Source organism: Armatimonadota bacterium, from assembly GCA_017303935.1.
GTDB lineage: Bacteria > Armatimonadota > Fimbriimonadia > Fimbriimonadales > Fimbriimonadaceae > JAFLBD01.
The window spans coordinates 573,458-619,691 of record JAFLBD010000003.1 but is presented as its reverse complement, the minus strand read 5'-3'; the positions used below and the strand labels follow the sequence as shown (position 1 = coordinate 619,691).

Here is a 46,234-nt window from a genome sequence, read left to right as displayed (position 1 = left end):
CCGATTCGGTGATGACATGGGCTGCGCCTGACGTATCGCCCACCGGCAAAGGTAGTGCTGTGTAATTGCCAGCCAGGTCCCAAGTCCCTGGGCGGTATTCGTTCATCCCGACGATGGTGCCATCGTTCGAAATATCTTTGGCAAAACTGGCACCCATCGGAGTCAGCAGTAAACTTGAGTTTGGGGAATAAGAACCACAAGCTCCGAAAAAAGTTGGACTATCTCGAACATAGGTGCCAACGGTTTGTCGGCTCTCGTTCATCCCCCACATCAGTAAACTGCCATAATTGCCACCTAATTGTGGGTCTTGCCAAGTTTGCACGGTTCCATTTGCGTTCCAGATGCGAATAGCAGTTACACCAGGGTTGACTGTCTGGTCTACCCCTGCAATCGCAAAATCGCCGTTTTCATTCATTGCGTCCGCACCAGCAAATCTAATTGGATCAATGAACTGTGTGACTTGGCCGTTGCTAAGACGCCGATAAATGTTGCCGTTGTTGCTGTCCCTAATAGCCATTGTTCCTTGACTATTGAACGCGGAAATCTTGAGATTATTTGACGCACCAGGAACCGTAATGGACTGCATCGTCCAGGAAATGGCTTGGCCACTGGCCAGAAGGCCAGTGGTCATTGCGCAAGCAAGAATCAATTTTGTATTCATTTCACTCATCCGGGTTCGGTTCTGATGGCCGATTGTCACCAAACAGTGCCTCAACCATTTTGTAATCAAGTTCACCTCCAGGGTTCCGAGCTCCGCGCACAAAGAGGTCGGGGATATCGTCATAGGGAGGGTGGGCTGTTGAATCGGCTTTGAACCAATCTAAATAACGGTTGGTCATTGCGCCCCATTTGCCAATATAGTCAAACATTGTCCAACCGGAATTGTCTTTAGCCAATTGTGTTCGCATATCGTGATGGTAAAAATCGCGCTGGGTCCAGAATCCCGCTCTCGGGCCATAACCGATTGGTTCAGCCCCGTTTGAATCGACTCCAAAGTCGTTCCCGGCTGTGCCGTCAGTTCGGGCGCCTAACTCGGTAGCAATCATAGGTGCATCATAATTCTTTCGCCAATTGTTGACAACGACATATGTTTGCGGAGGGTCCTCTCCAGGAGTGGGATCATCCTTAAGCACATTATCCTTGTACCTGGGCGCAATAGCGTTATCGAAGCTGTTTTCGAAATCTCTAGGTTTGTAATAGTATCGATTTTCTATGTAGTAGGACGAAGCGACGTGTGGGTGGGTGAAATAAAACGGTAAGTACGGATGATAAGCATAGACGACTCTCCTAGCATAATCCATGCCACCTGGGAAATCATCACCTTTAAATGGTTCGAATTGGTAAGTATCGGTACTTCCAGGTGTGGGATCCTTTACTACATCGTAACTATCGAAGAGTGAATTGTACGTTGTCGCAATGACCCGGCAATAATTCGGGTCCGCTTCGCTGTAAATTGCACTTATGGCGGACTTCTGAAGCTCTTTCCAGATCGGCAACATATTGTATCTCCAGAGTTTATAGTCGCTAAACTGATGGTTACCGCTAATTCCGACCGTATACCTTGGGCCGCCGCCCGCGAAGAAGTTCACAAACGGCTCAATGAGGATCTCAAAATGCACTCCTTTCAAAGGATAATATGGGTCCTCCTCCGTGCTTACACAGAGGTTTGGGAAGAAGTTCTGATACATGTAGTCGAGCTTAGTTCGAAGGTTGTAAACAAAGCTCTTCCAAAAACGTGGGAGTGGGTGAACGGATTCACCAGTGTGAATAGGCAGGATGGACTGCGCAGTGCACAAATCTTCGACATACAACCCACCCCTTGGCCAACTAGTCGCGGACTGGTTGTACCACTGCTTGTGGAAGTCGTACTCTGAAACGTAGATTGGGTGTAAGTCGATGATGACATCCAATCCGCGAGCTTTAGCTTCAATGATGTCTCGGGCGAGCTCCTTGAAATTTTCTGATGGCTTGACGGTCTGCCATCCGTTATTGTTCGTATTACACCAGCCCGTCCAGCTCCAATCCGACAAGTTGCATTCTGGACTGCCATGATCGGCTCCGAAAGCCACCGGATCGATTGCAATCCTAATATGTCCAAACCGTAGTCCATTGGTACCGCTAGCAATGCGGTCGAAATCGTGCCAAGTATGACCAGGATCGCCATAATCGAGCATCACCTTTGCGCGTTTGATGTTGTAAGTGGGCTGTCCTAAGCTGTATCGGTAGTTGCACGCCCACACATTCGAGATATTCACACCTCCTCGTTGAAGATTTCCAGGAAGCGGATCGTGCTCGTCGGAGTTCGCCTGACCGAACGCCGCTGCAGTCAGGAATACGGAGACTGCGCTGATGAGTGATGTTCTAAGTAAATTTGACATTGTCTTTACTCCTGTCCGGATTATAAGACGGTTTCCTGTCATTTGAAATACTTTTTTGAATTTTTCTCAAAATGTCCGCTACGACTTCCAAGTGAGGTCTTTGCCCTCATACTCGGGATAGTCGATGGTTGCGTACAGCTCCGCGCGGGTGCGCATTTTGTCCATGTATCCCGCCTGAGTTCCAGTTGCAAGGAGGTCGGCATAGAACTCCTCGATCGCCTTCAACATCACGCGCAAAGCGGTCACTGGGAAGATCACCATCTGATAGCCGAGATTTTCAAACGCGTTGGCGGTGATCAGTGGAGTCTTGCCGAATTCGGTCATGTTCGCCAGCATCGGAACTCCGGGCAGTGCCTCGCGGAATTGAGCGAACTCGGACTCGCTGACCAGACCTTCGGGAAAGATGCCGTCTGCCCCAGCCTGCACATATGCCTTCGCCCGGTCAATCGCCGATTCGATCCATTCGACACCGCGCGCGTCGGTGCGCGCCAAAACCATAAAGCTCGGATCAGATTTAGCCTCCACGGCAGCCCGAATCTTGGATTCCATTTGGGCGCAAGAGATGAGGTCCTTGCCGTCCAGGTGCCCACACCTCTTCGGGCTCACTTGGTCTTCAAGGTGAATCCCTGCCAGCCCGGCGCGCTCCATCTCGATGACGGTGCGAGTGGTGTTCCAAACTTCGCCAAACCCGGTATCCGCATCGCAAATGATCGGCACTGGCGCGACTTGGCACGCTTGCGCCGCCACCGTGCTCATTTCGTTGAGGGTGGTGAGAGCGATATCGGGCATCCCGAGCAGATTGTTGGTGATTGCGCCGCCGCTGAGATAGACCGCCTTCGCGCCTTGCTTGGTCGCGGCGAGGGCGGAGAGCGCCGAAAACGCTCCGGGCATCACCACGATGCCAGACTCAAACTGTTGACGAAGCAGCGCCCCAGGGGACTTTAGCGGTGGTCGAATCACGCATTCAGCGTACCCGAGGGATTATTCGCTGACGACTTTGACGCTAACCACGGTGTCTCCGGGCTTGATGCCGTCGACGACGTTCATCCCGCTGGATACGTTGCCGAAAACGGTGTATTGACCGTCGAGGAACGGCGCCGAATCCAACATGATGTAGAACTGGGTGTCGCCGGAATTCTTGTTTTCGCCGAGCCGAGCGAGCCCTACCGCGCCCCGGACGTGCTTCAATCCGCTGTCTTCAAACGGGACCTGTACGCCGGTTTTGTACTTACCGAGGTCTGGGTCGTCCATCGACTTGTTGCGGCTGTTGGGGTCGCCAAATTGAACTAGAAATGGCTTCGGCGATTTGACGACTTTGAAGAACTTTTGGCCGTCGTAGAACCCGGATTTGGCCAGGCTGGTGATTCTCTCGACTGCCTTGGGGGCTCCTGTGGAATTCAGTTTGATCGCAATCGTGCCACCGCTCTCCATTTTGATTTGCAGAGTCAGTGACTCGGCGCGTGGCATCAACGCACTATTTGCGCTAGTTACCAAGATCACCGATGAGAGCAAGAGCAGATTTCGCATGAATTTCCCCTAATCACAAGGTTAGACGAACGGGATGCAATTTTGCATTGGCGATTAGTCCTTTAGTACTCGCCCACGCACGTCGGTGTTGTTTTGGCGAGTTAAGAACAGAATGCCGTCGATGATGGACCAAAGGGCTCCGATTCCAAAGCAGAACGAAGTCAAGAACTGAATGATCCCCACCGTGACAAACCCGAGGTACATCCTCCCGACACCGGGCAGAAATAGGTTCAAAACTCCTGCAGCGATCCGGGATTTGTCGCTGTACGGCACCAGCGCGTGGGGCACGTGGTGCATCATTGGCTGCGGTGGTTGAGGAGTTTGTGTCCAGCTTGGAATGGTCGGCGAGGGCGCTGGCGTTGGCTGCTGGATCAAGGGCTGTGGCGGCGGCACATGACCAGAACCGGAAGGGAAGGTGCCCACAAATTGCGGAATGGATTGCGCCCGAACCCAATCTGCCATGCCAGCCTTCCAGACGTAAGTCTCCGGCTTCACGACCTCGTCCCGGATCAGCTCGATCATCTGCTCCTCTGACAACGGACCAAGTTGGCCAAATTGTCCAATGTAAAACCAGTCAAAGTTGCTGTTGCCTGTACTCATCCCGTGGGTCCGATCAGATAATACGCGAGTTAGCCTGTTTGGGGTTCACGCAGGTACATTATGAAGGTAAAAAATATGTCTGTACGCGTTCGCTATGCCCCTAGTCCAACCGGAAGTCCCCACGTTGGCAATATTCGAGATGCACTCTTCAAGCATTTGCTGGCAAAGCACTTTGGCGGGGTTCACATTCTGCGAATCGAAGATACCGATCGTGCGAGATTGGTGCCGGGCTGTGAAGATGAAATCGTCGAGAGCCTTCGCTGGTTGAACATCGAGTGGCAAGAGGGGTTTGGCGTCGGTGGCCCTCACGAACCGTATCGCCAAAGCGAGCGCAAAGAGCTGGGCATTTATCAGGAATTGATCGATCAACTTCTTGCCAAGGGGATGGCGTATTACGCCTTCGATACTCCCGAGGAGCTGACCGAAATGCGGGAGTATCAACAGATCAACAAGCTCCCGATCGGCTATTACGGCGGAAAGTGGCGGGATGCAGAACCGTCGGCAGTTGAAGCCGCTCTCGCCGAGGGCAGACCTTACGTTATCCGGCAGAAAGTGCCAAAGGATTCAACCATCGTGATCGAGGATTACATCCGTGGCCGGATCGAATGGGATAGCAACACGGTTGACGATCCAGTGTTGATCAAGGGAGATGGCATGCCAACTTATCACTTCGCGGCGATGGTTGACGACCATTTGATGGGCATCACCCACATCATGCGTGGCGAAGAATGGATCAGTTCCGCGCCAAAGCATGCTGCTTTGTTCGACGCATTTGGTTGGGATCGCCCGGTGTTTTGCCACTGCCCGGTGATCAAGGGCAAGGATGGCTCGAAGCTGAGCAAGCGACATGGTGACACTCGCGTTCTAGATTTTCGAAGCGCAGGGTTTTTGCCGCAGGCACTTTGCAATTTTGTAGTACTGATCGGCTGGGCGCCAGGCGGTGACCGTGAATTGATGTCCGGCAAAGAGTTGGAAGAAGCTTTCACCCTGGATGGGTTGCAGCCTTCGCCGGGCGTGTTTGACATGGACAAGCTCACTTGGATGAATGGTCATTACATTCGCGCGCTTGGCGTCGAAGAACTGCTCGCGGAGATCGAATCATTCCTGTCGAATCCAGAAACCAAGGAGTACTGGTCGCGCGAAGCAAACGTCGAATCAGGCACTTGGCAAAAGCTGGAACTGTTGAAGAGCGCGATCTCAGAGAACAGGGCTTATGTCGAGAAGGTGCTTCCACTCGAACAAGAGCGCGTTCAAACCCTCGCTCAGTTCGGTGAGGCTTGCCAGTTCTTCTTTGTCGATGAAGTCGAATTCGATCCGAAAGCGACAGAAAAATGGTTCATCGGCCAGGAGCATGTCGGGCCGATGTTCGATGCCTTCATTGAATCACTGACTGGCATGGACTCGATTTCGCACGATGATTGCGAAAAGTTGGTCAAAGACTATGCCGCAAAGATTGGGCTCGAAAAGATTGGTCCGGTGGTCCATCCAACCCGAGTTGCTCTCACCGGCAAGACGGCTGGACCAGGACTGTTTGACTTGATGAGCGTGCTCGGGCCGGAGCGGATGGTCGCGCGGTTCAAGCGCGCCAAGTCGATGCTTCGCTAAGGTAGAAATAACGGGCATAATCCGGCAAGGCACTATGAAGATTGGATTCATCGGACTGGGCACGATGGGGGCGCCAATGGCCAAGCATCTGCGAGCGGCGGGGCATGACCTCGTGGTTTGGAATCGCACCAAGGCGAAGACGGCGCCGCTGGTCGCGGAGGGCGCAGAGGCGGTTGAGACTCCTTTGGCGCTCGCACAGATTTGCGACGTGATCATCCTGTGCGTGAATCGAAGCGAAGACGTCCAGGATTTGGTTGCGAAGATGATGCCTGTCGCCAAACCGGGTGCGCTGTTCATCGACCATTCGACAATTCATCCGAGAGTCGCCACGGAGATTCACGATGAGCTCGCCAAGGCTGGATTTGGGTTCGTCGATGCACCAATCACGGGCGGTTCGATGGGGGCGAACAATGGAACGCTCACCATCTTTTGTGGCGGCAATGAGGCCGAAGTCGCCCGCGCAAAGCCAATATTGGACGCATATGCCAAACGAGTGGAGCGGGTCGGCGGCCCTGGCATGGGGCAGATGATGAAGATGGCGAATCAGATCGCGGTCGGTGGTGCGCTCGTGGCACTTTGCGAGAGCTTAGCGTTCGCTCAAAAAGCGGGTCTGGACCTCGAGCAAGCACACGAACTTTTGAAAGGTGGCGCGGCTGGGAGCTGGGCATTCGATAATTACGGGCCGAAGATTTTGCAACAGGACTGGACCCCCGGCTTCAGCATCAAAAATCAGCGCAAGGACTTCGGCTATTGCAAAGAGGCCGCTGAGGATATCGGCATGGATGTGCCGGCTACAAACCTGGTAGATCAGCTGCTTGAGCGGCTCGATAATCTGGGGCGCGGAGAGCAGACCACGGCCGCACTCTTTGATGCCTATATCAGCGGGGAGGAGCTCAACTGAATCCGATCGTCCGGCTTGAGAATATCGGTCATCGGTTCGGGGATTTTGCTGCGCTCAGCGGGATTCAATTCGATGTAGAACCTGGGCAAATCCACGCTATCGTGGGCGAGAATGGCGCAGGGAAGACCACCCTAATGCGCATTCTATATGGCGCGATTTCTCCGTCTGAAGGATCGTTCTCTGTCGAAGGCACGGTTCGAAATTTCAAGTCAAGTAAGGAGGCGATTGCTGCCGGGATCGGCATGGTCAGTCAGCACTACGCCGTGATTCCGGAATTGACGTGCCTCCAGAATTTGATGCTGGGAGCAGAGCCGGGCGCGTTTCTCAACGGGGCGACAGCCGCGGCCCGGGCGCAGGAGCTTGCGGACCAAATGGGTTTCCAATTCGACTGGCACAAAGAAGCCTCAACCCTTGGACCTGCCGGTGCCCAGAAGCTCGAGATTCTAAAGTTGCTCTGGCGAAACGCGAGGATCATGATCCTTGACGAACCTACGGCGATGCTCAGTCCCGCCGATGGAGAGGCGTTGTTTGAGTCATTACAAAAACTGACGGCAAACGGTGCCACTGTCCTGCTCGTCACTCACCGACTCCTAGAAGTCTTCGATTTTAGTAAGAATGTGACCGTCCTGCGTGGCGGGAAGCAGGTCGCCAATCGACCTGTGAGCGGCTTGGACGCCAAAGAACTTTCCGAACTGATCGTCGGGCACTCATTGGCCACGTTCGAACAGCGCGAAGTCACTCGAACGACCAAGACCCTGGAAGTATCGAACCTCACAGTGAAAGGTGATCGCGGGGATGACGCAGTCAAATCGGTCTCTTTCGACGTGTATGACGGTGAACTAGTTGGCATCGCCGGTGTCGATGGTAACGGCCAAAAAGAACTATTGCAAAACCTCTTTGGAGTGCGGCCGAGCTCGACCGGTGCAAGTAAACTGTATGGCGATCCAATCGACTCAAAAGCGACTGCCGAGCGGGTGGAACTTGGTGTGCGACTCATCGCCGAAGATCGGCACTCGGAGGCCGTGGTCGAACGTTGGCCCCTTAGCGAAAACGCCTTGATGGGTTTCCAGCGGATGCCCCAATTTCAGGTGAAAGGGCAGATCATGCGGCAGGAACTATTGAGCAAGACCGAGGGAATGATCGCCCGATTCAACACGAAGTGCAGTGGGCCATCCCAGCCGATGGGAGCGCTTAGCGGAGGCAACCAACAGCGATTTGTAGTCGCTCGCGCCCTCGCCGAAGATCCAAAGTTGATCCTTGCGTTTCAACCTACTCGTGGACTGGATATTGATGCGACACGTGCCGTCTATGAAGGCATCCGCCAACAGTGTTCGGCGGGCGCCGGTGCGCTGGTCGTCAGCTTTGATCTGGACGAACTTCTCGAATTCTGCGACCGAATCTTGGTGATGAATGGCGGAGAAATGAAGGAGGCGAAGGTGAAAGACCGCGCCACCGTGGGCCAATTGATGGTGGGGGCAGAATGAACCTGAGCCTGAAAACTCGTATGGCGATCCTGATCACCATTGTGGTGGTGATGCTCGGGTTTGCGGTTTCGTCGGGCAATGCTCCAGCCGGCGAGGTTCTCCTCAAGCTGCTCACCAGCAGCTTTACGAATCCGGTGCTCGCCACAGACACACTGAAGAGATTCACTCCTCTCGCCATCGCCGGAGTCGCCGTCTTTTGGGCGCTTCGGGCAGGGCTTTTCAATATTGGTGTCGAGGGTCAGCTCAGCATAGGCGCGCTGGCGGCAGTAGCGGTCGGTTCGAAAGTGCCTGGCCCAGTCGGAGTTGTCTTGGCGATTGCCAGCGGCACGATCGCTGGAGCGCTTTGGGCTCTCCCAGCGGGCTGGGTGAAAGCCTACCGAGGGGGGCATGAAGTCATCAGCACGATCATGCTCAACCAGATTGCGCTGCTCCTCGTTTCATTTTTGGTGAGCGGTCCGCTCAAGGATCCGAACGCGGGCTACCCCACCAGTTCGACCCTCGCCGAATCAAGCCGGGTTCCAAACACCGGTACGATGATGCCCGTGACGGTCAGCCTCAGTGTAATCATTGCCCTCGTTTTGGTCGTTCTTTTTTCGCGATGGCTTAGCCGAACGGTCGGTGGATACGAACTCAGTTTGGTAGGTGAAAATCCGACCGCAGGGAAGTTTGCCGGAATCGATTCACGCAAAGTGATTCTGAAGGCCATGATCAGTAGCGGAGCGCTTGCTGGTCTTGCGGGTGCGCTCCAGCTGCTGAGCTACGAATTCCGGATGTACGAACAGTTTAGTAGTGGATATGGTTTCGATGCCCTCGGCGTCGCTATTCTGGCGGGCGCGAATCCACTCATGATTTTGGGAAGCGCAGCGGCGTTTGCGATCCTCGGGCAAGGCGCGAGTATGGTGCAGATTCTCGGAATTCCGAGTGGAATCAGCAATGTCCTGTTCGCCCTTCTTATCGTAATCGTTGCTGCGCTCCGAGCGCGAAATTCGAGGTCTGCCGATGCTTGATCAATCCTTCTTCACCAATCTGGCTGTCATGGCTTCGATCTTGATGCTCGCGGCATTGGGCGGATTGTTCAGCGAGCGCTCCGGCGTGATCAACATTGCGCTAGAGGGCAAAATGCTCGCGGGAGCTTGTTTCTCTGCGCTGGTTTCTGCGAATTCAGGCAATCCGTTACTCGGGATTCTGGCGGGTGTGATTGCCGCGATTGTGCTCAGCTTAATGCACTATGCGCTCACCCAGCTCTATGACCTTGAGCACATCCTGGCGGGTATGGCGATCAACCTATTGGCGTTCGGGGTCACAAATTTCGTGGCTAAGAAGTTCATGGAAACTGGTCCACGCGCCACGTTTTATCCAGTGATGATCTTCGCCGGGCTCGCGATGGTCGCGACAGCCATCAGTTGGTTCGCGCTGTACCGCACTCGCGCTGGATTACGCATTTTGGCGGTCGGGAATCATCCCGGCAAATCCAGACAAAGTGGCATCAATCCGCTGGACGTGCGTTTCCGGGCGCTGATTGTGACCGGAGTTTTGTCCGGCTTGTCGGGTTGCCTCATTGTCAGCAATAGCGGCAACTTCACCGACATGATGACTGCCGGTAGAGGGTTCATCGCTTTGGCCGCGCTAATTCTCGGAGGTTGGCGGCCCGTTCAAACGGCGATCGCCTGCATCGGCTTTGCCGCATTTGAAGCGGTTCAAATCCAGTTACAAGGTCGTCCGGTGATGGGCGTTGAATTGCCCGCAGCGATTTGGAGCATGATGCCGTATTTGATCACGCTCATCACGCTGATGGGATTCGTTGGAAAGACAAAAGCCCCGACCGGGCTCGGCCAGCCTTAAGACTTTGCCGAGCCTAGCCACTTGACGGCGGCATCCAAAGCAGGATCCTTGACGCCATCTGGTTCGGTTTTGATTTCAGTATCCGGAATCACTCCGCGGCCTTCTAGTCGCACACCCTTGCTAGTGATGAAATCCTGAATTGGGATCATCATCTGCCAGCCTTCTTTTAGCGGAGTGATCACTGCGGCCAGCACCATCCCGATCGATTTCGTCCCAAAGACCTTGGCGCCCGCTTGCTCTTGTAGTGAGGCGGAGATCATTTCAGCCGCGCTACCCGTGCCACCGTTTACGAGAACGGCCAACTTGCCGGTGAACACGACGTCCTTCTTGGCGGGGAACATCTTTGCTGGAGACCACTCGCTCAATGCAGCAAAATCGTTGGCTGATTTACCGGTTTCTTTTACGAACCGGTTGACGATACTTCGGGTCAACCAGGTGCCGAGCGGCTTGTCTTTGGGGATAAAGAATCCGGCGCAGTCTTGCATGCTCATCACAAATCCACCAGGGTTGTTGCGGACGTCCAGGACCATGAACTTGGCTTTGGCGTTAACCTCTTGCATGAGCGTAGCCATTCGCGAGCCATTGTATCCGGCCTCTTTATTCGTTGTGGTTGCACCTTCGAACGATGAAATTTTGATATATGCCGTGTCCGGTTTGATCCATCGGAGCTCGATTGGCGGACGGGTCGAGAACGCCGCTCGGGTCACCTTCGTCATCCGGGTCTTTCCGTTGAGAGCCTTGATCTTCATGTCGAACACGGTGCCAGGAGCACCTTCCAGCACAGAGCGACTGGTCGGCTTGACCCCGTTCACTTCGACAATTGTTTCGCCCGGCTTAAGTCCAGCCTTATCAGCAGGCGAGTCTGGGAGAACAGACTTGATCTTGATCCCTTCTGGGGTGATTTCTAAGTAGATTCCGATGCCAACTTGCTGCCCGGTGGACCTCGCCTCGGCACTCGCTGGAGTGAGCACGCTGATATGGCTGAATCCAAATTCACCGAGAGCTTCGTTGACGGCGACGGCGAAGGTGGCGTTATCTTGCGCGCTATCAATCGAAGCCTTGTGCTTTGCTAGGTGATCGGGCCATTTGCTAAAGTCTGCCCCAGGGACGAATGCCATCCGAGTGACTCGCTGACTAATGATTTCAAGGAGCGAACTCTTCTGATCAGCAGAGATTTCAGGAGCGGCGGCTTGCGCACTCGCCACGACGACGAGGGAGAGCAGGGTTGATCGGACAGCTAAATTCATTTGTGTTGATAAGTATATGAAAAAAACTCGGTTTGAGTTCCAATTGAGAGGGTTTGGACACCAAAATGGACCGCAAAAGCGGTCCATTTTGGTGACACTTGCTAATCCGAGTGGATTACTTCTTGTTTCTTCTGCGAGCTGCGATGGCGCTGAGGCCAGCAACGAGAGCAAACATGGTGCCTGGTTCAGGAGCTGTTTGGACACTGTACTTCATCGATCCAAATCTAGAATGGGTGTAGCCTGACGAACCGTTTTGTGGAGCCAAAGTTGAGTTTCCACCTTGATCGGCAGCAAATAGAGCTCCGATAGCGGTGTCGCCACCAGCAGCGAGGGAGTGATTGAACGTATAGGAAGCGATCTTATACGAGCCATTGGCGATGTTTTGTTGGGTTCTCGCGCCGCGTTGTAAATTCACAATAATCGGATAAGGATTTGATCCGTAGTTGGAATTTGCTCCCACGATACTTGCTGCAGCTCTGACTTCAAATGCGGTTCCCAATTGCGTATCAAACGCATCCAATCCAACGCCATGGTAAGTCGCGTTTTGAAATTGAAGCTTGTTGAATGGATCTGGGGTGCCTGTAGCACCCGAACCAACCGCCTTGCCAAAGGCGAGAGCGACATTAAAGGAGGAAATATCAGTAGCAGCTGCGCCAGTGTTCATCCACACCTCGATCGTGAATGACCCTGTATCAGCAACTCTGAACATATTTCCGTTGAGAGTGGCACCAGCACCTGCTTTAAGCTGATAGGATTGGGCATTGGCCACGCCAATCAACAGAATCCCAGACACGAGCAAAAGATTGCGAAACTGATTCATTAAGTTCTCCTACATTAGCTTTAGATCGTTTTGGCGACAATTTCGCCCTCTCCAAGATCTACTGCTAACATCATCATATCAGAAAACAATCATTCTGGCAAATTTTCTAGCTAGCTTTTTGAAAATCTGCACAAAAAAATTGGACCGCCGAGGCGGTCCAATTTTCAACTTTCCAAGATGTAAAAGAAAGGACTTACTTCTTGTTGCGTCGGCGAGCAGCGATTGCGCTGAGGCCTGCAGCGAGAGCAAGCATAGTGCCTGGTTCTGGTACTGCTTGAACGCTGTACTTAACCGAACCGAATCGCGAACCGGTGATACCCGAAGCACCGTTCTGTGCAGAACCTGTGCCACCTTGGTTTGCAGCGAACAGAACGTCAACTGCGCTGGTGTTAGCAGCCAAGGAGTGGTTAAAGGTGTACGAAGCAAGCTTGAACGAACCGCCAGCAATGTTTTGTGCCGAAGCTGCGCCTCGAGCGTTATTGACAACGATTGGATAAGGATTGTTCGTGTAGTTAGCACCCGATGCAATGGTAGCAGCAGCGCCTCGGACTTGGAATGCGGTACCCAATTGAGTGCCGAATGCAGCAAGGCCGTCACCTGCGTAAGCAGCGCTAACGAATTGGAGCTTGTTTGTAGCAGCTGGGGTTGCGGAAGTACCGGAACCAACAGCGTTTCCAAAAGCGAGAGCGAAGTTAATCGAAGTGATTGACGTTGCAGCTGAACCAGTGTTCAACCACAGTTCAACTGTGAAAGGACCGGTTGCGCCGACTGTGAAAGTTGTGCCAGAGAGCGTCGCGCCTGCACCGGCTTTCAGCTCGAACGATTGAGCGTTGGCTGCACCGACCATAACGATGCCAGCAACGAGAGCGATATTTCGAATGTTCATATTTACCACCTCTACCTCTAAGATAAGGATTAGGACTGAGAAGGCTTCACAGCTTTCAGCCCGTGGCCTACAGCCGATCTCCTACATCAAGTCCCATTATAGCAGGGACCATGCCAACCGACAAGGGTTTTCAAAAGTCCTTTCGCACTTTTTGACTACAACAATTGCACTCAGGTTCAAAATTGTTCAATTTGGCCCATATCGAGGTCCCAAATACCGTACCTTTACCAGGTTGATTTTGCTCCTCGCGCATCCGCAGAACGCTCAAATGGCCCCCGTACAATTCAAGGTAAAACCAATTTGATGGTGCAAGGGCCTTGAAATGGGCCAAAAATGCACCTGATTTCGGGGCAAAACGCTGTATGAGTAGGATCGCAATCGTCGGAGCAGGAGTCGCGGGCCTTGCGGCAGCGAGACGACTTGCTGAGGCAGGACACACTCCAGTTGTCCTCGAAAAGTCCAAATCAGTCGGCGGTCGAGTGGCGACGCGAACCCTTGGGGACTACATTTTCGATTTTGGAGCGACCAGCATTGCACCGCGAGGGCGAACGATCGAGAAATATCTTTTCAATCTTCTTCCTCAAGACGGCCTTCAAAAAATTGAGCGGCCAGTGTGGACAGTCGCCTATGGACGCACTTCGCCAGGCGATCCGGCGAAGATGAAAATCGATCGCTATATATATAGTGCGGGAATTGCCGATTTCGCCAAGCTCATGGCGGACGGCCTGGATGTTCGCACAAGCACCGAAGTGAAGCAAATCGTGGCCGACAATGGATACGTTGTCGACGGAGAATCCTATGATGCTCTCGTGCTCACATGCCCAATACCGCAAGTGCAAGCACTTCTGCTCAACTCAAAGGAGCAAAGGCATCTGCGCAACGTTCGCTACCGAACCTGTCTTTGCGTGATGCTCGGCTATGCCGAAGAACTGCCAGAGCTCAAATATCACGCCCTAGTCGATTCCGATCAGCGAAGTAGCGTTGTCTGGATCAGCGTCGAATCAGCTAAGTGCGCCGGTCGTGCTCCAGAAGGGCACACGGCGTTTGTCGTCCAGTTCGGCGCGCAATACAGCAGCACCCACTTCGAAGATAGCGATCACGAAATCACCCGAGAAGCGATCTCTGCCATCGAGCGCGTTTATGGAAAACCGTTTGCCGCGCCAGTCGTCTCACAAGTGAAGCGGTGGAGATTCGCACAGGCCGAAACGACGGCCACCTTCGATTCTGCCAACCCACTCAACAGCCGAATGATCGTGGCGGGAGATGGAATCATGGGGGCACGTGTCGAACTCGCCTTTGAAACTGGAATTCTCGCCGCCGAACGACTTATCAAGGAATTTGCCTAACTCGCCATGCCAATCACGCCTTTACTCGTCGCCATCATGATGCAGACCTCGCCCGCGGTAGAGCGCAAGTTCGCCTACAACGTCTTGCTCTCCGATTCACAGATCGGCACGGCGGAATATACGTTGAGGTCGCTCGAAAACGGTCAGCGTCAAGTCATTTCGACGATGGTGCTGAAGAGTTTGGGCAAAGAAGCTCGGGTGCGGCAAGAGACAATTTACGCGAGCGATGGCTCCGCCACCCGCAAGATCCAAGAAACCGTTCAAGGCACGGACCGCAAGTTGATCGTCGCTGAACTTTCATCCACCGCCGCCAAGATCGAAGCGACAGGAAGCAAAACCCCGGTACCCAAATCGGTGCCAATCAGCGACCGCGCGCCTCAGAGCAATGCATCGATTTTCTGGTTCGACACGATCAAGCCGAAGAAAGGCGACCGAGCATCGGCATACGTTTTCGACCTCAACGACTTCCAATGGATGCTCGAAACCAGCACCTACAACGGACCCGTCAGCATCAAACTCGCAGGAAAGTCCGTCGCTGGGCACGAGATCGTGATCGAACGAGGTGGAGGATCGGCCCGCACGGTGGTCGATGACAAAGGCGCCCCGCTCGTAATCGAGCGAGGCGACATGAGAATCGTCCGAAAGTAATCCTAAACGATCTGCGAAGGGTGGACGTAGACCGTCCGAACTTCTTCCTTAGGAGCGGTCTTGTACATCAAGAATCCGCCCAAAGCGCTCCACGAAAGCAAGCAGAGCACGACAAAGAAGGCGGTGCTGAACTTCTGCATTCGCATCTGAGAGGTTTCGCTGACCGTGATGCCCCATCGAATGCAGAACATCCATATGCCATAGGCCAGGTGGTAGCTCGCGGCCAGAGTCCCTAAGATATAAACCAGCAAGACGATTCCGCCATTGGCCAAAAGCTTCGGTGCCCAGGCGGCGTATTCGATGTGAGCGATGCTATTCGTGGCCATCTTCACCGCGGTTGTGCTGATCCAGTGATAGGCAAGAAACAGCAACAAGAACAAACCGCTCACTCGCTGGAGCGTGTAGTAGTAGTTCTCGCGGTACTTGTAGGCGGCGTTAGAAAGATTTGGCACGCCGCGACGAGCAATGAAGAATCCATAGATCGCGTGGAAGGCAAGCGGAATCCAGATCGCGCCAATTTCCAAAGCGAGCAAAATGTGCTTCGGCATGCTCTCGAAAAAGTGCAAAACACCATCAAAGTACTTCGGTCCACCCAGGCTGAAGGTGTTCAGCGTCAGGTGCTGGACCATATAGAACCCAACCGGGACCACTCCAGAAAGCGAATGAAGCTTGTGGAGTAAATAGTTCTCTTTTGCAAGTGCGGTAGCCATGCCTCTTCGTATTTTACGCGAATTATGGGAACTGTTTCGTCAGCAACCGGCTCCCGGTACAATCTAAAGCACCATGACGGCAATTATCGATCTCGTCGCACGTGAAATTTTGGACTCTCGGGGCAACCCCACCATCGAAGTTGATGTGATTTTGGAAGACGGTTCGTTTGGCCGTGCCGCGGTACCAAGCGGAGCATCCACCGGTGCTTTCGAAGCGGTCGAACTCCGCGACGGAGACAAGTCGCGATACCTCGGCAAGGGTGTTCTCAACGCGGTCGAAAATGTGAATGAAGCGATCGCCACCCGGATTGTCGATATGGACGCCACCGAGCAGCAAGATATCGACGAAATCATGCTCGAACTCGACGGAACCGAGAACAAATCTCAGCTTGGCGCCAACGCGATCCTGGGCGTATCGCTCGCCGTCGCGAAGGCTGCCGCCGCCGCCACCGGATTGCCGCTTTACCGATATGTCGGAGGCGTGAGCGCATGTGTACTTCCAGTGCCGATGATGAACATTCTCAACGGCGGACAGCACGCAGACTCCAACGTCGATTTCCAAGAATTCATGATCCTGCCCGTCGGCGCGCCAACCTTCAGCGAGGCGATGCGATGGGGATGCGAGATCTACCACACCCTCAAAGGCGTGTTGAAATCAAAGGGGCTCGCGACCGGAGTAGGCGATGAAGGTGGATTTGCGCCAAGCCTCGATTCGCAAGAACTCGCGTTCGACTACATTCTAGAAGCGATTCAAAAGGCAGGCTACGAACCCGGTAAGCAGGTTTATCTCGGAATCGACGCCGCCGCGACCGAGTTCTTCAAGGACGGCAACTACGTTTACAAGAACGGCCAGGTCAAATCGGGCGCGCAACAAGTGGATTATCTCGTGGAGCTTGCGTCGAAGTACCCGATCATCAGCATGGAAGACGGCATCGCCGAAGACGACTGGGATTCGTGGAAGGCTCTGACCACCGCCATCGGTGAAAAGTGCCAGCTCGTGGGGGATGACCTCTTCGTCACCAACGTCAAGCGACTTCTGCGCGGCATCCAAGAAGGCTGCGCCAACTCCATCTTGGTCAAGGTCAACCAGATCGGTTCGCTCACCGAAACTCTGGCCGCGGTCGAACTCGCCAAGCGCAACAACTACACCGCCGTGATGAGCCATCGATCCGGAGAGACCGAAGACGCCACCATCAGCCACCTCGCCGTTGCCACAAACTGCGGGCAGATCAAGACAGGCGCGCCAAACCGCACCGACCGCGTGGCAAAGTACAACGAACTTCTGAGAATCGAAGAACTCTTGGGTTCAAATGCCGAGTACGCCGGGGCCGCCGCCTTCGGAAAGATCGGCAAACTGCTGAGCTAAAACAGGCTCGACTGGTTGGATTCGAGCGCGAGCAAAAACCGCTTGCGCTCGATCCCGCCCAAAAATCCCACCAAGTTTCCATCTTTGCCAAAGATTCGGTGGCAAGGGACAAAGATCGGAACCGGGTTTTGTCCGCACGCCGCACCCACCGCCCGCGCGAGGTTCTTGTCGCCGAGGCTGTTCGCCGCTTCGCCGTAGTGGCGAGTCGCTCCATACGGAATCTCCATCAGGTAATGCCAAACCTTGCGCTGGAATTCGGTGCCACGGAGGTCAACCGGAACGCTGAACTGCTTCAGATTCCCGGCAAAATACGCCTCAAGTTCAGACTGCACGCGGGCAGAAAACGGCGTGGAAACCAGCGGGCCATTCTCGGGGTCGAATCCAGCACTCGATATCCCACGGTCCGATCCAGCGACGGCAAACGGCCCAACTGGTGATTCGACAACGATCCGAAAAGGGTTCACGGGCGGCACCCAGTCATACTCTGCATTCCTATCACAGGGTCATCCTGAAGGACAATCCGCCCGGTATGTTACTTCTTTCTTCTTCGGGCCAGGAGTAGGCCGACGATCCCGATGCCCATCACCGCGAACTCGGAAGGTTCTGGGACTGGGGTGTAGAGGACGTTGTTGTAGGATGTTGAACCGACGGCATATCCTCCGACGATCTCTCTATTATCATTGATCTTCAAACTTGAAGCGTACGTGATTCCTGAAACTGGATTGGTGATGCTGGTACGTAGGTCAACCACACCGGTTCCCGCGCTCCAGAACTTGCCACCATTTGCACCCCTGTAAACCACGTCCATGTGCTCGTTCATCGACATGCCATAAACGAAGTAGGCTCCGACTGCGCCAGAAACATATGCCGGGATGTGATATAGCACTTGCCGAGTGGACTTCGACCAGATCGTCATGTAGAACTGCGAACCGCTCCTGGTGTATCCGGCAATGTATCCAGACTCGGTGATGACATGGGCTGCGCCGGACGTATCGCCGACGGGCAAGGGGAGTGCTGTGTAGTTACCTGCGAGGTCCCAGGTGCCCGGGCGGTACTCGTTCATCCCGACAATGGTGCCATCGTTCGAGATATCTTTGGCAAAACTTCCTCCAAGATCGGTCAAAACCATGCTTGAAGTCGGGGAGTATGATGCACACGCGCCGTACATATCGGGCGAAAATCTAACACCGTACCCCACCGCTTGCCGCGTTTCATTTAGCCCTAGGAGTGTAAGCGATGCTCCTGTTCCGGGCGGAATAGGATAGCTCCAGTTCTCAATCGACCCATTTGCATTCCACATTTTTACATAGGGAGTTGAAGGGTTTGTTGAATTATCGGTTCCCGTGACCGCAATATCTCCGTATTCGTTTATTGCGTCTGCACTAGCAAATCGAATTGGCGCAATAAACTGCGTGATTTGGCCATTGCTTAGTCTTTTGTAGATGTTGCCGTTATTGTCGTCACGAATCACCATCGTGCTCTGGCTATTGAATGCGGTAATCCGGAGATTATTGGAAGCTCCGGGGACGGCGATAGACTGCATCGTCCAAGTGATGGCTTGACCACTGGCCAGAAGGCCAGCGGTCATCGCAGAAGTGATCAAGAGCTTATTCATAAAGTTACGGCCAATAATCCTCATCAGGCCTGTAATCTCCGAAGAGTGCTTGGACCATTGCCTGGTCCAATTCGCCGTAATCATTCCTAGCACCACGGACGAAGAGTTCTTCAATATCCGGGTAAGGAGGAGGCGTATTTGCTGGCACTTTAAACCAATCCAAGTACCTATTCGTCATCGCGCCCCATTTACCGATGTAGTCGAACATGGTCCAGCCACAAGCATCTTTGTTCATCAGCTTACGCATATCGTAGTGGTAGAAGTCTCTCATATTCCATTCAATCGCGCGCTGTGATCCCACCGGAGCCGTTGGCTGTCCGTCTACACCGAAGTCATTTCCGGGCACGCCGTCGGATCTTGCTCCAAACTCTGTCGCTATCATTGGAACATCGTAGTTCTTTCTCCAATTATTGACAATGATATATGTTTGATGTGGATCCTCGTTCGGCGTAGGATCATCCTTTAATATATTGTCTTTATACTTTCTAGGGTAAGCAAGATTCTCAAAACTATTCACATAGTCTCTGAGCTTATAGTAGGTTCTACTACTAATTGGGGGGAAGGATGCGACATGTGGATGGGTGTAATGGAAAGGCAAATACGGATGGAACGCATAAATGACTCTCCTAGCATAATCCATGCCAGGAGGGAAGTCCTCTGCTTTGAACGGCTCGAACTGGTATGAGCCTGAACCGTTTGGATCGGGATTTGGAATATCGCCATAACTATCAAACAGAGAATTGTATGTGGTAGCGATAACCCGGCAGTAATTCGGGTCCGCTTCGCTATAGATTGCCTTGATCGCCGAATTCTGTAATTCCTTCCAGATCGGTAGCATGTTGTAGCGCCACTGTTTGTAGCTAAGCTCGCTATGGCCGTTTGCTAACCCAACTGAATATCGAGGTTCACTGTTCGCATAGAAATTTACAAACGGCTCGTTCAGAATTTCGAAATGCACACCTTTAAGTGGATAAAATGCCTCTTCTTCAGTGTTCTCAATCAGATACGGATACTCGTTCAAGTACAGACTGTCAAGCTTCATCCGAAGGTTGTAAACAAAGCTCTTCCAAAACCGAGGTAGAGGATGGACGGATTCGCCCGTGTGAATTGGTAGGATGGACTGCGCAGTGCATAGATCTTCGACGTACAAACCACCACGTGGCCAACTGGTAGCCGACTGGTTGTACCACTGCTTGTGGAAATCGTATTCAGAGACGTAAATTGGGTGCAAGTCGATGATGACGTCGAGGCCCCTTGCTTTCGCTTCAATGACGTCACGAGCGAGCTCCTTAAAATTCTCCGACGGCTTAACTGTCTGCCATCCGTGAAGATTTGCGGTGGTCCAGCCAGTCCAACCCCAGTCAGACAAGTTGCACTCTGGGCTGCCGTGATCTGCGCCGAATGCCACCGGATCGATCGCAATTCTAATATGTCCGAATCGTCTGACATAACTATTGCCTCCGTCGCTTGCTATGCGATCAAAATCATGCCAAGTATGACCAGGATCGCCGTAATCGAGCATCACTTTTGCGCGCTTGGTGTTGTATACCGGCTGTCCCAAACTGTATCGGTAGTTGCAGGACCATACGTTTATGATATTCACACCCCCTCGTTGGAGATTTCCTGGAAGCGGATCGTGTTCTTCAGAGTTCGCCTGTCCGAACGCCGCTGCAGTCAGGAATACGGAGACTGCGCTGATGAGTGATGTTCTAAGTAAATTTGACATTGTCTTTACTCCTGTCCGGATTATAAGACGGTTTCCTGTCAATTGAAAAACTTTTTTGATTAATTTTTCACCAAGTGCCGATGGCGTCGTCGGCGAGGACTTCGGTGAGCTGCTCGATGTGATACAGGTCGTGACCCGAGAGCATCTGAACCAGCTCCATCACGGTCAGGGGGCCGCGTTCGGGATGGAGTCCTGGTCGCATCATCTGCTCGCGATTCAGCCCAGAAATGAGCTGGTGCGACTTCTCCCTTTCGGCGCGGAAGGTGCGCAGCGAAGTGGCGACATCCTGCTCCCAGTACCGATTTTGTTGCGCGCGTTCGCCTTCGTCGTAGACCACCAAAGTTGGGTTCTCCTCGCTCAGCATGGATTCGATGCGGTGCCGCAAGATCGGCTCCCAATCCGCGAGGTGCGCGGCGATCTCTCGAGGCGTGAACCGATCAGGATCGATTCGGGCATCTAGCCGACCGGATGGCAACTGCTTATACAACCTCTCGATGGTGATCAGCGAGTTCAGCGGAGCAGAAACGAGATAGGGAATCATGCCTTCAGTTTACACACAGCTCGAATTTTGTTGGGCAAAATGTCGTAGAGCAGAAGAGAAACAATCTTTACTAAAATAGGAACATTATGGAAAAAGTAGCCATTTCACCCAAGCTTGTCGAGGTCCCATCCGCCATTCCTGCGAAGGTCTATTCGACCGAACGCGTCGGGATCAGCAAGCAGACTCACGATGAGCATTTGAAGCTGTGGCAAGGGTACGCCAACAAGACCAACGAGATTCGAAAAGCTCTCGCCGAAATGGAGATTGACCCCTCCAAGGGCAACCAGATTTTCAGCCAGATGCGCGCGCTAAAGGTGAACTATGCGTTTGCTTACGGCGGGCTGATCAACCACAACGTGTACTTCGACACCATCGGTGGTCAAGGCGGCGAAGCGACCGGCAAGGTCGCCGATTTGATCAAGGAAGCTTATGGCAGCTTCGACAACTGGGCTGCCGATTGGAAGACCACCGGCATGGCGGGTCGAGGCTGGGTTTTCTTGGGTTATGACCACGCGGAGCAGCGCGTTCACAACTACATCGGCGACGCTCAAGACACCTTCCCAGCCTGGAACAACACTCTGCTGCTGGCGATGGACGTTTATGAGCACGCGTACTATCTGGACTTCCAGACCGCCCGGATGAAGTACATCGAGGCATTCATGCAAGTGATTGATTGGGATGCCGTCAACGCTCGATTCTGAAGTTTTTGGATCGAAACGAATTCGCGCCTGGAGCCAAATGACTCTGGGCGCGATTTTTGTTGCCGGGTAACCTTTTCGTCATGGCTCAAACGCTTCGAATCACTGGCACGTTTTTGGATGAAATCACCCACGATATTCCGAGCCAGAATTGGGGCCGCGAACAGTGGCGCAAAGAGTTTGAGCTGTACTCCAAGATCGGCATTGACACCGTCATCATCATCCGCGCGGGATACCGCAACAAGTGCATTTTCCCGAGCAAGGTCATTCCGGACTTGTTGCCAGTCTACGAAGACATCGGTGAAATCTTCTACAGCCTTGCCGACGAATTTGGCATCAAGGTGTTTTTCGGAACGTACGATAGCGGCTTTTTCTGGTGGCGGCGAACTTATTGGAAGGAGATCGAGCTCAACCAGAAATTCCTAGATGAGGCGTACGCTCGGTATGGGCATCATAAATCGTTCGCGGGTTGGTATCAGACCCACGAAACCGGGAAGAACGACGCCCACATTATCGAATTGCATAAGCAGATCGGCGCGCATTGCAAGCAGCTCGCTGACCTTCCCGTGCTGATCTCTCCGTATCCTCAAGGGGCGAAGCAGCTCGGTGAGAACGCGTTCACGCTCGAAGAAAGTTTTGACCACTGGGACCGAATCTTCGCGGAGACGCACGAGGTGATCGACATTTGCGCGTTCCAAGATGGTCAGGTTCATTATCAAGAGCTGCCTGACTTTGTGGAGGGAATCGCGGCGCTGGGCAAAAAGCACGGCATGACGATCTGGTCGAATCTGGAATCGTTTGACCGGGACATGCCGATCAAGTTTCCTCCCGCGGACTGGCGGTATTTGCGGTTCAAGATGGAGGCGGCCAGCCAAGTCGCCGAGAAGATCATCACGTTCGAATTCCCTCACTTTGTCTCGCCGCACTCCTGTTATCCTGCCGCACATAACCTGTTTGACCGGTATTGCGAGCATTTTCAGATTTCTTTGGAATAGAACTGAACATCGTTGCCGGCCAGGCGTCTAGTCCCTTCACCTGCTCGCATTGAACCGCGATCAGCCCTCAAGTTGTGGGGACGAAAATGAAAATTCAAAGCAAAGCAACCATTTGGGGCGGCATCCTCGCCGCAGTGTTGGTGTCATCGCTCACGATCCAGCAAGTCGTGGCTCAAGAAAGCGGCCCGCGCCCGGGTGGCGGTCAAGGCCAAGGTCAGGGCCAGGGTCAAGGTCAGCGAATTGGAGCTGGTGGCGGCGGCGCGATCGCCGTGGACAACTCGGCGGTCTACGTGTTGCAAGGCAACCGCGTCCTTCGGCTTGATAAAAACAGTTTGGAAGTCGTGAAAGAAGCGCAACTTCCTACCCCTCGTCCAGGTCAGGGCCAAGGCGCCGGACCGGGCAGTCGACCAGGCGCCGTGGGCGATCCTGGAACGACGAATAAGTAACGAAAACAGTTTGCGAGTGCGCAATTCGGGTCGGTACCGTGAGAAAGTACCGGCCCATTTTTTATTTTTGGGTCAGTCCTCTTTGGTGACGAGAACCTGAATTCCGATCGTGCGGATGACTTCTGCGACTCGGCGGCACTTTTTCTCTCCGCCATGATGCACCACCGACTTGCCGAGGTGGTGGACTTCCCAGGTCTCGATTTCGGCCTCGTCTTGCGAGCAGCCTGTGGCAACGATCAAGATAAACATCACCTGATCGATCGAGTTGTAGTCATTGTCTAGAACGGTGACAATCCAGCCCTTATCCGTCTGTTGATCCGGAATTTGGATGATCTCTGGAGTCTCCAGAGTGTTCATTGGGAAGGAATTCAGTCGTTCCATTCTGGTTCTACGGTGGCTACAATACCCGCCCGACCAATCACCGACGCAATGGCCTCACACTCGGATTGACCGGAAAAATGGACTTGCGATTTGCCGAAATGGTGAGCTTCCCAAGTTTCGATCTCTGCTTCATCCTTCGGGCATCCAGTGGCAACCATGAGTGTTTGCACGACCAGAGCGTATGGCGTGTGGTCGTCGTTGTGGAGCACGACAGAGTATCCACCCGAATTGGTGGATAAGTTTTCGTTCTGAAGTTGTACAGTAGATTGGCTCATACTGAATATTTGCGACATATTTTACTCGTCTCCCCTAAGCCGAGCGCAACGATTTTTTGTCATCGGTACACTATTTGCTCGTGTTAAGCCAGCGATTCTTACAGGTCCTCAACCGCCAATCTTTATTGTCGGAAAAATTGCTGGTCGCTTATAGCGGAGGGGCGGATTCAACTTGTTTGTTGACGCTCTGCGATGAGGCTGGACTCGACGTTGTGGCCGCTCATTTGCACCATGGCCAGCGCAAAGAAGCCGATCAGGAACTCGAGTTGTGCGCAGCCTATTGCGAGTCGCTGAACATTCCGTTCATCTCGGGCCGGGCTGATGTGCCGAAAATCGCCAAAGACTTTGGGCTCAGCATCGAAGAAGCGGGTCGCCGAGCCCGGTATGAGTTCTTCGAGAAGGCGGCGTGGCAGTTTCAATGCGCGGCGATCCTGACTGGTCATACCCAGGATGACCACGTCGAAACCGTCCTGCTCAACCTAACTCGAGGCGCGGGAATGCGCGGACTCACCGGAATTCCCGAACGCCGAGATAACATCGTGCGCCCGATCTTGAGCGTAACTCGCGAAGAAACTCGCGGGTTTTGCGCCGAAAGAGGGCTTTGGTTCCATGATGATCCGGCGAACGACGACTTGCACCATGCTCGGTCGCGCATCCGTGCATCGGTAGTGCCCGTTATGCGTGAACTGCATCCGGGATTTGATGCGGCCGTTTGCCGAATGACGGAGATCATTTCGCAGGAAGATCAGTATCTGGATTCTGCCGGCGCGGGCGCGCTTGAAAAGCTGGTCGTGAGCATGAACGGCCCTCTCGAATTTCTGACTAGAAACGAAGAGGTGTGCTTGGATCGCCAAGGACTCGCGCACCTGCCTGAAGTACTGTTGAACCGCGCAATTCGTTTGGTTTGCCGCGTGCTTGGTGCAGAGCTTTCTCGAGAAATCACCGAGTCCGTGAAGGATGCCATTCAAAAGGCTGATCTAGGAGCGTTCACCGCCGAAGGTGGGGAAGTCACGCTGCAGATTTTGGCGGACAAAGTCCATATCTATCGGCAGTCGAATGTCGTGCTACAGCGGGGCATTTTGCAAACTCCCGGCGACACTCTAGCCGACTCGTTTGGGTGGATGATTTGCGCCGATCACGAAGGGGAGGAGCCATTCGTTCAAGACTCCAACCATCTCAAGGTCACTTTGGATCGAAGTGCGATCAAGGGCGATCTACATCTTGTCGGGATTCAAGATGGAATGAAAATCCAGCCGATCAATTTCGATGGCACAAAGCTGATTGGAGATATCGCCACCGATCGCAAGCTGAGCCAGCTTTGCCGCCGAAAGCTGCCCGTGGTGTGCGATATGGTTGGGCCGATTTGGGTTCCTGGGATTGCGGTTGCCGATAGGACCAAGGTCACACCGCATAGTTCTGCAAAACTCTGGCTTAGCTTCGGTCCGGTATCGGACTGAAAGCGGCATAATGTATTGTGAACTGCGGCGTGTTTTTGAGCGTACAGAATAAGGAATCCGCGCGTTTCAGTTGGAGCAAGTTTGAATAAAGCAGCACGATCAATTGTAATTTCACTGGTGGGAGCACTCGCTCTCTTCTTTCTGCTGAATCTTTTTGGCAATGGAAGTGGCCTGAGCCTGACCCCACCCAAAAAGCCAGTGACCTACGACTACACCAGCTTTGTGGGTGAAGTGAACAAAGGCAACGTGGTTGATGGCGTTTGGCAAGGGAACCGAATCACTGGTTCGCTGAAGGGCGGCTCCACCTACGAAGTCTTGGTCGGGTCCGCGCCTAACGAACCACCTGCCGCACCTCTCAAGGAGCAGCTGCAGCAAGCTGGCGTTAAGGTCAAATTTCCTGAGCCACCCGTTTCTGGTCAAGTTCTTCAGTTGCTGGTCTGGCTAGCGATCGGGATTCTGCCGTTCGTTTTCATTTACTTCTTCTTTATGCGTCCTGCCCAACAAAACGGCAACCAAGCGATGAGCTTTGGTCGGAGCCGTGCGAAGAGGATGGGCGAGGGTGGATCGAAGATCACGTTTGAAGACGTTGCTGGGATCGAAGAAGCCAAGCAAGAGCTGATGGAAATCGTCGACTTCTTGAAGAACACTAAGAAGTATGTTGCGCTCGGCGCGAAGATCCCTAAAGGCATTTTGCTGACAGGGCCTCCAGGCGTGGGTAAGACTCACCTTGCACGCGCCGTCGCAGGTGAAGCAGGAGTCCCGTTCTATCACATCTCGGGATCAGACTTCGTCGAAATGTTCGTCGGTGTCGGTGCGGCACGCGTTCGCGACCTCTTCGAAACCGCAAAGGCACATCGCCCATGCCTCATTTTTGTCGACGAAATCGACGCCGTAGGACGCCAACGAGGCGCCGGCCTTGGCGGCGGTCACGATGAGCGCGAGCAGACGCTGAACCAACTCTTGGTCGAAATGGACGGGTTCGATCCGAACTCGGGCGTGATCATGATCGCAGCCACCAACCGACCTGATGTTTTGGATCCTGCCTTGCTTCGCCCGGGCCGATTCGATCGCCAAATCGTGGTGGACTCACCTGATGCAAAAGGTCGCGAAGCGATCTTGAATATCCACGCCAAGGGCAAGCCATTCGAATCTAACGTCACGATGTCCAAGATCGCCAAGCGCACGCCTGGCTTTACGGGCGCGGACCTTGCGAACACACTCAACGAGTCGGCGCTTCTTGCCGCTCGGCGGAACAAGAGCAAGATCGGTATGGAAGAGTTAGAAGAGGCACTGGACCGCGTCATGGTTGGACCAGCACGCGTCAGCCGAGTTCAACTGGCAAAGGACCGCGAAATCACGGCCTACCACGAAGCGGGTCACGCGATTGTGGGCGAGTTGATGGAGCATTGCGATCCAATTCACAAGGTCACCATTCTTCCTCGCGGCATGGCGCTAGGTATCACTTGGTCCCTCCCAGATGAAGATCGTAGCCATATCAGCCGCAGTCAGCTGCTCGATGATATTTCGATGACGCTCGGCGGATTAGTCGCAGAAGAAGTCGTCTACGGCGAACGGTGGACAGGTGCCATCAGTGACTTGAGCCGCGTCACCCAAATCGCAAGGAGCATGGTTTGCCGGTACGGAATGAGCGAAAAGCTCGGAACGTTGGCCTTGGGCCGATCTTCCCGTAGCCCATTCCTGGGTCGCGATTACATGGAAGATCGTGACTACAGCGAAGATGTGGCACGGCTGATCGATGAGGAAGTGCACCAAATCGTCCAGACTCAGCACCAGCGCGCAACCCAAGTTCTCAAGGAAAATCGCGAGAAGTTGGATGCCGTCGTTCAGGCCCTTTTGGAACGCGAAACCATCGATCGAGAAGAATTTTTGGCGATCATGGGACTTCCATCGGAAGCCAAAGAAGATGAGCCGAAAGTTGAAGACGATCCGTTCGGCGGAACTCCAGCAGTCGATACCGACAACGCCGAAAAGTCAGTTTCTGCTCCGCCGCAGGGAAGACTAGAACCCGGCACGGCGTAAGTCGTGGTAAAGTACGGTTGAAGGCACTGACCAGCACTCAGTTCTGGCCAGTGCCCGCCGAGCACTATGAGCATCGACGAGCTTTACCAACGAGGGTTTGAGGCACGCTGCGATGGCCGATACGATGAGGCTAAGCAGTTCCTCAATCAGGTGCTGTCCTCACAACCCGACCATTCCAATGCGCTTTGGCAGTTAGGCTTGGTGTTGGGGTTTGAAGGTGAGTTCGACGACTCCCTCGCTACTCTCGAAAAGGTGGTAGCGGCCAATCCATCCCACGTCAAGGCCAGATACGACCTGGCGATGACCCAGATGATGCTTGGGATGATGGATGAAGCTTGCGCGAATTTCAATGAAGTGTTGCGGCTCGATCCAACCCACGAAGACGCGATGAGACAGTCTGTATACTGTCCTTGATGGCTCGCCGCAACGTTCCAGACTCGATCATCCTCTACATTGCGCCGATCTTGGTGCTGATTCCTGCTTTGTTTGGCGGCCAGGGTATCGGGCCATGGAATCAGATCGCAAATTTTCTTCCTTGGTCAAAGGGCGAGCCCGTCGCGATACCGTTTGACATCCTTCAAATGGACGGCGTCCTCCAATTTTATGGCTGGCGTCTGCTGGTCTTGGATTCCTGGGCGCATTTTCAAATCCCCGCGTGGAACCCCTATGTTCTCGGCGGCGCACCCTTGCTGGCAAACTCCCAGTCAGGTGGCTTGTATCCACTTCATGTGATCCTGGGAATTTTGCAGGTGCCTGTTCAACCTGCGATGGCATTGCTTGCGTTGATTCATTTGATCATCGCAGGGGCGGGAGTTCGAGCTGTAGGGAAGCACTTTGGTGGCGACGATCTCATTGCAACGCTGGCCGGAACGAGTTTTGCGCTAAGCGCATTTATGTTGAGCTGGACCGCACTTCCCAGCGTCATCTCGACTGTTTGCTGGATTCCGTGGATATTGTTGGCGATCGCCAAAAGCATGGAGGGTGACCGCCACCGGGCTGTCCTTTCTGGGCTTCTCGGCTGCTTCCCGGTTGCCATGATGCTTCTTGCGGGGCACCTTCAATTCGCTGTGTATGGCCTCATCGGTGCTGGAGTGTTTTGGATCGTGCAAATGGTTGACCGGCGAACAGTGACCGGTTTGGTCATGTTCGTGACGCTGTTGATTGGAGCCGGTCTGGCACTCCCACAATTGGGGCCAGTAATGGAGTATTCCAAGGAATCTCACCGGCGAGGTGCCCCGACCGAGGCTGGCTACGCTGCCTATTCATCATCGGCGTTACAGCCGTTCGAACTAGGGTCCATCGGAGCGGCTGACCTCCTCGGGACGAGCAACCAATTTGGCCCGGCCCCATATCAACTCTTAACAAAGTTCTGGCCATCGGTAATCAAGCGGGGCTCCAATTATGCTGAATCCGCGATTGGAGTCGGCGCGTTCGTGCTGGCCTTTGCTGGCATCAGCCTATTTCGACGGAATTCGGGGAGTGGCGCAATGATCGCGGTGGCGCTGGTTGGTTTGCTGCTGGCAACAGCATCACCACTTTGCCGAGCCTTGTATTTTGGGGTGCCGGGCTGGTCCGCGACTGGATCGCCAGGTAGAGCAGGCGTTCTGATCGTGCTATCGCTGTGCCTTCTAGCCGCGAGTGCCAAAGTTGTTCCGCTACGGTCCAAACTCCCGCCCGCAAAGAACCCCCAGCTGCTCGGCATGATTTTCGCTTTCGTGTTCCTGATCTTCGCGCTTGCGGTTCGCCTACTCGCACCAACTCTTCCAACATTCATTTCAGCAGAAGGATTGGGCGCCTACGTCCAGAGCTCGGTGATGCCGTTCCAAGGGCTTTCGATCGGGGTGATTTCACTCCTGATCATCGCGTATGCCCTGCAGAAGGATGCATCCCGTCAGCGATGGATGCTTATGGTCGGGGCGCTGATTGCCTGGCTCCCAACTTACTTGGCGTCGCCACTGACTTTTGGAGCAATTCCGGCACAAGCCAAGTTAGAAGATGGCGAGATCAAGCGGGTGGCGATTGTCGTGCCTGATTGGCAAATGGTTCAAATCAGCCCAGATTCTGGTCCACCACCGAACCTCAATTTGCTTCTGGGAACAAGGCAGCTAGGAGGATACGATTCTCTCATCAGTCGTTCCACCGTGGACATGCTCAAAGATACTTTTGGCAAAGATCCAGCACCTCCTGCCAATGGCAACATGATGTTGACACCGAGCGGTGTGGACCCTACAAAACTCTCTGGCACTGGGGTTAGCGAGGTTTGGACCGCTGTCCGTGGGGAGTCTTCCAGCACTTTGGACAAGCAGGTCATCGGCTCGAATACCTATGCGACGCTCAATGGCAATCCTGTTGTGGCTCGATCGAAGGGCGCATCCTCGATCGTGGTGTCCGCCGGTCCTGGCAGGCTCATTGTTCACGAGCGTGCAATCTCTGGATGGAAGGCGAGCCAAAATGGGAAGCCGATTGAACTCAAGGGCGGAGTTTGGCTTGAAGCTGACCTCGCCGAAAGTGGCGAGGTTGTGTTCACCTACGCCCCGACAGGTGGCATCACGCTGAGCCCAATTCTTGGCGTTTTGCTATCGCTCGTAATTGTTGCGGGCTGTGCAACGTTCATTTTTACTAGTCGTTCGTCTACTCCAAGCTCCGAATTGGACTAAAATAATCCAATGGACTTCATGGCGCTTTCGATTGGATTGTTGATCGGTGGAGTGGTCGCGGGTTTGCTCGTTGCGTTGTTCTTGGGCAAGCGCGCTGCAGCCGTCGAGGCTGAACGATCACGGATCGATGGCGAGCTCAGAAAGCTGCAAGTCGAGCACGCCTCTCTCCAAAGCAAGGCCGACGAGATTTCGAAAATCGAACGAAGCCTCATGGAATCTGAGGCTCAGATCAAGGCCCGGGATGAGGAGTTAGTGAACATCCGAATTCTGCATAAAGAGGTGCAAACTAAGCTTGAGGAGCGTGAGCGCGCGCTCGAAGAGCAACGCGTTCTGCTTGACGAAGCCAAAGATTCGCTGAAAGAAACCTTTGAGAATCTGAGCACGGAGGCTTTGCGTAAGAGCAATTCAATGTTCCTTGAATTGGCCAAAGAACAGTTCAATGCCCACGCCCAGGAAGCTGATTCGCAGCTCGTCGCGCGGCAAAAAGCGATTTCTCAGCTTGTTGAGCCACTTCAAGATAAGCTCAAAGAGGTTAACGACGTGGTCCGCGAGATTGAAAACAAGCGCGAAGGCGCCTACGCCAAGCTCGATCAGCAAGTCCAGTCGCTAACCGATTCCCAAATGCGCCTGCAAGGCGAAACGAAGAACCTGGTTCAAGCTCTCCGGACGCCGAATCAACGTGGGCAATGGGGGGAAGTTCAGCTTCGTAAGGTCGTCGAAATGGCGGGGATGATCGATCATTGCGATTTCGTGGAGCAAGCTTCAGTCAACACCGAAGAAGGTCGCCTGCGCCCCGACTTGGTCATCAAGTTGCCGAACAACAAGAACATCGTTGTGGATTCAAAGGTGCCGCTCCAGGCCTATATGAATGCCATCGAATTGGATGACGACGACGCAAAGAAGAAGTTCTTGATGGAGCACGCCCGGCAGACTCGAAAGCATGTGACTCAGCTCACGGCGAAGTCATATTGGCAATCGTTCAACCCGGCGCCCGACTTTGTGGTGATGTTCATTCCGTCTGAGCCCATCTACGGCGCGGCTCTTGAGCACGACCCAACTTTGCTTGAATTTGGGGCGACCAACTCCGTTTTGATCGTCACACCGACCAGCTTGATTGGCTTACTGCGGACGGTCGCAATGGGCTGGCGACAGGAGAATCTGGCCAAAGACGCTCAGAAAATCGCGGATGTGGGTGAAGAACTCTACCGGCGGATTCAGAAGCTTGCCGAGCACTTTAGCAAGGTGGGCAAGCACCTCGATAATGCGGTGGAATCGTACAACGACATGGTTGGCACGATGGAAACCCGCGTGCTGCCATCTGCTCGCGACCTGAAGAAGCTACAAAGTTCTAATGCGCTGGTCGAAATCGGCGAGCGCAAAGAGATCGAACGGCGTACGCGATCGGTCCGCGCGCCAGAATTGCTGACGCTGGCGATCGAAGAACCTACTCTAGCTCTAGATGCAGCGACAGACTCGGCGCCGAATGAGTGAGCGCGCCGACGCTGATCACATGCACACCAGATTCGGCAACTGAACGGACCGTATCGAGGTTGATTCCACCGCTGGCTTCAAAGATCACTGGCAGTCCTTCGTACTGCCGGACGATCGCTGCCATCATTGCGGGCGGCATGTTGTCTAGCAAGATGATCTCTGCTCCAGAATCCACCGCTTCCTGAACTTGATCGGGCGAATCCACTTCGACTTCGATCTTCGCGGTATGAGGCATGTTCGCTCGCATTTTGGCGACGGCATCTTTGATCGAACCCGCGGCGGCGATATGGTTGTCTTTGATCATCGGCGCGTCGTACAGACCCATCCGGTGGTTGTGTCCTCCGCCGCATCGAACCGCGTACTTTTGGAGTGAACGCAATCCCGGAGTGGTTTTGCGCGTGTCAACGATCCGAGCGCGAGTGCCGGCCACTTCGTCCACAAATCGGCGAGTGAGTGTGGCCACACCTGAGAGCTGCATCAAGAAATTCAGAGCGACTCTCTCATGCGTGAGTAGAGCGGCGGTGGGCCCAGAGAGCTGAAGAACTTTGGTTTCGGCCTTGACCGTAGCGCCGTCTTCCACAAGCGGCTTGACGGATACCCCGGCATAGTCGGCAAAGATCGATTCCGCGATTCCAACTCCGCAGATGACTCCGCTGGCTTGCGCTTCAATGTAACCCTTTGAAGTTTGTTCTGGGTCAAAGATTGCCGCTGTGAGGTCGCCCGTACCGATGTCTTCCGACAATGCAAGAGCAATAGTTTCTTCCCACCCTCCTGGTGGCGCGCCGTTCCATCCGTTCATTTGAATTCCACTTCTAGTCCAGATCGTGCGGAGAGTTCCTCGACCAACAGTTCATAGGGGACCTCGACACCATTTCTCAGCCAGCCGATTGGAACTTTGATCCGTCCGCTGACGAGATGCGCAAAGGGCTTGATCTGGATAGACCCTTTTTCGAGCAAGATAGTGACCTTGTCCCCTTCCATCTCGATGCGCTTGAATTCATCGTACCGGACGCGTTTGCCCGCTGTGGGTGATAGAACCTCAAACGAATCGTCTTCGAATGCATATTGGGTGGCGGACGCTTGGCGATGCACCAAATCCGCCATTGCGGCTTGACCTGCCCCAAACAATGCCCCGGCCATGTCTTTGACATCTTTGGTAAAGGTGCGCTGGCCTTCTCGGCGAATGACTCCTTGAGCGCGTTGGGCTGCTCCTTTGCGAATCACATCGGAACCGTTGGCCAACCACCGCAGCTCGCCTCCAGGCTTATATCGAATAACTTCAGTCGCCATTTGAGTTTGTACTTGAGTTTACGGCCTCGGGTGGACTCGCGCTTCACCTAAATCACAAAAAACAAGGCACCCCGAATTGGGGTGCCCCGTCGCGCAAGAGTAAAGTTGTCGTTGGGCGGCTTACGCCTTCTTTGCAGCCCGTCGTCGCTTGATCAGACCAGCAACGCCCAATCCGAGAGCGGCCATCGAAGTTGGCTCAGGTACTGCTTCGCATCCCTTGACGCTGAATCCAGTGCTGTCTGGAGTTTGGTTTCCGCTCCAGCAGATGGTTGCCTTTCCAGCAAATTCCCAGTTCTTGGAAGAATCCAAGCCTCGGATTGCGAGGAAGTCTCGGCCGCCGTTGGCTGCTTGGACGGTGAACGCCTTGTTCACGTTGTTCAAGCTCAGCGTGTCGAGCTTGACGCTAGCGCAGTTTCCAGCCCAGCCCTTGATGATCAAACCGTCGATCTTCTTGTCGCTTTGGATGGTGTAGTTCAGAACTTCGCCACCGACTTGGAAGGTCACCTTCTTGGTCGACGCGGTGTACTTCACCGAGAAGTTGGATGGAGCGCACTTGTTCCAGCTGTAATCTCGCTTGACCAGCGGAGTGCCGACATGGAGACCGAGGCCCAATTCCCAAGTGCTTCCAGGAGTGTTGCATTGTGCAGCGCGGTCGCCAATTCGTCCGACGGCAGTGAACACTTCACTTCGGCAGTCCACGAAGCAGGCGGCGTCGCCTTCAGTTCGGAACTTCTTGATGTTTGGGTCGCCAGTTGCGAAAGCGGAAGTGACGCTAACTGCGGCGATAACGGCAAAACTAAGTTTCAAATTTTTCATGGTCTTCGATCCTCTTGCGGAACGAAGGTATCACAAGGACAATGCCAAATTGAGCCAGTTTAGGTTCAAACAAGTACGCTTACTGGGAAAATCCAAGCAAATGCTCTAGACGATTCCTCAGAGTTACAGCTCGATCCTTTGCTGCGCTCGCGTTCTCGTCTACCGCACGAACCTCTAGAGTAGAGAGCAGTCGATCGATGTCTTGAACCGATAGCTGAAGGTCTGGCCGTCCACGGGTCGCGAGCCACCGAACCCATGCCAACACGCGAAAGGCATCAACCTGGCTTAGTTCTTTGCTGGTAACCGCAAAGCGCACCGCTTCATGCGCCAAGGCGGAAAGTTCTTTGTCGTCACACGACTGCCGCGCCTTGCGCTCCTCTTCGAGCAGATATTCGCACGCACCGCGAAACCTGGCGAGGTCTGGCTTGATGCTCGACACCTGGAAGAACGCCCCGATCGCGCGGCTGGTCTCGCCGTAAAGCCCGCGCGCTGTCAATCCGGAATTCGTCAGTGCCTTGAGCACCGAATTGATTTTCTTGGTGTGTGCCAACGCGACCAAATGAAACATCGCCGAGATTCGGATACCGCTACCCATGTTATAAGGTGAACTGGTTAAGTAGCCGTGCTCATCGGACTTCGCGAATTGAAGTCCTTTTTCGAACTCCGTCATCAGTTGGTCCATTTCCTCGTGGCACTGCATCAGGTCCCAACCGGCATGAAGCGATTGGAGCCGCAAATGGTCTTCTTCGTTCACCATGATGCTGATTGATCGCGGCGTATTGGCGAGTAGCATTCGACCGGGTTCTTCGGTCTTGTAATCCGGCGAGATCATGCGGCAGCCGATCAGGTATTCGCGTTCTGCTTCCGTGATACGCCGGATGACTTCGAGGGGAATCTTCTCGGCGACTTCGCGAACCTTTCGCCCTATCTCACGAAGCTCATCGGCTCCGGCGTGGTTTGGGAATCGATGCCCGACTAGGTTGCGCGCCAGCCGAACCCGTGTGCTGATCGCTACATCCGAATTGGGGCCGGGCGCGCTGAGCCAAGCGGGAGGTGGCATCGAACGCAACACCATCGCCTTCCATGCTTCGCGACTTGATCCTCCTTGGCCCATCTATGGCCTAAGGATACTTCAGCGGACCTTCTTAATCGTTCGGTAAACGTAGGCCAGAACTTCCGCGACCGCGCTGAACATATCCCGAGGGATGAAATCCCCGACTTCGCATTGACGGTAGAGCGCTCGGGCAAGCGGTGGGTTTGGCAGAATTGGGACGTCGAACTCGTTAGCCATCTCTCGAATCTTCAACGCGAGATAGTCTTGGCCCTTCGCGACGACCATCGGGGCGTGCATTGATGAGCGGTCATATTGAATCGCTACGGAAAAGTGGGTCGGGTTTGTGATGATCACATCTGCCTTTCTCACCGCTTCACGCGCGTTCGACTTAATCAATTTGCGCATGCGCTGGAATCGGGCTGACTTGACTTCAGGCGAACCTTCTTGCTCCTTCATTTCCCGCTTCAGTTCGTCCTTGGTCATCATGATCTGCTTGTTGGTTTGCTTTTTCTGGAAGAAGTAGTCCGCTGCTGCCAGCACGAGCCAAGCTGTTCCAATTCGCATTCCGATCGTGATAATGAGGCTCCCAACCTGTGTTGCGCTGTCGATCGGGGAGTACCATCCGAGCCGGATGATCTGAGGCCAACTCGCCTGAATCGCGGAGTATGCGATCCATCCAAAGAGCAATCCTTTGGCAAACGCCTTTAGCCCCTCAACTAGCGACCGAGCGGACAAGATTCGCTTGAGTCCTTCGATCGGGTTTATCTTTTGAAACTTGGGTTGGAGCGCTTCGGTGCTGAACACGAACCCTACCTGGGCAAAGTTCGCAACCAGGCCCACAGTGAGTGCCGCGCCAGAAATTGTCAAAAAGAAGATCAGCGCAGGTTTGGCGAGCAGCAGAACATAGAGCATGACTTCGCCGGTTTCAAGGCTCCGGGGAGTGGCGTAGATTCCCGCTTGAAAGCTCTGGAGCATCGCCCCGCCGAACTGGTGTACCGCTACGGGCATCACGCCCATAAGCGTGAGCATCACCAAAGCACCGGTGAGGTCTACCGATTTGGCGACGACACCTTGCTTTCGCGATTCCTGTTTCTTTCTGGGAGTCGCTTCTTCTGTCTTTTCACCCGTTTGACCGCCGCCAGCCATAGATTAATGCACTCCTATCGAAAGCATGTCGGAAAGGCTCACCATGGTGTGTTCGATGCCAGTTTTCAAGGCGACCAAAGTGAGAGGTAACCCGAGGCTTAGAGCCACGATCCCGAGCGCAGTCTTGGCACCCATACTCACCATGTATACAGGCATGTTTGGAATCGACTTGTTCACCAATCCACTAGCTGCGTCCACGATGAAAGACACGGCTGCTACCGGAGCGGCGACTTGCACCGCCATCAAAGATGTTGCACCCACAAATCGGAGAATCTGATTTTTCATTGCCATCAAGTCAGAGGTGTTGAGCTCGACATGATGGGTATAGCTCGATGCAAAGGCGTGAATCATCTGGTGGTGCCCATCGAGTAGGAAGAAGAGCACTAGGAACAGCAAGAACTTAAAGTGTCCCAGCACGGTGGTCGCAGAACCCGCCGCCGGATTGAAGACCTGAACCATGCTAAATCCCATTTGCATGTCCATGAGCGCGCCCGCCATCTGCGCTCCAAGCATCAAGAACTGAATCATCATTCCGATGATCAAGCCAATGGCAACCTCTTGACCGACCATCGCCGCCACACCACTAAGATCCGACGGAACCGTCGTGATCGTCGGGCGGACTAGAGGGAGAAGGCAAATGCTGAACGCACCGCAAAACAGAATTCGAACCCGAGGTGGAACCGAGGTGCCAAAAATTGGCGACGACAAAAACATCGCCGAAGAGCGAATAAAGATCATGAAGAAACTAAACAGCCAAAGCGTATCTAGCTTCAAATCGTCACCTTCATCGCGTGTTGGAAGCAAAGCCTCATGAACCCAACCAAGACTTGCAACATCCAGCCGCCGAACATTGCGACCACTGCCGCCGAACCCAAGAATTTGGGAACGTAGGTGAGGGTCATTTCTTGGACTTGGGTGACGGCCTGGAACACGCTGACCATCAAGCCGATGAACAGTGCAACCGCCAAAATCGGCAAGGAGACCATCAGCGAAACCATCATCCCTTGGCGGGTGAGATCTAAAACGATTGATTCATTCATGGCTATTGATATCCAGACAAGATGGCGGTAACTAGCACGCTCCATCCATCGGCAAGCACGAAAACAAGGATCTTGGCGGGCAATGACACCGTTACCGGCGGCATCATCATCATGCCCATGCTCATCAGCACGCTGGCGACGATCAAGTCGATCACCAGGAACGGAATGAACAAGTAGAACCCGACCACGAAAGCCGTCTTGAGTTCGCTAATCACGAATGCAGGCACGAGCGTTACAATCTTGAGCTCTTCCTTGTTCTTGGGAGTTTCCTTTCGATAGTCCAAAAACAACTGAAGGTCTTTCTTGTAGGTGTTCTTGAGCATGAACTCCTTGACCGGAGTTTCTGCCCGAGTGACCGCTTGATCGAACGAAATCTGCTTCTTGACGTAGGGTTGAATCGCTTCAGTGTTGATCTTCTCGTACGTCGGCGCCATCACAAAGAAGGTCAGGAACAAACTGAGCCCGATCATCACTTGGTTCGGCGGGATGTTTTGAGTTCCCATCGCCGTTCGCAAAAGACTGAAGATGATCACAATCCGGGTGAACGCGGTGGTGAGCACCATGATCGCCGGGGCAATCGAGAGAATCGTGAGCAGTGCAAGCAGCTGTAGGGAAGTGCTGACATCGCCTTGCCCGGCTCCACCGGCGCCACCAGGATTGATGCCGATATTGACGCTCGGCACCGTCACACCAGAAGCTTGACTAAATGCTCCGGTTGCCAACATTAAAGTCGTGAATATGAGGAAGAAGCGAAGCGACTTCACCGACGACCGGCCCCTTTGATGAGCATTTCAAGTCGTTGCGCCACTTCCGAGCTAGGTTCTTCGGTGGTTGGTTCTGCGATGATCGCTTGATCCACAAGCTCAAAGAAAGCCGGTTCAGCTTCTTCGCGCTTCTGGTCTTGAGTCAGGTCTGCGACAAGGTTGATGTTGCCTTGCGATGAGGCACCAACCAAGAGCGTCCGACCACGAACACCAATCACATACAATCCGCCAGTACCGATGGTCGCCGATTCTTCGACGCGGATTGAGCTGTCGAGCCCGGTCGAGAGTCGGTTGGTCATCTTGGCGATCAACTTCGGCATCACGAACTTGATGAGACAAAACAGTACGCCGACGATCAATCCGAGTTGAAGCAGTGGCATCAGTCCATTGGTGGACTGGGCCGGCACTTTTTCTCCAAGCACGTCTTGCTTCATCCCCTCGAAGGACGATTGTGCGGACGCAACTTGTGATCCCAATATGAGCAGGATTGATGGCAGACGTTTCAAGTTATGCTGCCTCGTTCAAGCGTTGCAAGCGATCGGCTTGCGAAAGAATTTCGGTGATTCGGACGCCAAAATTGTCTTCGATCACGACAACTTCGCCCTTGGCGACAAGTCGACCGTTGACTAGAACGTCCACTGGCTCGCCCGCAGCTTTGTCGATTTCGACAATGCTTCCGGCGCCGAGGTCCACAACTTCTCGAACCTGCATCTTGACTCGTCCGAGCTCCACGCTGATCTCCAGCGGGATATCCATGAGCAGATCAAGGCCAGGGTTCGAATCTGGAGTCGCCGAAGCGGCCCGGAACATATCGGAGGCTTGGCCTGCAGCAAACGGAGATTCGGCTTGACCGAAGTCTGCGGCTGCCGGGATAGCTTCTGCCTCAGCTGCGGTTCCACAGATCATTGCGGCGGATTCAGGATCGATCAACCAGATCAGCGTTCCGTTGAGTCCTTCGCCGCTGATACCGACGTTGGTTCGGAAAATCTCATTTTGCTCCTGGAAATTCGGAGGCATCGTGAAAATCTGGAATCGAAGCGAAAGCCCACTGGCAACGACGGCGTCGTTTCGAATATTGCCAACCGCGATGCAAAGACCTTGAACCAGTGCCTCCAGTGTTGGCCGCATTTCGGCAACAACGCTTTCGTCAACCTCGTCAACGGCGCGGTCAAGCGTCAAGGCGGCAAAGTCGCTGAAGTGCTCTTGGGAAAGCAACAAGATCTGCGCGCTATCTGGGGTGTCGGCAAACGCGAACTGGATCACCATGTACGGCTGAGTCAGTTCGGTTGTCAGTTCGGTCACCGGCGAGAGCAAGGTTAGCCCGTTGCCAAGGTTGATCGCCTGATTCGCCGCCTCGCTCACCGTCATTGAGGCGGATTGCCAGATCGAGTTTTGAAGCGCTGAGAGCTTCGACAGAGTTTCTTGGTTGTTTGCCATGGTTATTCGTCTTTGATTGAATCGGAAACTGTAAAAATGACCTTCTTGCCATCCAGGCCCGCTCGGCCCGCAAATTTGGGCTGCTGGCTAACCAGGAGTTGGAGGTCGTCGCGGCGGTCTGCCGGTAATTTGATCACGTCGCCTTCCTTGAGTCCTAAGAAATCACGGATATTGACTTTCGTTTTGCCTAGGAGAACGCAGCATTCGACTTCAGCTTGCTTCACTTGCCAGCTAAGAGCTTGGCGATGTGTGTTGCTGTGCTTGCGCTGATTGCTCACAAACCACTTTTGAGCGCTGAGCTTTGTAGTAATTGGCTTGAGCACCAGGTACGGAACACAAATCGACATTGCTCCACGCATCGAGCCGATTTTGACTTCGAAAAGAATGGTGACCACCACGTCGTTAGGTGGTGCGATTTGTACAAACTGGCTGGTGGTTTCGATCTGCTCGATGCCGGGATTGACGATGACGATTCCTTCCCATGCCGTTTTGAGGGCGGCGAAGAATCGCTCAATCATCTGCTTCACCAACGGGCGCTCGATGTCGGTCAAAACCGCTCGATTGATTGCGCGACCTGGTCCACCGAGCAACCGGTCGATCATTGAGAAGACCAGATTGAATTCGACTTCCAGCACTGCTTGACCGGTGAGCGGTGGAAGGCTCATCACGGTGAAGACGGATTGGTTGATGCCTCGCAGATAGTCTTCGTACGGGACTTGTTCCAAGCTGATCAGGTCAATCTGGACCGGAGACCGCAGGTAAGCGCTCAAGCCAGTTGCTGCATGACGAGCAAAGGTCTCGTGCAACATCTGCAGGGTCCGAAGCTGTTCCTTGCTGAACTTATCTGGACGGCGGAAATCATAAACTTCGTACGCAATCGACGGCTTGTTGTGCCGCTTTGCGGATTGCGCCGAGATGGAAGACAAGTTGTTGCCAGCAACTGGCACGGCCGGATCTGTAGCCGTGACCGACTGCTCCTCTTGCAAGGAGTTTAATAGTGCTTCAATTTCTGCTTGTGACAGGATGTCCGACAACGTTTGCCTCGATTTAGCCTCTGATATGGGCTATCAGTATTGTTATCGGCAGTCATGGGACTCTCCTTAGAGTCAAAAACTCAAAAACCTAAGAAATCGTGTTAGGTTTATGGATTCAGGATCGTGACGGTTGCGCTGTTAGGTTTGATTTGGGCCCAGCCTGCCACCTTTTTGATTGGCGTGTAGCCTTTGATCTTGCCAGAATTGATCGGCACCCAGATCGGTTTGCCTTTGAGTGAGTTTGGAACCTTGATAGTGAGTTCCGGAAGTTCTTCAGCAGCTTCCTTGACCGCTGTGCCGTATTCGGAGCCGTTGGTTCCGCAGAGCAGCAGCGATCGATAAAACACACGGGCAGGGAAGCATTGGTGTACAAAGCTCGCAAGCCCCAAGAAAGCGTTCATATCTTTCCCAAGCACCGATGCCGAAGGTTGCGTCTGCGCAGCTTTTACCATCAGTGGATCGACCTTGGTTGCGACGTATTGATCGAGTTCGTTCACCTTAGCTCCGAGCGTATCAATAGTCAGCATGCGCTGAGAAAGTAACTCGTTCCGCATCCAAGTGAGATAGATCATCTCGCCCAAGTTTCCATTCGCCCAATACTCAGGTGTTTTGTAACCCCCGATCGCTGGGAGGGCTGCGTGGCCGTATTCGTGTGCGACTTCTCGTGCTCGCTCTAATGGATTTTTGAAAGTTTCGAGCTTATAGATGTATATTTGGTTGGATTTTCGAGGTCTACCTTGGGCATCTACATTCGTCGGGTCTTCGCCGAAAAGTTGTTCGCCGCCAGCCTTTCCTTCCGTGCAGAGGTACACATCGACCAGTTGCCGGAAATACCGCTCGCTGTGTTCTAGCTTGAGAATGCGGACGTTGTATCCCCACAATTGGAGCAACATTCGGGTGACGATCGGGCCAACGTCATCGGCCATGCTACGGTCTTGGACGTAGGTTCGAAAACGGAGGGTGTAAATTTCTGGTGCGGCGGGCACTTTGGCCATACCTGGGAAGATCCAGTTGAACTGCCACTTATTCTTTGGCGAAATTTTGGGCTGGTCCATTTTTTCTTCTGGCACTTGGATGAGGAATTCCTCACCGGTCGATCCAGGGGCGCTAAATGTCCAGGGCTCAAATTTGACGCGTTCGGGCGAATCTTGCGGTTGAATCGCAAGAGTTGCCAATAGCAGTGCCGTTCCGATCATCGCTTTCTAAATTTAGTGACCTTCGCTTTCGAGGAATCGTTCGGCATCAATCGCCGCCATGCATCCAGTTCCTGCCGCGCTCACCGCTTGACGATACTGACTGTCAGCAACATCTCCCGCGATGAAGACACCAAGAATCTTGGTCTTCGTTTGCGTGCCCGGGAGTGGCAAAAGATATCCGGTCTCATCCATGTCCAAAATGCCGTTGAACAGCTCGGAATTTGGCTTGTGACCAATCGCGATAAAAACACCATCGATCGGCATTTCGGTTTTTTCGCCGGTGTCAGTCGCCACAAGTCGAACTCCGGTGACCTTTTTGAACGGCTCCATTTGGCCTAGGATTTCCTCGATCGCAGAGTTGTAAATGACTTCCACTTTCGGATTGGCGAGGACGCGATCCTGCATGATCTTGCTGGCGCGGAAGCTGTCGCGGCGATGTACGAGATAAACCTTTTCGCAATGGCGGGTCAGATAATTCGCCTCCTCCATTGCGGTGTCGCCTCCACCAACGACGATCACGCGCTTGTTTCGGAAGAAGAAACCGTCACATGTCGCGCAGGCTGAGACTCCAAATCCGCCAAAAGTGACTTCGCTTTCCAAACCGAGCCATTTGGCTGCTGCACCGGTTGAGATAATAACCGTAGAGCCGAGGTGAACTTGATCGCCGACATACACTTTGAAGGGTCGTGACGAGAAGTCGACTTTTGTCACGTGCTCGTGGCGGACCACCGCTCCGAATTTCTCCGCCTGCTTCTGGAACAGCTCCATTAGCTCCGGCCCCATGACTCCATCCGGGAACCCAGGATAGTTTTCAACTTCGGTGGTGATCATCAACTGACCGCCGGGTTGGACCCCAGCAAAAACTACAGGGTCGAGGCTCGCACGCGAGGTATAAAGAGCGGCAGTGTAGCCGGCGGGGCCAGAACCGATGATGATGACGTTGTGGATGGTCTCGCTCATGATTGAATACCAAGAAGGGTACCAGGTTCAAATCGTTGGTCCCAGGTAACTCTGTTAGAGTCTGATGTATTTATTGCTAGATTGGTGAACTCTAGTGCATCAGTAGTGTCTCTACTTAGGCAACACTAGTTTTATAGCGCTGTTTTGTGGCGCGTTGCGTTTGCGTTGAGAATGCGTGATGGTGGAGTTAAACGGAATTGTTGAGCGGAAACACAGGGATCTTCAAGCCTCTGTGGTTATTCCTGCGCACAATGCTGCCGAGACTATCCGCCGAACCATCGATAGCATCAAGGCGCAAACCATTCAGCCTTTAGAAATTGTAGTTGGGTGTGACGGCTGTACGGATTCCACTGCCGAAATCGCACAAAGCCTGGGTGCCATCGCGGTCGAAATCCCAAAATCGACGGGCGCCGTCGCTCGAAATGCCGCCTTTCAGAAGACCACCGGCAACATCATCTTCCTTGTCGACGCTGATGACGAATGGAAGCCAAGAAAAATTGAAGCCCATTTTGAAGCCTATCGACAATTCGAGCCGCCATTTGTCATCGATCCATCACGTCGAATTCGGGCCAATGGTGAGCTTCGCGGACTCAATGGAGCTGGTCCGAGTGGCTGGCGGAGTTGGGAAGATATGGTGGAGCACAAGAACTGGAGCTCAGGTTCTGGCATCAGCGCAACTCGCGAAGCTTGGGAAAAAGTGGGCGGTTTCAATCCGGAACTCAAGGGCTTACAAGATATCGATTTCCTGATCCGGTGTGCGTATTTTGCGGGCCAAGGCTATCACATCGAAGAATGTTGCACGCGATATCACCTGACTGAGGGCGGGCTTTCGAGAACCACGAGTTGGCAACAATCGATCATCGACGGGATCTCGAATTCATGTCCATTTCTTGAACCGAAGCACATCCAGTCCATCAAGCGAACGGTCGCTCTTCGCAACGCGCTTCTTGCTGGACCAAAAGAGTTTTGGTCGAACCTGAAATGGGGCGACGTGAGCCTAGCCGACCCTCGGGTTTGGAAACTTTACGCTCTGACGGTACTCAATTCGCGCAAGCACTAAGCTTGGCCAATTGTGAAGTACTCGAAGCCGTGCTTCGCGAGTTGTTCGCGATTGTAAAGTCGGCGACCGTCGAAGAGTACTTTCGAATTCATGCCTTCTCCGAGCTTGGCAAAGTTGAGCTGCTTGAACTCATTCCATTCCGTAACCAAGATACAGACATCGGCGCCAGAAGCCGCATCATAGGCATCAGTGGCAAAGGTGATGTCGTTGCGAATCCGCTTTACGTTCTCCGCTGCAACCGGATCGTACGCACGGACAGATCCACCGCGCGCCAAGATGTGATCGATCATGACGAGGCTTTTGGCATCGCGAATATCGTCGGTGTTCGGCTTGAATGCCAGTCCAAGCAGCGTAATGGTCTTTCCTGCAAACCCACCAATCTTGGATTCGACTCGGTCCATGAAGTGCGTGGTCTGCGTGTTGTTGATCGCAACTACTTCCTTCAGCAGCCCAAAGTCGTATCCAAAATGCTCGGCAACTTTGATCATTCCGGCAGTGTCCTTAGGCAGGCAGCTACCGCCCCATCCTAGGCCCGCGCCGAGGAATTGCGACCCAATCCGAGAGTCCAAACCAATCCCCTTTGCAACGTCGCTCACATTCGCGCCGCATCCTTCGCAGATTCGGCTGATAGCGTTGATGAAACTGATTTTGAGTGCGAGGAAGCAGTTGCTCCCGTACTTGATCAATTCTGCACTGGCAAGATCAGTGATCAGGACAGGCTTTTCTAGCGGAGCATAAAGCTCGGCAAGTTTGAGAGCAGGCTCTTGCTTGGTTGCACCGATGATGATGCGGTCTGGGTTGTGTGTGTCCCACAGCGCTGATCCCTCGCGAAGAAATTCTGGGTTGCTGACGACGTCAAAAAGCTCTGGATTTGCGCCGTTTTCGATGAGGATATTTCGTACCAATTCACCGCTTCCGACAGGAACGGTGGACTTGTTGACTACTACAGTGTATTTGTTGATTCCAGCAGCGATATCCTTTGCCGCGGCGCGAACAGCGGTGATGTCCGGGGTGCCGTCGGCGCTTGGTGGGGTGCCAACAGCGATGAAAACGATATCGCTCTGCTTCGTCGCTTCGGTGACTGAGCCAGAGATTTGGAGGCGTCCGTTCTCGAGATTCCTTGTGAGGACATCTTCGATTCCAGGTTCGTAGATCGGTGACTCACCGCGTTTGAGCATGGCTACCTTCTCAGGATTGTTATCCACACAAATGACCTCGTTCCCGAGGTCGGCTAGCACAACGCCCGTCACCAGCCCAACGTATCCTGTCCCAATCACTGCAATCTTCATTCCTAAAAGGTACCCTCGTATTTGTATCGGGAATTTAGGTTCAAAGCCAGATATCTAAAGAACGAATATTATGAAAAAATGCCTGAATCTTTACAAAATCGGGAATGATTTTTCATGTTTATGTCGTTGATTGGTGCAGAACTTGCCGAAGATTCTAATGAACAACGATGTTAATTTTTTCTGGAGGTGCCTATGTCTGAAGCGGTAGTTGAACCTGGCGCAAACCCCTCACCCGAGTCTAAGCGACCCGGGATTCCTGGTTTTGACGCACAAGCAATCATCAAGTCGCCCGGGTTTATTCCTGGTCTGGCGATCTTCGGCGCACTTTGTTTAGCGTTCTTTTCGCTGTTTAGTCGCCTGCCTCATCTCTGGTTTGAAGGAGATGGATACTACTCACACGGCGCGTTGATTCCGTTTATGTCGGGCTACGTCGTCTACAAGAACTGGGACAAGATCAAGGATGTGCCGGCCAAGGGCTCTTGGTTTGGGATTCCGGTCCTTCTTGTCACCGGTTGGGTGCTTTTTGCAGGGGTTCGTATTGAACAGATTCAGATTCAGTCGTTCGCGTTGGTGATCACGCTGCTCGGTGGGACGCTTTTGATCGGCGGTTGGCGGTGGCTAAGGATTCTCGCCTTGCCGATGTTCCTGTTGCTGTTCGCTTTGCCAATCTGGTCGAACATCATCGACACTTACACCAACCCGTTACAGCAGATTTCGACCGACGTGTCCTACGGATTGCTCAAAGCGTTCCAGTTCGACCCATTAAAGGTTGATGCGACGACGATCCACTTGCCAGCGTTTACGCTCGACGTCGGGGTTCCATGCTCTGGATTGAAGCTCCTGATCGCGGTGAGTGCGTTCACAACGTTCTTCATCATGATCGGCGGATTGAAGTGGTGGGGCAACATGATCATGCTGATCGCGATCATGCCGCTTTGCTTGTTCATCAACGGATTGCGAATCGCCTTGATCGGAGTCGTAGGGAATCAATATGGCGCCGAAGCCGGCCACCAGTTCCATGATTACAGCGGCTATATCACCCTTCTGATTTGCTTCTTCTTACTTTTCAAACTCATGAGGTTACTTGGATGGGAAGACTAAACCAACGAATCTATATCTTCTGCGGAGTCATGGTATTCCTGGCAGCGGTCATCAACCTGATGCCAAAGCCAAACCGTGCCGGTATCAGCGAAGCACAGCTGGAAGAGATCACTCCTGAGAATGTGAGTGGCAAGTTGTACGATCAACGAGATGGCCGGGCAACTTACCGAATGGACAAGATGACCTATGACGTGCTCGCCCCGTTGGGGATCGTGGCGCGGCAATGGAATCTCGACGGGGATATGTACGACGCGGTTGTTATCGCGAGCCGGTCGAAAGACAGTTTCCATGATCCGAACATCTGCTTTTCGGCCCAGAAATGGCTTATCGAAAAGCGCGAAGCGGACGTCGTGAAAACTGAGACA

The 46,234-nt window shown here is 53.6% G+C and carries 48 protein-coding genes (1 of these 48 only partly in view); 19 read left to right on the top strand and 29 right to left on the bottom strand.

All coding sequences use genetic code 11. The features are described 5' to 3' along the window. The 5 genes from J0L72_12135 to J0L72_12115 form a co-directional block, all read right to left on the bottom strand. Positions 1-661: hypothetical protein (locus J0L72_12135; GenBank protein MBN8691517.1), on the bottom strand; the 661-nt coding region annotated here is incomplete at its 3' end. A gap of 1 nt (position 662) precedes the next feature. Further along, positions 663-2,378 (bottom strand): hypothetical protein, encoded by a 1,716-nt coding sequence (locus J0L72_12130; protein MBN8691516.1) that lies wholly within the window; start codon positions 2,376-2,378, stop codon positions 663-665. Between the two features lie 78 nt (positions 2,379-2,456). Then, positions 2,457-3,269 (bottom strand): methylisocitrate lyase, encoded by an 813-nt coding sequence (gene prpB / locus J0L72_12125; GenBank protein MBN8691515.1) that lies wholly within the window; start codon positions 3,267-3,269, stop codon positions 2,457-2,459. A gap of 90 nt (positions 3,270-3,359) precedes the next feature. Next, complete coding sequence (locus tag J0L72_12120) at positions 3,360-3,905, bottom strand: peptidylprolyl isomerase (GenBank protein ID MBN8691514.1); 546 nt, start codon at positions 3,903-3,905, stop codon at positions 3,360-3,362. A 54-nt stretch (positions 3,906-3,959) separates the two neighbouring features. Then, positions 3,960-4,505: a DUF4339 domain-containing protein gene (locus J0L72_12115; GenBank protein ID MBN8691513.1), complete on the bottom strand. Its 546-nt coding sequence runs from the start codon at positions 4,503-4,505 to the stop codon at positions 3,960-3,962. 75 nt (positions 4,506-4,580) lie between these two features. Here J0L72_12115 and J0L72_12110 point away from each other — a divergent pair, with 75 nt between their 5' ends. From J0L72_12110 to J0L72_12090, 5 genes are all read left to right on the top strand, one after another. Further along, the gene (locus J0L72_12110; GenBank protein MBN8691512.1) at positions 4,581-6,110 is read left to right on the top strand and encodes a glutamate--tRNA ligase; all 1,530 of its coding nucleotides are present in this window, start codon (positions 4,581-4,583) and stop codon (positions 6,108-6,110) included. Positions 6,111-6,144: 34 nt separating this feature from the next. Continuing rightward, positions 6,145-7,011: an NAD(P)-dependent oxidoreductase gene (locus J0L72_12105; protein MBN8691511.1), complete on the top strand. Its 867-nt coding sequence runs from the start codon at positions 6,145-6,147 to the stop codon at positions 7,009-7,011. A gap of 101 nt (positions 7,012-7,112) precedes the next feature. Beyond that, on the top strand, positions 7,113-8,495 hold the full coding sequence (locus J0L72_12100; protein MBN8691510.1) for an ATP-binding cassette domain-containing protein: 1,383 nt from the start codon (positions 7,113-7,115) through the stop codon (positions 8,493-8,495). Then, the gene (locus tag J0L72_12095) at positions 8,492-9,502 is read left to right on the top strand and encodes an ABC transporter permease (protein MBN8691509.1); all 1,011 of its coding nucleotides are present in this window, start codon (positions 8,492-8,494) and stop codon (positions 9,500-9,502) included. The genes J0L72_12100 and J0L72_12095 overlap by 4 nt, the downstream gene beginning before the upstream one ends. Continuing rightward, entirely contained in the window at positions 9,495-10,337 is an 843-nt protein-coding gene (locus J0L72_12090) for an ABC transporter permease (protein MBN8691508.1), read from the top strand. The genes J0L72_12095 and J0L72_12090 overlap by 8 nt, the downstream gene beginning before the upstream one ends. On the opposite strand, the gene J0L72_12085 is transcribed toward J0L72_12090, so the two are convergent. The 3 genes from J0L72_12085 to J0L72_12075 all read right to left on the bottom strand — a co-directional run bounded on the left by J0L72_12085 (position 10,334) and on the right by J0L72_12075 (position 13,290). Continuing rightward, a complete protein-coding gene (locus tag J0L72_12085; GenBank protein ID MBN8691507.1) occupies positions 10,334-11,584 on the bottom strand; it encodes a PDZ domain-containing protein in 1,251 nt (416 codons plus the stop codon). The genes J0L72_12090 and J0L72_12085 overlap by 4 nt on opposite strands. A gap of 115 nt (positions 11,585-11,699) precedes the next feature. Then, positions 11,700-12,404: a PEP-CTERM sorting domain-containing protein gene (locus J0L72_12080; GenBank protein MBN8691506.1), complete on the bottom strand. Its 705-nt coding sequence runs from the start codon at positions 12,402-12,404 to the stop codon at positions 11,700-11,702. A 193-nt stretch (positions 12,405-12,597) separates the two neighbouring features. Beyond that, positions 12,598-13,290: a PEP-CTERM sorting domain-containing protein gene (locus J0L72_12075; protein ID MBN8691505.1), complete on the bottom strand. Its 693-nt coding sequence runs from the start codon at positions 13,288-13,290 to the stop codon at positions 12,598-12,600. Positions 13,291-13,652: 362 nt separating this feature from the next. On the opposite strand from J0L72_12075, the gene J0L72_12070 reads away from it, so the two are divergent. Beyond that, positions 13,653-14,636, top strand: coding sequence for an FAD-dependent oxidoreductase (locus tag J0L72_12070; protein MBN8691504.1), 984 nt, complete (start codon positions 13,653-13,655; stop codon positions 14,634-14,636). 6 nt (positions 14,637-14,642) lie between these two features. Next, a complete protein-coding gene (locus J0L72_12065; GenBank protein ID MBN8691503.1) occupies positions 14,643-15,284 on the top strand; it encodes a hypothetical protein in 642 nt (213 codons plus the stop codon). Positions 15,285-15,286: 2 nt separating this feature from the next. Here J0L72_12065 and J0L72_12060 read toward each other — a convergent pair whose 3' ends face one another. Next, positions 15,287-15,994 carry a succinate dehydrogenase gene (locus J0L72_12060; GenBank protein ID MBN8691502.1) on the bottom strand — a complete coding sequence of 236 codons (708 nt, stop codon included), beginning with the start codon at positions 15,992-15,994 and terminating at the stop codon, positions 15,287-15,289. Positions 15,995-16,067: 73 nt separating this feature from the next. Between J0L72_12060 and eno the strand changes: the two genes are divergently transcribed. Then, positions 16,068-17,360: a phosphopyruvate hydratase gene (gene eno, locus J0L72_12055; protein ID MBN8691501.1), complete on the top strand. Its 1,293-nt coding sequence runs from the start codon at positions 16,068-16,070 to the stop codon at positions 17,358-17,360. On the opposite strand, the gene J0L72_12050 is transcribed toward eno, so the two are convergent. The 4 genes from J0L72_12050 to J0L72_12035 all read right to left on the bottom strand — a co-directional run bounded on the left by J0L72_12050 (position 17,357) and on the right by J0L72_12035 (position 21,242). After that, complete coding sequence (locus J0L72_12050; GenBank protein MBN8691500.1) at positions 17,357-17,824, bottom strand: methylated-DNA--[protein]-cysteine S-methyltransferase; 468 nt, start codon at positions 17,822-17,824, stop codon at positions 17,357-17,359. The two genes, eno and J0L72_12050, sit on opposite strands and share 4 nt — an antisense overlap. 68 nt (positions 17,825-17,892) lie before the next feature. Beyond that, on the bottom strand, positions 17,893-18,975 hold the full coding sequence (locus J0L72_12045; GenBank protein MBN8691499.1) for a PEP-CTERM sorting domain-containing protein: 1,083 nt from the start codon (positions 18,973-18,975) through the stop codon (positions 17,893-17,895). A 4-nt stretch (positions 18,976-18,979) separates the two neighbouring features. Continuing rightward, positions 18,980-20,701, bottom strand: a complete 1,722-nt coding sequence (locus J0L72_12040; GenBank protein ID MBN8691498.1) for a cellulase family glycosylhydrolase — start codon at positions 20,699-20,701, stop codon at positions 18,980-18,982. A gap of 67 nt (positions 20,702-20,768) precedes the next feature. Continuing rightward, on the bottom strand, positions 20,769-21,242 hold the full coding sequence (locus J0L72_12035; GenBank protein ID MBN8691497.1) for a DinB family protein: 474 nt from the start codon (positions 21,240-21,242) through the stop codon (positions 20,769-20,771). An 86-nt stretch (positions 21,243-21,328) separates the two neighbouring features. Between J0L72_12035 and J0L72_12030 the strand changes: the two genes are divergently transcribed. The 3 genes from J0L72_12030 to J0L72_12020 all read left to right on the top strand — a co-directional run bounded on the left by J0L72_12030 (position 21,329) and on the right by J0L72_12020 (position 23,381). Further along, positions 21,329-21,943: a superoxide dismutase gene (locus J0L72_12030; protein MBN8691496.1), complete on the top strand. Its 615-nt coding sequence runs from the start codon at positions 21,329-21,331 to the stop codon at positions 21,941-21,943. A gap of 80 nt (positions 21,944-22,023) precedes the next feature. Then, the gene (locus tag J0L72_12025; GenBank protein MBN8691495.1) at positions 22,024-22,935 is read left to right on the top strand and encodes a DUF4434 domain-containing protein; all 912 of its coding nucleotides are present in this window, start codon (positions 22,024-22,026) and stop codon (positions 22,933-22,935) included. 86 nt (positions 22,936-23,021) lie between these two features. Beyond that, positions 23,022-23,381: a hypothetical protein gene (locus tag J0L72_12020; GenBank protein MBN8691494.1), complete on the top strand. Its 360-nt coding sequence runs from the start codon at positions 23,022-23,024 to the stop codon at positions 23,379-23,381. A 72-nt stretch (positions 23,382-23,453) separates the two neighbouring features. On the opposite strand, the gene J0L72_12015 is transcribed toward J0L72_12020, so the two are convergent. Further along, on the bottom strand, positions 23,454-23,762 hold the full coding sequence (locus J0L72_12015; GenBank protein MBN8691493.1) for an ATP-dependent Clp protease adaptor ClpS: 309 nt from the start codon (positions 23,760-23,762) through the stop codon (positions 23,454-23,456). After that, the gene (locus tag J0L72_12010) at positions 23,750-24,037 is read right to left on the bottom strand and encodes an ATP-dependent Clp protease adaptor ClpS (protein MBN8691492.1); all 288 of its coding nucleotides are present in this window, start codon (positions 24,035-24,037) and stop codon (positions 23,750-23,752) included. The genes J0L72_12015 and J0L72_12010 overlap by 13 nt, the downstream gene beginning before the upstream one ends. A 125-nt stretch (positions 24,038-24,162) precedes the next feature. On the opposite strand from J0L72_12010, the gene tilS reads away from it, so the two are divergent. From tilS to rmuC, 5 genes are all read left to right on the top strand, one after another. After that, the gene (gene tilS, locus J0L72_12005; protein ID MBN8691491.1) at positions 24,163-25,494 is read left to right on the top strand and encodes a tRNA lysidine(34) synthetase TilS; all 1,332 of its coding nucleotides are present in this window, start codon (positions 24,163-24,165) and stop codon (positions 25,492-25,494) included. A gap of 81 nt (positions 25,495-25,575) precedes the next feature. Then, positions 25,576-27,534: an ATP-dependent zinc metalloprotease FtsH gene (gene ftsH / locus J0L72_12000; GenBank protein MBN8691490.1), complete on the top strand. Its 1,959-nt coding sequence runs from the start codon at positions 25,576-25,578 to the stop codon at positions 27,532-27,534. Positions 27,535-27,600: 66 nt separating this feature from the next. Beyond that, on the top strand, positions 27,601-27,948 hold the full coding sequence (locus J0L72_11995; protein MBN8691489.1) for a tetratricopeptide repeat protein: 348 nt from the start codon (positions 27,601-27,603) through the stop codon (positions 27,946-27,948). After that, positions 27,948-30,191: a hypothetical protein gene (locus J0L72_11990; GenBank protein ID MBN8691488.1), complete on the top strand. Its 2,244-nt coding sequence runs from the start codon at positions 27,948-27,950 to the stop codon at positions 30,189-30,191. The genes J0L72_11995 and J0L72_11990 overlap by 1 nt, the downstream gene beginning before the upstream one ends. 9 nt (positions 30,192-30,200) lie before the next feature. After that, positions 30,201-31,682 (top strand): DNA recombination protein RmuC, encoded by a 1,482-nt coding sequence (gene rmuC, locus J0L72_11985; protein ID MBN8691487.1) that lies wholly within the window; start codon positions 30,201-30,203, stop codon positions 31,680-31,682. Here rmuC and nadC read toward each other — a convergent pair. The 13 genes from nadC to trxB form a co-directional block, all read right to left on the bottom strand. Beyond that, the gene (nadC, locus tag J0L72_11980; GenBank protein MBN8691486.1) at positions 31,636-32,481 is read right to left on the bottom strand and encodes a carboxylating nicotinate-nucleotide diphosphorylase; all 846 of its coding nucleotides are present in this window, start codon (positions 32,479-32,481) and stop codon (positions 31,636-31,638) included. The genes rmuC and nadC overlap by 47 nt on opposite strands. Continuing rightward, positions 32,478-32,972, bottom strand: a complete 495-nt coding sequence (locus J0L72_11975) for a hypothetical protein (GenBank protein ID MBN8691485.1) — start codon at positions 32,970-32,972, stop codon at positions 32,478-32,480. Before J0L72_11975 ends, nadC begins: the two co-directional genes overlap by 4 nt. 120 nt (positions 32,973-33,092) lie before the next feature. Further along, positions 33,093-33,788 carry a PEP-CTERM sorting domain-containing protein gene (locus J0L72_11970; protein ID MBN8691484.1) on the bottom strand — a complete coding sequence of 232 codons (696 nt, stop codon included), beginning with the start codon at positions 33,786-33,788 and terminating at the stop codon, positions 33,093-33,095. 79 nt (positions 33,789-33,867) lie between these two features. After that, on the bottom strand, positions 33,868-34,902 hold the full coding sequence (locus tag J0L72_11965; protein MBN8691483.1) for a hypothetical protein: 1,035 nt from the start codon (positions 34,900-34,902) through the stop codon (positions 33,868-33,870). An 18-nt stretch (positions 34,903-34,920) separates the two neighbouring features. Continuing rightward, positions 34,921-35,988: a flagellar biosynthesis protein FlhB gene (gene flhB / locus J0L72_11960; GenBank protein MBN8691482.1), complete on the bottom strand. Its 1,068-nt coding sequence runs from the start codon at positions 35,986-35,988 to the stop codon at positions 34,921-34,923. Between the two features lie 3 nt (positions 35,989-35,991). Beyond that, positions 35,992-36,792, bottom strand: a complete 801-nt coding sequence (locus J0L72_11955; GenBank protein MBN8691481.1) for a flagellar biosynthetic protein FliR — start codon at positions 36,790-36,792, stop codon at positions 35,992-35,994. After that, the gene (locus J0L72_11950; protein MBN8691480.1) at positions 36,759-37,028 is read right to left on the bottom strand and encodes a flagellar biosynthetic protein FliQ; all 270 of its coding nucleotides are present in this window, start codon (positions 37,026-37,028) and stop codon (positions 36,759-36,761) included. Before J0L72_11950 ends, J0L72_11955 begins: the two co-directional genes overlap by 34 nt. A gap of 2 nt (positions 37,029-37,030) precedes the next feature. Continuing rightward, entirely contained in the window at positions 37,031-37,753 is a 723-nt protein-coding gene (gene fliP, locus J0L72_11945; GenBank protein MBN8691479.1) for a flagellar type III secretion system pore protein FliP, read from the bottom strand. Positions 37,754-37,788: 35 nt separating this feature from the next. Continuing rightward, positions 37,789-38,226: a flagellar biosynthetic protein FliO gene (locus J0L72_11940; protein ID MBN8691478.1), complete on the bottom strand. Its 438-nt coding sequence runs from the start codon at positions 38,224-38,226 to the stop codon at positions 37,789-37,791. Positions 38,227-38,299: 73 nt separating this feature from the next. Beyond that, the gene (fliN, locus tag J0L72_11935; protein MBN8691477.1) at positions 38,300-39,229 is read right to left on the bottom strand and encodes a flagellar motor switch protein FliN; all 930 of its coding nucleotides are present in this window, start codon (positions 39,227-39,229) and stop codon (positions 38,300-38,302) included. A gap of 2 nt (positions 39,230-39,231) precedes the next feature. Continuing rightward, positions 39,232-40,263, bottom strand: coding sequence for a flagellar motor switch protein FliM (gene fliM, locus J0L72_11930; protein MBN8691476.1), 1,032 nt, complete (start codon positions 40,261-40,263; stop codon positions 39,232-39,234). A gap of 107 nt (positions 40,264-40,370) precedes the next feature. Next, positions 40,371-41,459, bottom strand: a complete 1,089-nt coding sequence (locus J0L72_11925) for a hypothetical protein (protein MBN8691475.1) — start codon at positions 41,457-41,459, stop codon at positions 40,371-40,373. 12 nt (positions 41,460-41,471) lie between these two features. Beyond that, the gene (gene trxB / locus J0L72_11920; protein ID MBN8691474.1) at positions 41,472-42,419 is read right to left on the bottom strand and encodes a thioredoxin-disulfide reductase; all 948 of its coding nucleotides are present in this window, start codon (positions 42,417-42,419) and stop codon (positions 41,472-41,474) included. Positions 42,420-42,597: 178 nt separating this feature from the next. Between trxB and J0L72_11915 the strand changes: the two genes are divergently transcribed. After that, positions 42,598-43,479 carry a glycosyltransferase family 2 protein gene (locus tag J0L72_11915; GenBank protein ID MBN8691473.1) on the top strand — a complete coding sequence of 294 codons (882 nt, stop codon included), beginning with the start codon at positions 42,598-42,600 and terminating at the stop codon, positions 43,477-43,479. Here the strand turns inward: J0L72_11915 and J0L72_11910 are convergent. Beyond that, on the bottom strand, positions 43,476-44,768 hold the full coding sequence (locus tag J0L72_11910; GenBank protein ID MBN8691472.1) for a UDP-glucose/GDP-mannose dehydrogenase family protein: 1,293 nt from the start codon (positions 44,766-44,768) through the stop codon (positions 43,476-43,478). The two genes, J0L72_11915 and J0L72_11910, sit on opposite strands and share 4 nt — an antisense overlap. A gap of 192 nt (positions 44,769-44,960) precedes the next feature. Here J0L72_11910 and J0L72_11905 point away from each other — a divergent pair, with 192 nt between their 5' ends. After that, on the top strand, positions 44,961-45,869 hold the full coding sequence (locus tag J0L72_11905) for an exosortase/archaeosortase family protein (GenBank protein ID MBN8691471.1): 909 nt from the start codon (positions 44,961-44,963) through the stop codon (positions 45,867-45,869). Beyond that, positions 45,857-46,234: the 5' portion of an exosortase-associated EpsI family protein gene (locus J0L72_11900; protein MBN8691470.1), read on the top strand. Its footprint extends 294 nt past the window's final position; only the first 378 of its 672 coding nucleotides appear in the window; its start codon is at positions 45,857-45,859; the stop codon falls past the right edge of the window. Before J0L72_11905 ends, J0L72_11900 begins: the two co-directional genes overlap by 13 nt.

What these genes read in the sequence shown, in the direction of transcription:
- J0L72_11940 (MBN8691478.1), bottom strand. Translation starts at nt 38,226, where the DNA reads ATGAAGCAAGACGTGCTTGGAGAAAAAGTGCCGGCCCAGTCCACCAAT.
- J0L72_12045 (MBN8691499.1), bottom strand. Translation starts at nt 18,975, where the DNA reads ATGAATAAGCTCTTGATCACTTCTGCGATGACCGCTGGCCTTCTGGCC.
- nadC (MBN8691486.1), bottom strand. Translation starts at nt 32,481, where the DNA reads ATGAACGGATGGAACGGCGCGCCACCAGGAGGGTGGGAAGAAACTATT.
- flhB (MBN8691482.1), bottom strand. Translation starts at nt 35,988, where the DNA reads ATGGCTGGCGGCGGTCAAACGGGTGAAAAGACAGAAGAAGCGACTCCC.
- J0L72_11965 (MBN8691483.1), bottom strand. Translation starts at nt 34,902, where the DNA reads ATGGGCCAAGGAGGATCAAGTCGCGAAGCATGGAAGGCGATGGTGTTG.
- J0L72_12090 (MBN8691508.1), top strand. Translation starts at nt 9,495, where the DNA reads ATGCTTGATCAATCCTTCTTCACCAATCTGGCTGTCATGGCTTCGATC.
- rmuC (MBN8691487.1), top strand. Translation starts at nt 30,201, where the DNA reads ATGGACTTCATGGCGCTTTCGATTGGATTGTTGATCGGTGGAGTGGTC.
- J0L72_12130 (MBN8691516.1), bottom strand. Translation starts at nt 2,378, where the DNA reads ATGTCAAATTTACTTAGAACATCACTCATCAGCGCAGTCTCCGTATTC.
- J0L72_12080 (MBN8691506.1), bottom strand. Translation starts at nt 12,404, where the DNA reads ATGAATCAGTTTCGCAATCTTTTGCTCGTGTCTGGGATTCTGTTGATT.
- J0L72_12120 (MBN8691514.1), bottom strand. Translation starts at nt 3,905, where the DNA reads ATGCGAAATCTGCTCTTGCTCTCATCGGTGATCTTGGTAACTAGCGCA.
- J0L72_12065 (MBN8691503.1), top strand. Translation starts at nt 14,643, where the DNA reads ATGCCAATCACGCCTTTACTCGTCGCCATCATGATGCAGACCTCGCCC.
- J0L72_12015 (MBN8691493.1), bottom strand. Translation starts at nt 23,762, where the DNA reads ATGGAACGACTGAATTCCTTCCCAATGAACACTCTGGAGACTCCAGAG.
- J0L72_12095 (MBN8691509.1), top strand. Translation starts at nt 8,492, where the DNA reads ATGAACCTGAGCCTGAAAACTCGTATGGCGATCCTGATCACCATTGTG.
- J0L72_12105 (MBN8691511.1), top strand. Translation starts at nt 6,145, where the DNA reads ATGAAGATTGGATTCATCGGACTGGGCACGATGGGGGCGCCAATGGCC.
- J0L72_11925 (MBN8691475.1), bottom strand. Translation starts at nt 41,459, where the DNA reads ATGATCGGAACGGCACTGCTATTGGCAACTCTTGCGATTCAACCGCAA.
- eno (MBN8691501.1), top strand. Translation starts at nt 16,068, where the DNA reads ATGACGGCAATTATCGATCTCGTCGCACGTGAAATTTTGGACTCTCGG.
- J0L72_11950 (MBN8691480.1), bottom strand. Translation starts at nt 37,028, where the DNA reads ATGAATGAATCAATCGTTTTAGATCTCACCCGCCAAGGGATGATGGTT.
- J0L72_11910 (MBN8691472.1), bottom strand. Translation starts at nt 44,768, where the DNA reads ATGAAGATTGCAGTGATTGGGACAGGATACGTTGGGCTGGTGACGGGC.
- prpB (MBN8691515.1), bottom strand. Translation starts at nt 3,269, where the DNA reads ATGCCCGGAGCGTTTTCGGCGCTCTCCGCCCTCGCCGCGACCAAGCAA.
- J0L72_12030 (MBN8691496.1), top strand. Translation starts at nt 21,329, where the DNA reads ATGGAAAAAGTAGCCATTTCACCCAAGCTTGTCGAGGTCCCATCCGCC.
- J0L72_12060 (MBN8691502.1), bottom strand. Translation starts at nt 15,994, where the DNA reads ATGGCTACCGCACTTGCAAAAGAGAACTATTTACTCCACAAGCTTCAT.
- J0L72_12020 (MBN8691494.1), top strand. Translation starts at nt 23,022, where the DNA reads ATGAAAATTCAAAGCAAAGCAACCATTTGGGGCGGCATCCTCGCCGCA.
- J0L72_11915 (MBN8691473.1), top strand. Translation starts at nt 42,598, where the DNA reads ATGGTGGAGTTAAACGGAATTGTTGAGCGGAAACACAGGGATCTTCAA.
- J0L72_12115 (MBN8691513.1), bottom strand. Translation starts at nt 4,505, where the DNA reads ATGAGTACAGGCAACAGCAACTTTGACTGGTTTTACATTGGACAATTT.
- J0L72_12070 (MBN8691504.1), top strand. Translation starts at nt 13,653, where the DNA reads ATGAGTAGGATCGCAATCGTCGGAGCAGGAGTCGCGGGCCTTGCGGCA.
- fliN (MBN8691477.1), bottom strand. Translation starts at nt 39,229, where the DNA reads ATGGCAAACAACCAAGAAACTCTGTCGAAGCTCTCAGCGCTTCAAAAC.
- trxB (MBN8691474.1), bottom strand. Translation starts at nt 42,419, where the DNA reads ATGAGCGAGACCATCCACAACGTCATCATCATCGGTTCTGGCCCCGCC.
- J0L72_12110 (MBN8691512.1), top strand. Translation starts at nt 4,581, where the DNA reads ATGTCTGTACGCGTTCGCTATGCCCCTAGTCCAACCGGAAGTCCCCAC.
- J0L72_12025 (MBN8691495.1), top strand. Translation starts at nt 22,024, where the DNA reads ATGGCTCAAACGCTTCGAATCACTGGCACGTTTTTGGATGAAATCACC.
- J0L72_12010 (MBN8691492.1), bottom strand. Translation starts at nt 24,037, where the DNA reads ATGAGCCAATCTACTGTACAACTTCAGAACGAAAACTTATCCACCAAT.
- J0L72_11990 (MBN8691488.1), top strand. Translation starts at nt 27,948, where the DNA reads ATGGCTCGCCGCAACGTTCCAGACTCGATCATCCTCTACATTGCGCCG.
- J0L72_11975 (MBN8691485.1), bottom strand. Translation starts at nt 32,972, where the DNA reads ATGGCGACTGAAGTTATTCGATATAAGCCTGGAGGCGAGCTGCGGTGG.
- J0L72_11970 (MBN8691484.1), bottom strand. Translation starts at nt 33,788, where the DNA reads ATGAAAAATTTGAAACTTAGTTTTGCCGTTATCGCCGCAGTTAGCGTC.
- J0L72_12035 (MBN8691497.1), bottom strand. Translation starts at nt 21,242, where the DNA reads ATGATTCCCTATCTCGTTTCTGCTCCGCTGAACTCGCTGATCACCATC.
- J0L72_11905 (MBN8691471.1), top strand. Translation starts at nt 44,961, where the DNA reads ATGTCTGAAGCGGTAGTTGAACCTGGCGCAAACCCCTCACCCGAGTCT.
- J0L72_12075 (MBN8691505.1), bottom strand. Translation starts at nt 13,290, where the DNA reads ATGAACATTCGAAATATCGCTCTCGTTGCTGGCATCGTTATGGTCGGT.
- J0L72_12085 (MBN8691507.1), bottom strand. Translation starts at nt 11,584, where the DNA reads ATGAATTTAGCTGTCCGATCAACCCTGCTCTCCCTCGTCGTCGTGGCG.
- J0L72_11995 (MBN8691489.1), top strand. Translation starts at nt 27,601, where the DNA reads ATGAGCATCGACGAGCTTTACCAACGAGGGTTTGAGGCACGCTGCGAT.
- J0L72_12040 (MBN8691498.1), bottom strand. Translation starts at nt 20,701, where the DNA reads ATGTCAAATTTACTTAGAACATCACTCATCAGCGCAGTCTCCGTATTC.
- fliP (MBN8691479.1), bottom strand. Translation starts at nt 37,753, where the DNA reads ATGTTGGCAACCGGAGCATTTAGTCAAGCTTCTGGTGTGACGGTGCCG.